Origin of the sequence: Nostoc sp. CMAA1605 (genome assembly GCF_021596505.1) — a bacterium.
Classification (GTDB): Bacteria; Cyanobacteriota; Cyanobacteriia; order Cyanobacteriales; family Nostocaceae; genus Trichormus.
In genome coordinates this window covers 1-47,740 of record NZ_PJIZ01000058.1, presented here as the reverse complement: position 1 = coordinate 47,740, position 47,740 = coordinate 1, and the positions used below count along the sequence as shown (strand labels likewise).

Below are 47,740 nucleotides of genomic sequence, written 5' to 3'. Positions count from 1 at the left end.
CCCAAGAAGACGGTTATGCACTAATTCGCAAAATCAGACAGTTAAGTCCTGAAGCTGGCGGAGAAATCCCAGCCGCCGCCCTCACCGCCTATGCTGGATATGCAGAACATCAAAAAGCTCTAGCAGCAGGATTCCAAACGCACCTTGATAAACCCGTCGAACCTCCACAATTATTATCTGTAGTTGCTACCTTAGCTGGGAGAATGAATTGACATTGGGTATGGGGAATGGGGCATGGGGCATGGGGAATGGGGCATTGGAAGAAAGAATGATTTCAGGAATCAAAGTGGATTCCTATATCTGCTGGAAATTGCCTGCAAAACTAGATTTTTGCTCCCATTCTAAATAGAGAATACAGACAATAAGCCATAATAAACCGGCAGCATATCCAGCTAAAACATCTGTTGGCCAATGCACTCCCAAATAAAGTCTACTAAATCCAATTGCCAAAATTAAAACTGTTGTCGAAGTTAAAATCTGCTTACGCCATTGGGGAAACTCTTTCGCTAAAATATAGCCAATGCAGCCATAAACTGCGGTAGAAACCATTGCATGACCACTAGGAAAACTATAGTGAACTGCATTGACAATATAATTCCAAAGTGTGGGACGCGCTCTTCTAAATATTTCTTTGAATAATAAATTTAAACCTACTGCACCAACTGTTGCTAAACCCAAAGTTGTTGCTTTTCTTGGGCGTTGATTTTGCCAAAGATTAATTCCTAATGCTGAACAAATTGCTAGAAAAAATGTTGGCTCTCCCAGAAAAGTCACACCCTTAATGATGGCATCCAGTAGAGGATTATGTAGCTTTTGTAGTCCTAACAAAATGCCTTCATCTAAACCATATTGATATATAATCCCACTACTTAAAATCAGGGTAGTAGCAGCCGCAGAACCTACAATTAATTGATTGTTGAGTTCGTTTAATTGTGGCTGAATGGGTGCTGTAACTGTGGTCAGGGGAAGAGTTTTAGTAGCTTTGCTGTAATCTAAAACCACATCTTGCAGCAGAGAAGCGATCGCACTATGGCTACAATCAGGATGAAAAATCACCAACACATTCCCTGTTAAATGGTTAGCACGCACTTGCACAATGTTTTCTGCTTTAATCAGGCATAATTCAATATGTTTTGCCAAAAATTCCGACTGATGCAGACCTTTGACTTTAAATCTGCCTCTACCTTTGACAGATGTGTGTATAGCTTGGATTAAATCCTGCTCATGGGAATGATGACTAAAATACCCGTTCATGGTGGAAACAGTCCTGAACTGTATTTTAGTATAGGCGATCGCTCTAATTTGGGAATGGGGCATTGGGCATTGGGCATTGGCGACAAGGTAGACAAGGTAGAGACAGTAGATGAGAGAAACTAGACTTCAATGCCCCATTCCCCATGCCCCATTCCCGATTTATTCTACGTCTTTAATCCGTGTCTTCCTTTCTACAATTTCTTTGAGTATCAAGGTGACAACAGCAAGCAGTGCTAACAACACCGCCGCCGAAAATGCTGCTTCCGTTTCGTATTGTTTGTAGGCTTCTTCTACGAACAAAGGTAAACTTTGGGTAACGTTGGCAATGTTGCCAGAAACCACGGAAACCGCCCCAAATTCACCCATTGCTCTGGCATTGGTCAAAATTAAACCATAAAGTAAACCCCAACGAATCCCAGGTAGAGTCACGCGCCAAAATATCTGCCAATCATTTGCACCCAAGGTTCTGGCGGCTTCTTCTTGGTCTTGACCAAATTCTTCTAGTACAGGAATCACTTCTCTCGCCACAAAAGGCATACTGACAAAAGCGGTAGCTAAGATCATCCCCGGCAACCCGAAGATAATTTTGATGTCATTGGCTTCTAGAATAGGGCCAAACCAACCTTGTCTGCCGTAAAGTAAAACAATCATTAAACCTGCAACTACTGGAGAGATGGAAAAAGGCAGGTCAATGATACTTAAAACGAAAGCCCGTCCGGGGAATTTATGGCGGGCGATCGCCCACGCTGCACATAAACCGAATACTGTATTTAATGGGACGGAAATCAACGCCAAAATTACGGTTAATTTAGCCGCCGCGATAAAATCAGTACGGCTGAGATTTTCGATAAATGGCCCTACCCCCTTACTAAAAGCTTGGACAAAAACGTTGATTGCCGGGATATATTGAATCAGAGCGAGATAGGCGATCGCAATCACAATTAAAATTGTGGGAACCAAGCTATCTTTTTGTTTGGGGCGGGATTGACTAACTTTAGACTCTTTATTTGTTGTCATATCTTCTTGTCCAAGCTTGTAATAAGTTGATTCCTATCAGTAATATTAAGGAAATACCCAATAACACCACGCCAATCACCGTTGCACCAGAGTAGTCATACTGCTCTAAGCGTTGGAAAATCAATACAGGTGCAATTAAATCTTGAAACGGTGTATTGGAAGCAATAATTACCGTCGAACCATACTCACCCACCGCACGAGAAAAACCTAAAGCTATACCCGTCAAAATAGATGGCAATAAAGGAGGTAAAATCACCTTCCAAAAAGTTTGCCATTGGGAAGCACCCAAAGACCAAGCCGCTTCCTCTAGTTCTACTTCCATTTCTTGGAGTACAGGTTGCACTGTTCTCACAATAAAAGGTAGAGAAATAAACACCATTGCCACCCACACACCCAAGCGCGTGAATGATACTTTGATTCCCATTGGTGCCAGCAAAGAACCAATCCAGCCATTATCACTGTATACAGTTGCCAGTGTTAAACCTGCTACAGAGGTAGGCAAAGCAAACGGTAAATCTACGGTAGCATCTATAATTCTTTTTAAAGGGAAGTCGTAGCGCACTAACACCCAAGCCACCAAAGTACCGAAGACACCATTGAGTAAGGCAGCTAGCAATGATGTAACAAAAGTAACGTTATAAGTGGCTAAAGCTAAATCGCTAGTAGCAATTTCCCAAAACCTAGACGGTGATTCTGTGCTAGCTTTCAAAAACATAGCCGCCATTGGGAGAAATAACATCACAGCCAAATATCCCAAAGTGATGCGCCATGTCCAAGGAAGTCGTATCACTGGACGGATAAATTTTTGCCAAGCGGAAATTTTACTATCTACTTCCGTAGTAGGAAATAAAGTCACTTCACTGCGCTCCGAATTCAATTTATAAGGGTGTAAGGGTGCGGGGTGTAGGTGTGTGGGGGTTTAGGGGGACAAGGAAGACAAGAGAGACAAGGGTACATTACCAATGCCCAATGCCCCATGCCCTATTCCCAATTCCCTATCTTTTAATACTTGCTTGGATTTGGTCAAACACGCCGCCATCAGCAAAGAACTTTTTGTCTATTGTTTGCCAACCGCCTAAGTCTTGCACAGTACCCAGTGTTTTGACTGAAGGAAACTTATCTTTGACTTCTTTGGTTTGAGCTACTGTTTCGTCTACTGGTCTAAATCCTAATTTGACAAACTCTTGTTGAGCTTCTGGTGTATAGAGGAATTTTACAAAAGCTTCTGCTACTTCTCTGTTGCCATGTTTATCGACATTTTTATCAACAACAGCAATAGGATTGTCGATAGAAATGTTAACTTCAGGGATGATGTAGTCTAGTTTCTCACCTTTTTGCTGTGCCAAGATGACTTCATTTTCGTAGTTAATTAAAGCGTCTCCCTGGCCTTGTTTAGCAAATGCGTCTGTGGCTTCTCTGGCATCTTTGGTGAGAATTGGCACGTTTTTATACACTTTTGTGACAAATTCTTGGGCTTTGGCTTCATCACTACCAGTTTTAATGGCAGCATTCCATAATGCCAGGAAGTTCCAACGGGCAATTCCAGAAGTTTTGGGGTCAGCAGTAATTAGTTTCACATCATCTCTGGCTAAGTCTGTCCAATTTTTGATGCCTTTGGGTTGCCTGTACGAGTAATGATGGCTGCTACTGATTTGGATACGATGCCATCATTGGGAACTTCTTTTTCCCAACCTGGAGAAATTAATCCAGCTTTTTCGATTTTTTGGGTGTCTAGTGCTAGTGCTAAGTGAACGACATCCGCTTCTAAACCATCGATGACGGCGCGAGTTTGAGAACCAGAACCGCCGTAACTTTGTCTGAAGGTGACAGTCTGATTATGTTCTTGCTTCCACTTTTCGACAAATTTAGGAATAATGGCTTCGTGGGCAGCTTTGGTGACAGCAAAAGAAACTAGGGTAAGTTCCACGTTCTGTTTGTTGGCAGCCACAGGGTTGGCTGTAGGTGCTTCACCAGTAGTATTTGTTTCACTACCACCAGAGCAGGCTGCAAGGGTAACACTCAACATGGCCCCTACTATCATCAGTGATACAAAGCCTTTGACGGAACTAAATCTAAATCTGAAGTGGTTTTTGGTCTGTTTAATAGTTAGTCGTAATTGTTGGAAGGGTCGCTGCCACAAACTCATGCCAAATTCTCCTAGAGAATATACGGTTAATCGATGTAAATACAGTTGTATATATATACAATAATTACAGATACATTGTGCAGTTGACAAGAAAAAACTTCATATTCTCTATCGGAGATATGGGAAATATAGAAATTTTACCAGTTTCATTGGTAATAAAACAGATTTTTCGGGTGTGGCTTCCATAAGAAAGTGTAAGTACCCCCGACTAGAGAGAGACACTAATTTTGATTTCAACCTTGCTTTTTGTCACTGTTTCTGGTGATGAATTGTAATGTCAAAGTTTGAATACTTAAACCTGACAGGTTTCTTGTGGAATCAGCCTTACAAGAATGAAATTCTGCTCACAATTCATTAAATCATCAGTAATATACCCTGATATTAGATGCTTTTTAACTAGCTAATATAGTTAAGTTTTCAGAGCAACTACTGCTAGGGAAAAAGCTTTGACCAAAAATAATCAAGTTTACTTTCTGCCGTTGCTGATTTTCCGACTGATGCTTAATTCAAATATTCGGAACATTGGAAATATTTGCTCCTACTTTACTTTTTTATAACCTCGTTTTACGATAGATGAACCGTAAATTATCAGTAAAAAAACGGGACAACATAAAGTAATGATTAATACTATGTTGTCCCAAGCTTTAACTATCTTCGTCTGGAATTTGCGTCAATTAATTGCCGTTAGCTAATCAAAAGAGACACATCCCATGACATTCACAATCTTATCAAGGCTGAATCTCAGATTGCAGCCATCTTTACGTCGTTCCTCAGTTTTATTAGTAGCTGTAGGTTTAGGTGTCACTACTTTCACACCTATCTCTGGGACAAACTCCCAAATAGCATCAGCTAGTCAAAAGACACAACTAATTAGCCAAAGAGGCAAGAAAGTTGAAATTACTTTAGTTTCCTATGCTGTTACCAAGGCTGCTTATGAAAAAATCATTCCTAAGTTTGTCGCGAAGTGGAAACGAGAAAAGGGTCAAGATTTAGTCATTCGTCAAAGCTATGGTGGTTCTGGTTCTCAAACTCGCGCCGTCATCGATGGTTTAGACGCAGATGTTGTGGCTTTAGCACTGGCTTTAGATACTAAAAAGATTGAACAAGCAGGTTTAATTCAACCTGGTTGGGAAAAAGAAGCACCAAATAACTCCATCGTCACTCGTTCTGTAGTCACAATAGAAACAAGAGACGGGAATCCGAAAAAGATTCAAGGCTGGAGTGATTTAGCTAAACCAGGAATTAAGGTAATTACAGCTAACCCCAAAACGTCAGGTGGTGCGCGTTGGAATTTCTTGGCTTTGTGGGGCGCGATCGCTAAAAATGGTGGTAGTGAAGCTCAGGCTTTAGATTTCGTGACTAAAGTCTATAGAAATGTACCTGTATTACCTAAAGATGCAAGGGAAGCAAGTGACGCGTTCTACAAAAAAGGACAAGGAGACGTATTACTCAACTATGAAAACGAAGTCATCTTAGCTGCAAAACAAGGGCAGACTTCACCTTCTTATATTGTTCCGCAAGTCAATATCTCCATTGATGGCCCAGTTGCAGTTGTGGACAGAAATGTTGATAAAAAAGGTACTCGTGAAGTTTCAGAAGCTTTTGTCAAGTTTCTATTTACCCCAGAAGCACAACGAGAATTTGCCAACGTTGGTTTTAGACCAGTTAACGCCAGTGTGAGCAAAGAGGTTAGCAATAAATTCCCCAAAGTATCCAAGCTTTACAATGTGCAGAGTTTGGGCGGTTGGAACACAATACAGAAGAAATTCTTTGATGATGGTTCGATCTTTGACAAAATTCAAGGCGGACGGCGTTAATTTCAAGAGATAAGCCAAAATTTTGTAGAGGCGTAAATCTTCGTCTCTACAAAAAGCATTTTGTTTTGTAATTAAGTCTTTTTAGTGATAGCTAGTGTAATACTTGGTTAAACTTTTTGCCCCTATCTAATGGTAGATTTTTTGCATAGAAAAGCAGACTAAATTCATCTGAATAAATCCTAGAATCACCGCCATGAGCTACTCACAGAGAAAATCACAGCAGTGAAGTAGATGGTACTGAATTTTATAACATCATATTTGAGTGATCTATAATCAACAACTTACTAGTAATTACTACGAGGATAATTATTAAACTTCATCATTATTTCAAACTCATGAAAGTTGTATGATTTTCATTAAAAAAAGCGTTTGTACTAGTATATTTTGCATCTAATTAGCTAGATAATATGACTAATATATAGTGCCAAAAATCACTTATTTTTAGGGATGGGATTTGCGATGAATAAACGTATTACTAGCACCGTCAATTCATTGGTGACAAAATTTTCACGAAGAAATGCTCTTTTGTGGTTAGGCGGTACTGGAGTAGCTACGACATTAGCAGTAGGAACACAAGGTCAAGCACTGGCAAAAAACAACAAAGATGATGACGATGTGACCTTAATAAATCCGCCGACTTTATACAATGCACCCCAAAATGGCTATAGTCATATTGCCATTACCCCACCTAATACCAGAACAGTTTATATTTCTGGTCAATTTGGTTCAGATTTACAAGGAAATCTTGTTTCTAGCGAATTTGAGCCACAGCTAGTCAAGGCTTTTCAGAACTTGCGTTTCGCCTTAAGTGCAGCTGGAGCGCAGCCAGAAGATGTAGTAAAAACTACAGTTTTAATAGTTAATCATACTCAAGATAAATTGATTCCTTTAGGACGTGAAATAGCGGGTTTATGGGGTTTTAAAGTACCAGCAAATACACTGATACCAGTTCCTAGACTAGCACTCGATGGGATGTTGTTTGAGATTGATGCTTATGCCGTCATTCCAGAAAAGCGCGATCGCTAGTAGTTTTTTTAGATAATTACAAAGGTGACAGGGAATTTTAAATTAAATTCCCTGTCACCTTTCATCACAATCCATACAAACCAAGCTTTTGTAAAAGTTCCCCGCTAAGGGGAGATGTTGCCAAAAGAGGATGCTTAATGCCTCCCCAAATACTACCATTGTGGGCGCGATGCAATGATAGCAGTTCAGGCATTTGTGGAGATATAAAAACTTTTGGTGTTGCAAGTTGACCAAGCGATCGCGCTCGATAATAATGATGTGATTGAGATAAAGCTGCATCTAATTGTTGAGCAATAATTTCTGGTGTTTCTTGGGCTGTATCTAGCAAAAGAATATAGTGCGGTGGCTGGGCGACGGGAACTAAACTTTTAAAATGAGTTCCTGGTAAGTTTAGGCTATTTAAAACATCATACACAAAGCTTTCATGTAACTTTTCACCAACTAAATCGCTAACTGCTGGATGTCGTCCCAAAAATTCTAAGCAAGGTGTATGGCGATACCAATGAGTGACGCGGATGCGATCGCCGATACGATAGCGATATAAACCGCCTTTTTGGGATAAAATAATTGTGTATTCTTTGCCAATGCAGAGTTCGTGTAATTTATACAGAGAGCCAGTCTCATCCTCAAACTCGAAAAAAACTTCATCTATAACTGGAACATATCCTTGCGCTGCAATTAAGGGAATTGTCATTGGGGCTTCAGTCGCCAGCAGTCCCTTACCTTGAATTAAAACATGGGGAAAGAGCGATCGCAATCCCTTAGCTTGGTCGGCGGCGTTAGCACTATCCCAGCAAGAAATCAGCTTTAAATTTGGCCATAGTTGCGCCCAGGGTATATTGTCCCTCAATAGTTGCAGGCGATGTTCTGATATTTTTCCTTGTAATTCTCTTCGCAATAACTCATGATTTTCTTGAATATATTTTAAATGTACTTGTAAAAAACTTGGACTCCAAATTGAGATAATTTCTAGTGTTTCAGCTTGTAATAATGCCAAAGCTAACTGATGTTTAAACTGTTGTGCGTCATGTAATTTATTTAATCCCTTTGGCATCACCAACCAAGGACGCAAAAACCATCGCAACCAACCATCAAGATAATCTAAATCATCTTGTAAAGATGGAGAATTAGTTTGATTTAACTGTGGCGAAATACAGGCGTAAAGCTTACCTGTGGAGAATTTCGGCCCATTCACAATTAAATCATGCGCCCAGACGCAAAACATTTGATTAAATGACCGCCGCAAAGATTGCGTGTAGGGAATCCATTTTACTGCCCCACTACTACCAGAGGTTTTTTCATAGAACAAAATAGGCTCAGGTGTAAGGGGAATTGACTGACCTTTGTGATGTTTTTCGGGATTGCCAATCCAAGGTATCAGTGCGTCATAATCAACAATGGGAACACGTTCCCAATCTGCGAGGGAATTAATTCCCAAGGCTTTGCCGTATGTGCTGGCAATCAGGCGATCGCAAATTTCTCTCTGCACAGATATCTGCATTGATTCAGGGTCATCCAATGCTTGATCAAATCTTCGCGCCGTGGGTGCGAGTATTTGCCCAAAAAGCTGAATAATCGGACGCATCATAACAAAGTAAACCAGTATCATTACTTCTAGATTATTTGTTGATCCCTAAGCATCGTATTTTGTAATATATTGTAGTATATTTGAACTCAATACCCTGGAGTTCACCATGATTCGACCGATTACGCCCGATGACACAACCGCACTAATCGCCCTAGCTGAAACAACAGGGCTATTCCAGTCAGACCAACTCCAGACACTCACTGAAATGCTGATGGATTACTTTAAGGGTAATAGCGACAGCAATCGTTTTTGGCTCACTGACGATGACGACGAATGTCTGGTGGGGGTTGCCTACTGCGAGATAGAACTGATGACCAATCAGACCTGGAATCTGCAATTGATCGGCATCCAACGTGATTACCAGGGACAAGGACGCGGTACGAAACTGCTGCATTACGTTGAACAAACGTTGACGTTGCGCGGTGGGCGTATGCTGCTGGTGGAAACGTCAGGGCTACCGGAACTCAAGCGCACGCGAGCTTTCTACGCGAAGTGTGGCTACGAAGAAGAAGCGTGCATCCGTGATTTCTATGCTGCGGGTGATGATAAGGTCGTGTTTCGCAAAGTATTAAACGCGGCGTTTTAATAATTAGTCAGATCAGCACTGTTTGGTAAGCTATCGTTTTATACTACCAACAACGAGAAATGCGATCGCGAATCTCGTAAAGTAGGTTGCAATTGACTAAACTTTTTTATTGGAGTTTATTATGTTCAAAATTAAGGTGTATGCTTCAACTATCTTCATAATTTTCTCTATCTTTGTCAGTGCGTGTATAGCTCACTCTCAACAGCAACCATCACAGAAAGTCAGATCAGAAAGAGAAAGGACGACTACAACATCTAAGAAAGAATTAGCTAAACAAGTGCTTTCGGAAGCAGGAATTGCTCAAAAATACGACCTATATCTTAATAACAGTGTTGATATAACAATCTCACCTTCAACGAACAACGACCAGTTTAGAGTATGGTTAGTTGGCGTTTTGGCGAAAGAAGCCGGTTGGCGGCAAATTGAGGATCAATACATTACTTCGCTAGAAGCTAATTTTTCAGAAGCAGAGTTAAAAGAATTATTGAAGGTAGCAAAACAACCCCTAATGAAAAAGTTGTTGCGATCTGAAATTCAATCTTATGTCAATGCGTCTCAACAAAGGCGCAAATTACTTGATAAAGTGTGGGAGGACTATAATTCTGGCAAAATAATTCCGCCACAGGATATAGTGCCGAAATAATACCCAGAAATGTTCTAAACTAGGTTTATATCTAAGTCTAAAGTCAGCTAATACTACGCCGTAACTGACTGAACCTTTATCTTGGTGGAAATGCCGCACATTTTCAAGAAGTTCCGAGCAGTTAGTTATAGCTTAAGATCAGAGGTACTTTTGCTATACCGGATAATTTATATGACAGCCGCAAAGCTTGTTATTCATAGTGACCCTGACATCCTGGGAGGAATTCCTGTTTTTGTTGGAACTCGTGTGCCAATGAAAACTTTGCTCGATTATCTCGAAGCAGGCGATTCACTTGATGAATTCTTAGATCATTTTCCCAGTGTTAGTCGTGATCAGGCGATCGCCGCCCTTGAATTAGCCAAGGAAATGCTGACAGCCTATGCGAATCCTGCTTGATGAGTGCGCGCCACGACCTTTAAAATATAGGGTGTATCTTCAAAAGATTTATGACACTAACCCTTAACCTGTCACCAGAGTTAGAGCAGTATCTTGTACAGGAAGCCAATCGACACGGGCTTTCAGTAGAGGCAGTGGTATTGCAGCTTTTGACAAATTCTGCTTTGTTGAAGCAAAAGCAAGTTGAAGCAGTTAACTTACTTCAATCCTGGATTGATGATGAGGATGGGTTAGAACAGCAGGAAACAGGTGAGTATTTAATTCATGCTTTAGATGAGAATCGGTTATCTGATCGCAAGTTATTTCCACTTGAGATGAAAGGTATAACTTGGTGAACCAAGCCATTGTTCTAGATACAGGGCCGCTTGGTCTAGTCACTAATCCAAAGGTATCTGCTGAGAGTCTTGCTTGCACCCAATGGCTACAAGCTCACATTACATCAGGCAACCGCGTTATTATTCCAGAAATTGCAGACTATGAAGTTCGTCGAGAGTTATTACGAGCAAACAAGTCTAAGGGTATTGCTCGTCTAGATAATTTAGCTAAGTTTATTGAGTATTTGCCAATTACAACAGCTGCAATGCGCCAAGCGGCGCACTTTTGGTCACAAGCTCGTCAGCAAGGGCAGCCAACAGCAGGTGACAAAATGATTGACGGTGATATGATTCTGGTAGCTCAAACAACTACTCTAGCAATTCCAAATGTTGTCATTGCAACAACGAATGTAGGTCACTTGTCGAGGTTTATAGCAGCTGATCTGTGGCAAAACATCACTTAAGGATTCCCTAGAGGAAAAATAAAGTTTATCGAGCTTTAGCTGATTCAATCCACCCATACCAGGGATTGGTATTGATTAGCGAAGTAAGTTGATGATTGATGTCAGAAATCGTCGGCGCATCTCCTTTAACTATCACAATATAATCTCCCGCACTATATACGCCAAACGTCCACATAGAACCTGTATTTTTGTCTTCTGTAACAAAAACCCATTGATGATAATGCGGTCTGTATAGAGGATAATAAGCGAATGCTATAACTTTCACCTCTTGCAAAAGGTTAATTATCTGCGGTTGCCAAAAAGACTTTTTAGTTAGGAGAATCGATTGCCGAGTAGTGGTAGTATCGCCTAAGATAACATTGAGCTTTTCTTGTCGTGTCTGAGACCATGCAGTTGGTACATAAAAGAAAAATTGTCCGTCAAAAACTTCATTAAACTCGATAGCTTTCCACATCCATTCAGGTGTTTCATCCCTGTGAAATAGCGAATCAAATGTAAATTCTTCGGGACGGACTCCTAACAAATTGGCAAATTCAGGGGCGATACCTTCTATCGGTGACTCTGGTGTTGCGTCAGATTCTAACCATTGTGACAAGAGTGTCTGCACAAGATTGTGAATAGAGGTTGTCATGTTTCGCGGAATTGATTTTGGGGATATTTACAGTGGCTGACCAATTATCACCAGTAAACTTAGCTACTGACAAATTACTGCACCTGTTGGTTAGGGTAAAGGTTTGTATCAGCAGCAATAAAAGTATAGTCATTAATCACTACACCAGGCGCAAGATGACTTCCAGCACCAACAAACACATTGCTACCAATCTTAACTTTTTTGATATATAACATTAAATTCTGCTTGCGGGGTTTGATGACATGGGAATATATCCCCACACGATGACCGATAACCACGCGATCGCCTATTTCTATTAAACCGCGATCGGCAATCTCTAATCCTGGTGTCCAGTAAACATCTCGTCCCACTTTCGCACCCCACAATCGCAACCAAATAGAAAATACCCCAGGAATCAACCGCAGCATCGCTTCTAAGGCTGGAATTGCAATATAAATCGACTGGATTTGATGACTACCCCACCAAGGACTATATTCTTTACCTTGTAGATAACTAATACCCTCCTGCACAGGATAAATCCATTGATGACAGCGATAAACAACCACAGGAAACCCATAAATCGAAAACAATACAGCTAGAAGACTGAAAATGCTGGGTGAATGGACAAAATAAAAGATTGCAGTCCCAGTGATGATAAATATCAAGGTGGGAAAGAATAAGAGAATTTTACTTAAAAGTGTCATGAAAAGGGAAAGAAAAGTTTTTGTATGAAATTTAAGGAAGTGGGAATACCTATGGCTGATGGTAAGGTATTGCTTTGATGATAGGTATGGTGTAACTTGTCCCAAATTTTGAGATTAGCACCATAGTTGCAATGATACGTTTCACTGCAATGATGCCAAGCATGATCTTGGGGTAAGATTAACCAGGGAGAAATAAATTTATATAGCCAGTGATGAGTAGAAATCAATAAACGGCTATGTCTCCATAAATCTAGAGCAGAAGTCAGACTAACTCCTAGTAAATAACCTGTGGGGTCAGCTAATAGATATAAAAATAATGTATGTAGCCATAGATAAATAATTAATAAACTTGTCCAGATAGTATTGCGAGAAGTGCCTAAGACATCCATTTGAGTCACTGTGTGGTGGACTTGATGCACTTGCCACAACCATTTACTGTGTAATAAACGATGATTCCAGTAATATAAATAATCCACTACAACAAAACTGAGAATAAAAGATAACATTGGTGATATTTTTAAATTTCCCTGGTGATTGGAAAATAAATAATGGTAAATTCCATACACTAAAGTGGCTTGTAATAGGGGAATTAAAATACCTTGAATCGTTAAGCCGAGACTATCTATTAACCAATCTTCACGACTTTTGAATTGTATTTGCTGGCGACTAATTTGATTGCTAATTGTCCATCCGACTAAGCCAATAAATGCAGCAAAAACTATCAGTTGTGTCAAGCTTTGTATATTCACGATAATTAAACCCAAAATGTCACCTTTGCAGATTGTTTTGGCAATAATCGCGGGTCTTCTCCACGAGCGATCGCTGCTCTAATTGACTCGACAAACACATGAATTGTGTCAGCCGGGGTATGAGCAAATTGTGTACCATATTTAGCTATCACTTCACCTTGAATCGCCAAAATTTCCACATCTTGCCCGATAATATGTTGCGCTGTCCACCAGACAAACGGACGCGCTAATTTATTCCAGATACCGTAGTTATAAGTCACATCAGTGTAAACCAAAGTAGAATTATCGCTTTCGGGGATAGATTGACTGGTAATAAATAAATGGCGCGTGCGTCCCATTTGATATTCCACCGAGGTAATATTGGGCATATAAAAGCGATCGCTATGTTTAATCTCTGCGCCTTCTGGATTTAAAAACCGCGTGTACCATCCCAAATTACTGTTTTCATTGCAATATTCCACCAACACCGCACCGTTTTCACGTTCAACCGTCATCTCTAATTTTTGCTGGCGCGAAGTCCGAAACACACCAGGATGAACAAAAGCTGTGTGGGGGATATCAATAAAATTTTCCGCACAGTTAGTAACATTATTCGCAAACCGATTAATTACCCGCACCGTCTCCCAACCTGCTTCTCCATAGTGAGGCATAGAAAAAGGTGGAAAGTCAAAGCTGGGGTTTTCAGCTAACCGCACATATATATATCCGTCTTGTTCCTTAGTGGCGTAAGCTTTAGCTCGACGCTGCTGAGAAGGTTGAAAATCCACACCCTCAGCCGGAACAGCAATCACTTTACCTTCGTTATCATATACCCAACCATGATAAGGACATTGTAAAGCACCCTGACAGACCTTTCCCGCCGACAACCGACTACTGCGATGTAAACAGCGATCGCGCAACGCCACAGGCTTTCCATCTTCACCGCGAAATATTGCTAACCACTCGCCTAAAAGCGATCGCGCCAATACAGTGTGAGGTTTTAGCTGTTCGCTGAGTGCGACAATATACCAAAAGTCGGCAAATTGCATAGTAGATGATTTTCTTTAAAGCATTTTCTGAAATATGACTACATTACTGTATCTAGAGAATTCCAAAAGAGCTAATTTACAATTAAAAGTGAGATAGCCTCAGATGGGAAAATAAGCATGACATTACAGGAATTGCAAAAGCAAGTATTACAGTTACCTATTAGCGATCGCTGGCAATTAGTTCAGACTATTTTAGATTCTTTACAGCAAGAAACATCTTCTGAATTGAAAAAGGGTAACTTGTCCCGATTGCGAGGGATTGCGAAAAGTACAGAAGCATCCGGCGAAGATGTGGAAGGCGATTATATTAACTATCTAACGAAAAAATATCAGTAATGAGAATTTTAATTGATACAAATGTGGTTCTTGATTTTTTACAAGAGCGAGAGCCTTTTGTTGAAGATGCTGCAAAATTGTTTGAGAAAATTGATGCAGGTGAAATAGAGGGGTTCATTGCAGCAACCACAATTACTAATATTTATTACATTGTCAGAAAATCAGCAGGAACGATTGCGGCTCAAGATGCGATTGTACAAATTTTGACAGATTTATATATTTGTGCAGTCGATAGAGAGATTTTAGAACAGGCGATCGCATTAAATTTTAAAGATTTTGAGGATGCAGTGCAGTGTGCTTGTGGAATCGCACACGGGGTAGACGCGATTATAACTCGTGATGTGTCTGGATTTGTCAGTGCAGGAATTCCAGTAATTGCGCCTGGGGACTTAGACAATATCACTCGTAAGTGAATCAGGCGATCGCGCAACGCCACAGGCTTTCCGTCTTCACCACGAAATATTACTAACCACTCGCCTAAAAGCGATCGCGCCAATACCGTGTTAGGTTTTAGCTGTTCGCTGAGTGCGACAATATACCAAAAGTCTGCAAATTGCATGGTGGATGGTGGGGATTGTTGAGAGCGATCGTATCAAATACGCTGCATTTCCTAGTTTTTTAAGTTACAATATTCCATCAAATGAACACTACTCATAAATACAAGTTATTCCTAATTAATTCTCTATGGCTGATAGTTATTACTTTATTAAAGACTTGATTAATGATCTGGAACGAGGAAGAATCAGAATTCCATCGTTTCAAAGAGGTTTTGTGTGGGAACCTAATCGAGTAGCTTACTTCATGGATACTATTTATAAAGGATTTCCTTTTGGATCTGTATTACTTTGGAGGACTAGAAATCCTCTACGTACTGAAAGAAATCTTGGTCCTTATAGGCTGCCTGATAATGATCCGGAGTATCCTATAGATTACGTTCTTGATGGACAGCAAAGAATAACCTCTATTTTTGGTATATTTCAAAATTCTCTTGCTGCTGAAGAATATGAAGGTACTGATTGGACTCATTTATTTTTTGAATTGGACAGTACCAACTCCATACCATTTCAATATATAAATGATCCTAGTAATTATGACAACCAAAAATTTTTCCCTCTTAAATACGTTTTTGATTCTCCTAAATACAGACAGGTTACTAGAAATTTAGATGAAAGACTAGCACAACAAATAGATGATTTGGTAGAAAGATTTACAAAGGCTAGAATTCCTGTAGAACGCTTTGAAAGTGAAGAGCGTAAGTATGTTGCAACTGTTTTTGAGAGGATCAATCGACAAGGTGTTGAGTTAGATACTTTCCAGCTTTTATCTGTATGGAATTGGAGTGAAGATTTTGACTTACAGGAAAAGTTTCAGGAAGTTACTGAAGAGTTAGAACCTTTTGGATTCAAAGAAGTTGGTTCAGATTTGCTCCTCAAGTGTTGTTCTGCTGTAGTAATGAACAGTGCTGATCCAGAGGATTTTATGGAGCTTCCTGGTAGTGCAGTAAGACAAAAGTTTGATGAAATACGAACAGGTATATTTAGATCAATAGACTTTTTGAAAACTGAATTAAATGTTTTCTCTTTGAAACTTCTACCGATGGAGAATATTCTAACTGTTCTAGCATCATTTTTCGCTTCATCTCAAAAACAACCACATCCTATTCCTCAAGAGCAGTATGAAGTTGTTAAGAGGTGGTTTTGGCGTGCCTGTTTTTCTCAGAGATATGCAAGGGGAGGGGCGAAAAGTACAGATATAGATTTAGCTGAAGTACAAAAACTTAAGGCCGGTAAACCTCATAAACTTGGAGATTTCGATGTATCCTTAGACAATGATTTTTTTATTAAAAATGTATTCCGAATGTCTTCAGTTGCAACTAAAACTTTTATTCTCCTTTTAGCACAAGGTAAACCATTAAACTTTATTCAAGGAACTAATATATCTTTGCAGGAAGTTTTATCTCAAGGCAATCGAAAAGAATTCCATCATATTTTTCCTAAATCCTACTTAGAGAATCTAGGAAATAAATATAAGGATGAACAAATTAATTGTCTGGTAAACTTCTCCGTACTTGCTAGAACTGATAACAATAAAATTAAAGATCAGTCACCTAGTCATTATCGTAATGAAATGCCTGCCGAAGATCACATTTTGGACAACATACTAGCAACTCATTTCTGCCCTACCAATATGTTTACAGATGATTACGATAGCTTTTTAGTTTCTAGGGCTGCATTGCTACTGAAAAAAGCAAAAGAACTATCACAGGTTAGTTAGTTCGCTAAAAATTTCTATATCAATTCATAGTTATAGTCTGCGAATTGCTAAATTTGTTGTGAGGTTGATCTGACAGGCTAATCGTGCATTGGGATAATTTGGTGCTAATGTATCCAACATTTCCTGTTCATCAGGCTGAGGTGGAGGAATATCACCAATCACCTCAACCAAACAAGTTCCACAAATACCAGTCCGACAACCAAACAATACAGGCGAATTTTGAATCGTCAGATACTCAGATAAATTTTGATGACATTTCAGAGTGATAGGCGCAAAATCACTTCCTGGAAAAGAAATAGTACACAAATTAGACATAATCTTTAAACCAAACTCTCCCATTCCTCTTTGCGCCTTTGCGCCTTTGCGTGAGACAAAAATAAATCCTCCAACTCCTCACCAAAATACCCCTCAAACCTCCTAAACCCCCTCCTTTGCATCGCCAAACACCGAGCCATAGAATTACACCCCATCAAAGACATCTCCCGATTCCGCCGCCAAAGATAACCCAACTTTTCCACATAAATCCTGTAAGATTCCATCGCCTCCTGATGAGTCAAAAAACTCCGATTTAACCCTTCCGACTCCTTCGTAAAACAACGACGTATCATTTCCTTAGCATCACTATCACTCATCTCAAAAACAGGCGATCGCAACACATAATAAATCTTTCCATACAACGCCGGATCATACCAAAAAATCCCGTTCATTGCCGCCGAAAAATGAAAGTGATCACGCTGACATCCCAACACTCCCAAATTCGCCACCAACCTCTCAAACGCAGTCGGCGCAGGCAGAAAGTTAATCACATCATGGGAAATAATTGTAGAACTATTGAAGTGAAAACTTTCATCTAAAAAGTGATAATAAGATATCTTAGCCGGAATTGGTGCAACCTCTGGCTGTGGATGTTTTTGATAATAATTGCTGAGTTTGTGCTGTACTAATTTGCCATTTAGTGTCCGCACTCCCCTAACTGTAAAATACTGACAAGCTAAAAAAGTATTATTCGCAGATATCAGCCCGAAGTATTGCAATTGAATTTTTTTCCACCAAGTTTTTAGGGCGTTAGTATCTGCATAAACCATCGTTTCTGTAAAAGGGCCACGCATAGGGTAAGTGAAAATGAGTTTACCAAATAAGGCTTGCTCAACTTGTTTGGCGATGGTGCGGAAGGCGTTGATATGCGCTCTTTCTTGGGAGGATTCTAAGTCTAAGGTATCGCAGATTAAACGGAAGTCTTCTTGAGCATATAAACCGGCTGCACTGGTTTGATTAAAGTAGATGGTTGCAATCTCGGCGGACACTATTTGTGAGTAGTAGGCTACCCAGTAAAGATGGTTGAGAATTAGCTTTTGGGTTGGGGTGGATTGTTCCCAGAGGGGTGTCCCGTGTAGTAGGGAAAATTCTTCGGGATTCCAGTATTCGTTTTGACAGTCTTCGTAGCGGAATTTAGCGGCTGTTTCGTCCATGACAGCCGTGTGATCCTGCTGTTTGTTGCGGGTGTGGTTGATTTGTAGTTTGCGTTGGGTGGTTTGCTTCATAGAGGTTTCACGCAGAGGCGCAGAGGCGCAGAGAGGGTTTAGACGCATTGGTGAGGGGGGAGGGGTGTGAATGCTCCTTGTGTTTCTAATGTTTGAACTATGACATCTGCGGTGGTTTTTTGCATGAGCGATCGCAATATTTGTAATCTGGTATTGCTGTGGGTTTGTGTGTCTAGTTGTTCGAGGATTTGGATTTTTTGCGATCGCGAGAGATGTCCTTTGATTTGTGCGATCGCTGATAATATGCTTTGTGGGCCGATTTGTACCATGAGGAGAAATTTGGTTAAGATTTCGAGGATAGTTGTTTGGCTGTGGGTTGTTAGGGATGTTTGACTAAATAATGTCGAGCCTGTACTGTGATGACGGGCTTCAGCGTCTAAAAAACTGGTGAATAGTTCTGCTAAGGCTGGATGCTGACATGATTTGGCTAGGCGGCGATAATGGCTTAAACCCCATCCTTCTAAGACAATTTGCAGGACGAATAATAATACTGTTTTGTCTGCACTTTCTACGACTGCTGCTAGTAGCTGCAAAAATGGGTCTTCGTGGTGATTTTGGGCTGTTTCTGGTAAAAAATGGCTGATTTGGTTTAAATGGGTGGCTTCATCGGCGGTAAACATGGCGTAAAGCATTCGCTCTTCTACTGTTTCTGCTAAAATGACCATCTTAGCCATGTAACCAACGCCTGCTTTTTCGATAAAATAAGATTCTGTCAATAAGCCTTGATTGAGAAGTTGAAGTATCGCTGACTGTTCGCTTTCACTGGCTTGTTGAAAAATTTCGACTTGATGCAGATGAAAAAATTCCCTATCCCAATAATTGTATTGAGGATGTGCAGAATTTTCGCTGTGATTTGGTAATGTTGCTGTGAGTATACGCCGCAAGCGATGATCTGAGTCTATATGTGGTAGATCAAGTCCGGCAATTTGATATTTTAAAGTTGTATTAATCATGCTAGAGCATTGAAAAGTTAGTTTAATAATGTCTGTCTAGAACCCCGTCCCCTGCAAAAAGAGGGGTGTTTTGCTCCCCATTCCCTTGTAGGGAAGGGGATTGGGGGGTTAGGTTTTGATGACTCAATGGCTGTTGTTGTGTCTCTGCGACAGAAACAGTTTCCCAAGTTCCCCAAGTTAAGGCTTGCTGGCGATTAACGTGCTGGATAAATTGCAAAATTGCATGATCTGCTTTGGTGGGAGTCTTCAAATCAAACTTAATTGTCTGAAATACCTGTGTGTCGCCTTTAGCGAAGTAATTACCCACTTGTTGAGTTAACCACAACAACCCAAGATTAATCACCCTTCCTAAAAATCCCCGTCGTTTGGGTGTAACTAAGATGGTTTGTCCTTCGGTTTTGCCATCTTCAATCATTCGCAGTGCAAATATAATGTAAAAGTGCAGAAAATCCGGCCCTAGTGTGACTGTACCAGTGCTGCCATACCAATAACACATACTATAAGTAACTTCGTTGCGGTATAGGGGACGAATCAGGCGAATCAACCAGGAATCATCACCGCCTCGTGTGGTATTGCTGAAGGTAATAGCATTGGTGTTGAGGGCTTGGCAATCAAATACAATTTCTAAAGGTAGATTGTGGACTGTATTAAAGTGATGAGCATCGATCGCATTAATCAGTAATACATTAGGATGACAGTTTTTCTCAAACCTAGTCCCCAAAAGATAATCACACTCTACCTCTTCCAGTTCTGGGACAAAAGGTAGCGCGGTAGGTTGTTCTTCTCCTACCCACACCCAAATCAAACCGTACTTTTCTGTAGTCTGCCAAGTTTTAATACAAACTGGTAAGGGTTCTTCCTGAGAAGGGATATCTATACAAATTCCGCGATCGCTATACTTCCAATTATGGAAAAAACAACGAATCCCATCACCCTCTACCCTACCCTCAGCTAAATGCGCTCCCATATGGGGACAATAAGCATCTACTGCTACTACTTGACCGCTAACTCCGCGATAAATTGCCAAGTTTCTCCCCAGTAGTGTAACAGCTTTTACCTTGCCAACTTTTAGTTGTCTAGATGGCAATGTCCAATACCATCCGGCGATAAATTGGGTAGGATTGCTAAAATTTGCGTGTTGGTTGGTGGAAGACATAAGGGATTAGGTAGGGACTGGGGACTGGGGATTGGGGATTGGGGACTGGGGATTGGAAGGGAGAATTTATTTCTGCATTAGCACTCATTACTCATTACTCATTACTTATTACTCATTACTCAGCACTCCCACACCCCTATCTTGAAAAAATTCTAACAACGATTCTGACTGCCACATTCTTTGTCCGGCGTGGGTGAGGTTTTCATAGCAGATTTCAGTTAAACATACCAATTCATCGCCTAGAGAATAATCTGGGTTTTTTTCTGTAAAAAATTTGATATGGGGATTGGTTTGTCTTCCGGTGGGGATTTCTACTAAACCCTCACGCAAAATTTGCGGATGGGGAAAGCGAACAATACCTGTTGCGGCTTTATAGGAGTCACCATAGTATTCTATTGCCAAATGTGCAATCAGACTTGTCACATCTGGGGGTGTGGCTGTATCGTAGCGGGGATAGAATTCTTGCCAAAAAGTCGGAAGAAAGCGGTAGGTACGAAAACCGGAGCAAATCAACAGCCAGTACAGTTTATTGTTGCCATAATATTGACGCAGATAATTTACAGCAGCAATCCAGGTACGTGGTAGGGTGGTACTCGACCAAGCACTAGGATCAACAATCGTGTCGCCGGAATAGACTACACTAATCTTTTCTCCAGCAAAATTAGTCTGACGCAACATCATGGTAGAAAAGCCTTTGAGAGTGTTGGTAATTTCCTCTCTCAACAGCAACACCCAGTTTTTCTGTTGTAAATCAGCCTGGAATCCTTCCCAAGTGACACCTTGAAAGTGATTATTTAATAACGCATACATGGCGATGCGATCGCCCGGTTGTAGTTTCTCTACAGGGACTAACCAACTTTTCATTATGTTGCAATTACCTAAACTTGTTTTAATAGGATGCTTATAATTAACACGTTATCTAGCTAAATGGTAAAATTACAGTGTCATGTGACAGATATGGGAATGGATACGTAAACCACTCCTTGCTGTTCACAAATTACATACAAAACTTAACTTTTTTTAATTTTTAATTCGGAGCGCAGCGATGTGACCATCGAGACGGTTCTAGCTGATTCACATACTCCATATACTTAGCCAATGGCTGATCAATACTCAGCAGTAACTTAGGTGAAAATTGAATATTATCGTAAATTTTGCCGTCTTCATCTCTGAGCATATAGTAAGCTAAACGAGTGCAGAATAGTAAAAATTTGCTGATGATATATCCCCCAATTCCACGACGTTTTTCTGTCACATAAATTGGTTGAATGCGTGTTCTTCCAGGTGCTATGGGAGTGTAAGCATACATCATATGTAATGGGGGAAAAACTTTAACATTTTTCATCATTGTTAATAAACCCATACAACCATGAGCATAGCGCATAGAATATTCATAGGTAGCACCTAAAAATCTTTTACCTAAGCGTTCTCGCCAAGTTGATTGAGGAAAATTTCCCCGCATTGTAAAGTCAATTTGTGTCCCTAATTGGTTACGATGTAGGGACAAATCCATTTTGATATCTAAACGATGAATTGTTTTTAAATGTTGCGCGTCAATTCCATTCATCATACAAATATGATGATGGCAACTTCTTTCAAATGGGGTATCAGCTTGAGTGACAATTTCTTTACCCCGCAATTCATCAAAATCAGCTACATCTTCCGGTGCTTCCGCATCAGGATAAATCCAAATAAAGCCATATTTTTCAGATGTCGCATAAGCTGAGACTTTCGCTTTAGCCGGAATCTCTGTTTGACAGGGAATATTTTGACAGATTCCTGTTTCATCAAAAGCCCAATGATGAAATGCACAGCGAATCAAATTCCCTTCAACGTGTCCAATACCTAAATCTGTTCCCAAATGTGGACAGTAAGCATCTAAAGCCCGTACCTTTCCATCTACACCACGAAAAATCACAATTTTTTGTCCACACATTTCCAGAGATTTAGCTGTAGTAGGCGGTAATTCTCGACTAGGACAGGCGATATACCAACCCTTTGCTACAATATTCCAGTTATTAAAGATTTGCATAATTAGAACAAGGTAAATAATTAAAGGTTCGTAGTGAGAACTTTAGTTCTCTCTTCTCTACGAGAGGCTGCGCTCTAAGCGCAGCTATGCCGTAGGCTTTACGAGACGTTCCGCGAACAGAAAAGGACTAAAGTTCTTACTACGAAATGAATTCTAGTATTTTTATATTGTTTAACATAGTTTGTTTTTTCATTCGTTCTACTTAATTGCTAGATTGATAATTATTTAATATTTCTTGTCTTTGGCGAATATCATCTTGATATTTCCCCATCAAAACCCTGATGAGCATTTTACCTAAACAGTAAGAAGCCCGCCAAGAAAAGATAGCATCTTGTAAATCAATATGGCTACGCTCAAATAAAAAATGTCCAATTAAGCCAATTAACTGTGTTAAAGGTAATGCCAAGAGTAACCAAAAGTTATGCGATTTCCAAACAGTAAACAGTAAACCATAAAAGAAGAATATCCCAACAACATGAAGAAAAATATTAATAGGATGTTGATGTTTAAGAACAAAAATATCCCAATAATCAGTAAAAGGATGATCGAGAATTTTATGATTAATCTGATTTCTCAACTGATATTGGGAATCAGAATTGATGTTACTCATAAGATGATTTTTGAAAAACTATATTTATCCGCATAAGCTTTATTCATAACTCCGATAGTTCTGCAAAAACTGTTTCTCTCCAAAAATTAAGCTGCGAATAGAAACATTGACTAAAATAATTTAAGCATATAGCAACTGATTCCTAATCTCATCAGCCTTTAACGCATTGACTAAAATCCCAATACGCTGTGCGACTTCATAAGCATTTTTTTGAGGAACAATGATAATTCCAAAATGTTGTTTGCCTTCTGCCATATATTGCAGATGTAAATGCTCGAAATCAACTCGATTATGAGTTAAGATACACCTACCAATGGATGTTGCAAACTCCAGTTGTTCTCTGTCGGTTTTTCCGAGAGTAGCTTGTTCAGGAACAGTGGCAACATCTAAACCACGCGATTTTAAAAGTGTCGCAACTAACGCTGACATATCCTCATCTGTATATAGGGCAGCAAAAACTGTCACAATGCACCTAATGTTTCTCTAACAGATGGATGCACTAATTCTTCGGGAACTCGGTTTTTTTCTATGTAATCGTTGATTTCTGCCTGATTATCAAGATAGAAACTCAAAGCATCAAACACTTGTGCCAATGTTAGATGAGGTAAATGGTTTAAAATTTCTTCTGGCATAATTCCCATTCGCCAGAGTCCAACTATAGCGCGAACTGATGTGCGCGTTCCTATAATAATTGGTTCTCCATTCAAAATTTCAGTGTTGCGAGTAACGTAGCGTGAGATTGTTTCAGAAGCCATAAACAAATCACTTGCTAGAGCCATTATTCTCTCAGTTTAGCAGGAGATAGAAGTTATCAAGTTTTACCTATTACATGGGATGGGGATGAGTTGGACTTATGAACACGGAAATAAAACGCTTCCCAATTTTTCACATCCCAAGCGATCGCTCACTTTACCTTTACTAACCACTTGCACCCCATTAATATACACTGCGGTGACAATCTCATCTGAACCACGCTTCACCATCCGAGGTTCACCATCCAAAACCGGATCTAAAATTTCCACTTGGGGGCTGATGGGTTGATTTAAAGCATCGGGATTGAGTAAAACTATATCGGCTTTTGCACCCACTTTCAGAACTCCCGTATCTAGGCGAAACCATTGGGCGGGTTCTCCGGTAACGCGATAAATCGCCGCCTCTGGTGACATAAATTTGGTAGTCACAGCTTGTTTAAGTAAAGACAACGCCCCATCGTAGTAACCCAGGTTACGAACGTGCGCGCCAGCATCCGTAAATCCTGGGAGAATGTAGGGATGCTGCATTAACGCTAAACGGGGCTGTAAGCGGTCATTTGCCCCTGTTCCTACCCAGCGTAAATCTGTGTCGTATTCATGTAACGCTTGGATAAAAAAATCTACCGGTTCTTGTTGGTATTGACGGGCAATTTCCGCGAAACTTAAGCCTTCCCAACTGCTTTGGGGACACTGCACAACGGTGATCAAATTTAAATCACGATGAAATGATCTATGTTTTCCCTTCAGCCATTCTTGGCGGAACTGACGACGAAAAGCAGGAGATTGCCAAAGTTTCTGCCTTTCTTGGCGGGAATTACAGCTATTGAGTTGCGCGCCTGTGGAAAAGTCTTCAAATAAGGGGGTGACAGAACCATCTGAGTAAATGGTGAAGGGTTCAGTTAGGGTTTGAAAGCGGACATTCCCGCCCAACAAATGATTCCAGATATATAGAATCGGAGAAAATATTTTCCAGAGGTGACGATTGTGGACAGCGTCTAAAGCTGAGAGGACAGTTAACCTCAGTGGACGTTTACCTATACCTACACCCATACGGAGAATATCAATAAAAGAAGCGAGGCGTTGTAAATTGGGGGTGACTTGAAAAACGCGATCGCGCCTTCTACACAAATCCGCCAACATCGCATATTCTTTAAACTTGGCGTGTTGTGAGGGAATTGTCATCCCCCGCCATTCTCCACTCATCCGATGCCAAGGAAACATATCAATAGAAACGCCCACAAAGCCTGCATCTAAAGCATCTGCGGCTATGCGCTGCATCACTTTTAACTCGAATTTGCTAGGTTGCACCTTTAAACTGCGTTCTAACCCCATCACTTCTGCACGTAAAGCACTATGTCCCAGTAAAGGTGCAATATTCACCCCCAAGGGTAACTGCTGCAAATGCTGTAAATATTCGGCGGGAGTTTGCCAAGACACCGACTTTTGCAGCCATTTGGCAATTAACCGATGGGAAAGCGTCTCCACCCTTTGAAAAATATCCGCCAGCATTTGCGGTTCACCAATGGCGATGGACAAACTACAATTACCAATAACTACACTCGTCACACCATGACGCACCGATTCACTTAGTCCTGGTGCAATTTCTAACTCTAAATCATAGTGAGTATGAATATCAATAAATCCTGGTGTTACCCACAACCCAGCAGCGTCAACCACTTCCCGCGCTGGCATATTTAACGAAGGTGCAAGGTTGATAATCTGTCCATTTTTAATTCCGATATCTCCCCGCACAGGCGCAGATCCTAAACCATCAAAAATTAACCCATTTTGAATCAATAAATCTAACATGATAGTTTTTTCTGTCCGCTAATTCTTTCCCGAAGATACTTTAAAAGCTAAATCTTTGCAGTTATACCAATTCACTAAAATTCTGATACAGATCGAAACCCAGAAAACCTTGTCAAGTCAGGATTTATCAATTGCGAATTGCGAATTGCGAATTGTGAATTGGTATTACAACAAGCATTGAATTCTGTAATAAAAATTTTATATCTGATATCTTGCAATTTCTGGACATAAATTTTACGCACCCAAAGGCGTTGGTGCGTTGGTAATCACAAAAAATTCTCCTCTCCCACCAATGATTTACGGTGGGGGCCATCAGCAGGGAATCAGATCAGGTACACTCAACGTCCCTGGAATCGTCGGTTTCGGGGAAGCTTGCAGATTGAGAGGGTTGGAGATGGAACAAAATGAAAGTGCGATCGCAATTCTACGATATCAATTGCAAAAGCAACTCCAAACCGCAATTCCTGATTCAGTGGTGAATGGAGACTCTAAAATTCTAGATAATTCCTCATTGTTTATAAATTAAAAATACTGAACCAATAAAACCAGGATTTTCTACATAAACTTTATTATTATAGTAAAGCCCTGGTGACATACCACCATCAAATAAAATACCTTCTTGAATTGTCCCCAAACAATTTTTACGGGCAATTCCCTCTAAAACATCATCAAATTTATCTGGTGTTAGCTCTTGATTAATTGATGATACTTCAATATTAGAATTAGCCTTGATATCATTAACTAATAAAATTACATAACCCTTAGTAGTAATAGCCGCCATAGACCGATTCGTCGCTTGTTTACAGGCTAATTCCCCTAAATCTTGGCAAATATCTTTAAATTTACCTTGACGATAAAATCTCCCGTTACCGCCTACTAAATTGTAATTCAGAATATTATTCGCTCGTCTACCAGCTTGAATTGTTGCTTGTCTTTGTTGAGGTTTACCACCAGAAATCCCAAAGGAAGAACGTCTATTTTTAAAATCCCCTGCATACTCAATCCCACGGGAAATATTTAACCCTTGAGGTTTATTTTCTGGATCTATATAATCGGCGTTAATTGCTGCTATGGGTTTTTTACCGTTAAGTAGAGAGTTATTATCAGTAATAATTTCACGAAACTGTTTTGGGATGTATTCTCTCCTAATTCTGCCTCTACTGTCTTTAGCATAAATTGCATGAGACAAACCCACATTGACTTTAAAATCTAGTGCCTCAGACTTAGGATTAAAAACAATCACATGATTAATACCTTTAGCAAATTTCTCACCCCGATTATTAGTCTTGAAAAATTCAATACTAAATTGAGGATTTTCCCCAAGACAAGCTTTGACTGGCCTGGCGGCTGAACTAGTATCAAACTTACTACAACTTGATAATAAACTACCAACAATAGTAACTATAGATAAAGTAATTATCTTTGAAATAGACATACAAAATAAAAACCCACTACAGCCTAGACTATAGCGGGTGTTGATTCAAAATTCCAATGAGGGTTGGGGATTGGGGATTGGGGACTGGGGATTGGGGATTGGGGACTGGGGATTGGAAGGTGGACAAGGTAGAATTAATTTTCTAACTCAGCACGCTGCTCAACGCCCCGCTTCCGCTAACAGCACTCAGCACTCAGCACTCAGCACTCCCCACTCCCTAACCTAAGACAGCCATTCTAAAACAGCTTCATCTTTGGTGTTGGTGTTCCGAGATGGGGTTTCACGCTCGAACTTCATGTGGATGGAACGGGTTTGCTCACCATCAGCTGCGACAGCCAAAATGGGGTAGTCAATTAAGCCGTCTTGGAAGGACATCTGGAAGCGGAATGTACCATCGGGATTGAGTTTGATGGGACGACCACCAATTGTGACGGTTGCGTCTGGTTCGGTTGCACCGTAAACAATTAACTCAGCGTCAGCAATTAACCAGAACTTGCGAGGACGTACGGGAACGGCGGAAGCAGAGAAGCCGACACCAGACATTCCCACACCGGACATATTGATACCGGAAGCGGTGGGAACTGCCCACATACCTACACCAGAGGGGAAGATGTAAGAACTGATGGCTTGTTCGGGGCGCACAGAACCAGGAACGTGCTGCATAGAACCGAACAGAGAACCAGCCACCCGTTGCGCTTCGGCGGATTCTGCCAAGCCAAAGATTTGGTCGTAGATGGGGTTGCCATTTGCACCGACTGAGGGAACTTTCTTGGCGGGGGGTACGAGTTCGTAAAGGGTTTTACCGCGTAAATCTTCCTCAAAGTTGACGGTGATGAAGACATCTTCAATCCAGTCAGAGGGATATACGGGGGGAATGTGAACGCGCGCTGAACGAGCTAGCACCAACCAATGTCCATCAAAAGCACGATAACCGATATCGATGACATAATCGCGATCGCTCACAGGAATGGGAATATACCATTCTCTTGCTAGTTCATCGGCAGGATACTCTTGAATGCTGTGGGGGCTTTGATATTCAATATCGATGTCGGTAACATCATAAATCCGTAGTGCCAGTTGTTGTCCCCCTTGCCGACGCAAGTCTTCTTTATGCTCGTTGGGAACATCCCAGTAAGCATAAGCCCACTGTGGATCACGGGGTAACAGCACAATCCGGCTGTCACCGTAACCACCAGGTAAATCCACTAATTCTTCGTCAACATCAGCTAGAGAACCACCGGTACGGTCTTCTTGACCTAGTTCAAATTTTGCAGCTTCCACGGTTTCTTGTGCCTCCAGTGAACGAGATGGGTTAAGCGTCGCTTTTTGACGTTGAACTTCTTGAATTGATGCTAGTAACTGAGATTTCCTCATCCGGCTATAGCGAGAGATGTTAAATTCGCTGGCAACTTTACGTAATTGCCGCAGTGTCATCTCTTCTAGCGGTGGGCGTTCTTTTGCCATGAATTTTGGCCTCCAGTAGCTTGAAAGGTAAATTATTTCTCTGGGTAACAAAATGCTTGGTTAGATGCCCAGATGAATTTCTTATGCCTGACTCCTGGTTTTGCCCAGTGTGTTGTTTAGTCTTTTGTTAAATGGAAAGTTTCATCCTTTCAATTTCTTACTCATGCCAAAATCAGCACTTTGGGATTGTGAGAAGTCACTTATTAAGTTTGTTAAATGAATATTAACTAGTAACCCCGGTTAGGGATCAAGGGGTGTCAACAGGCTTTTTTGCCTATTTGACGAACTTATTAGCCCTTGTGGGATCAATTTGTCATGATCCCCTGACATTTATACCTATTCATAGTGACTCAATGTCATGAAGTCTTGACATTGTTAATGCGTTTAATAGTATTTAAGCTTATTAGTTAGTGCTGAGTGCTGAGTGCGGAGTGCGGAGTGCGGAGTGCTGAGTTGTGAGTTGTGAGTTGTGAGTGGTGGGTTGTGAGTGGTTAGTAAACATATTTGAATGTATCTTCACTATTCAAACCTCATACCAGTCGCTCTTTGATGCTTGGACATGAAATAAGTTTCATCGGTACTACCTTTTACCTTTTGCCTTAATTCACCACAGCCGACATACTTTGAATCCGCCAAGTCCCTTCTTGACGAACTAATTCATAACGCACGCGTAAATTGTCGTCCTCAGAGTCTACTTGTTGACCATTCCGATAAAATTGGGTCATTTCCTTGACGTTAGCTCTGACGATCGCCCGATTGGGATCTTGTTCTGATGAGTTGACTTCGTTGACGGTGACGCTGTGACTATAAAGACGATAGTTACCAGTCGCTCTCACTTGTTGGGCAGTAAATCGCCACTGTGATAAAGCAGAACCAGTTAAAATATCCCCTAAACCTTCAATTTCGTGGTTAGGGCCAAGAGCCGCCGCTTTAGTAGATAACCAAGTTTTAATCACTCCTTCGGCGATCGCTTCTGTCATGACTCCATCCTGTTGAAACGCGCCGTTGCTCTCCAGTGTCGTCACCACAGGTTCATTAATCTGAGTCAGAAATGGTTCTGCGACTACCGCCGGTGTTGGCGAAAATACATTTCTCAAAGCACCGAAAACAGTCGAAACTAATAACCAAAACACCAAAATACCCGCCATAGACAAAAACACAGTCCACACTAGGCGCGTTCTACCGTCTAACCTGCTCATCAAGTTACGTTGAGAGTGGGGACGATGATTTTCTGTGTTTTTGGGTGCAGTCGGTTTGCGTCGCCTGCGTTGGGTGGTGGGGCGTGGTGGGGTACTAGGATGATGATTAGCCCTCGCAGTACGTTCTACCCCTGACATTGGTGCTGGTGTCTGGGAATTTGGTGTGCCAGTGTATGGTGGTATGGGTGGGGTTTGTTCTCGGACTCTGTGAGAATTTGCTGGTTCTGGAACTCTGTAATTTTGGGTTGTGGGTAACTCTGGATCTGGTGTGCGGTGGTTATTAGACTCGGTGCGAGTATTACCTTGATGAGAGTTACGATTTTGGGGACGATTAATTACTTTCCATTCGTTGGTGACTTCTGCATCCGTAGGTAAAGCTTCTAGATAAGCTTGTACTTGCGGGTTAGCAAAATAATCTTTCAATGATGCTGGTTGTTTGGCTAAATCTCGAAAATGGGGAAATACTTCATTGTGTAGCCATTGTTCGGCGTAAAGGCACAAACCAGGTAGTAAATCCGGTGAATCCTGCGATTTTTCCCGAATAAAAGCTAAAGACTCATATTCCTGACTCAATTCTAAGACACGGGTAGCTTCTTCCGTTTGCCCTAGCAGTAGCGCACACAAGGACTGTTCTAAATGCACATCTTGCCGTTTTGCCAACCGCATCAGCATTTGCTTGGCATGACGAATTAAAGCGGGTTGACGGTTGGTAAATCCCCGTGCAATTGAGGCGTAAACCGCTAAATAGGTGGCTACCGCCGAAGGACGTTTGCTTTCTGCGTCAAAAAGCTTGTGTTGTTCAGCAACTGTTAAGTAGTGGCGTAGTTGCTGGATAAAGCGAAGAAAGTCGTCTATGCTCAGGCCTGATTCATCATTGCCATTGCCATCAATACCACCGCGATCGTCTAGAATGCCTTGCAGTAAATCTAGACCTTGATGGCGTTCTATTTTCTGTTCCAAAGGTAAGGCAAGTAGTTCCAAAATCCGGTATGGGCGTAACTTATATAAGTCAGCTTGAATTTCCCCTTGGACGTTGGGAAACAGCCCTTCACGCGCCAGCATTTCTTGCCCAGTCTCCAAAGAAAGGGCGGCATTTTCATAATGACCTTGCTGCCATTGCTCACGACCCAATTCTAGACAAGCCAGAGCCACCGTCAAGATAATATCTGGACGTTCGGCAGTTTGCAGAAAATCTTCTGCTGCCAAATGCACACCCTTTTTCGATCCTGCACCGTTTTGATTACCCAGATAGGTACGACCTAGTTTCAGCACTAGTTCGTATTCTCCTAACTCTTGCAAAATTAATAAAGCACCAACTAGCTCCTCAGAGGCTACCTCGATACTGAGATTGTGAGCATCGAGTCTACCCTGATGATCGTGAGGACGATTTTCTAGGGCTACTTTGGTAGTACCAGGACTATCTGGATCATAGGCATGAGCAAGATATAGCTGGTCGTAACTACTGCGTTCCTTGGGATCAGATAAAACCACGTAAGCTTCTTCTATAAGTTGTTTACGGGAAGCAATGGCTGCTTGAGAATACTCCCTTCGGGGCAATTGGACAATGCGATCGCTATAAGCTTGTCGCAACTGTTCCTCGCTTGCGGCCAAAGGCAGTCCTAAAATTCGGTAGTAATCAAGCGGAATTCGCACAGCCTACTTCCCCTGCACCGTGATCAACATAATTCACCTAGAGCATTCCAGGCCTGTAAAACCGTGCCACAATCATACGGTGAATAATACCGTGCCGGACTTACACTATTAAGTGTATATTGCAACAACTAGTTTTGTTGCTTCCTAAAATTTGTGTCATATTCTAGTACCAACATTTTGCCTTCGCCTAGAAAGTGCTGATATTTTGTCTTAATTCTTAGTAATTTTCCTGACCATAAATGTTATCAGCTTTTGAGCATATAAAACTTAATTAGCAGCCTTCGTTGACACAAAGCCCTGTTGGTACAAACCAGTATGATTTATTTTTACTCGGAGATTTATCTGTATATAACAGTTAAACCGGAAGATGCACCACTTGAGAATAGGAGTTGAGCAATATTAAAGAACCAGAATATATCACAAGAAAACTACTTTGGCAATCATTTGCATATATATTTAAGATTTTGGCGGGGATTTTTTCTAAACTGTTCATAGGTATGCAGAAACCAAGCTATCCTGAGTGATAGCCTATGAACGGGAACGGGTAATAGTAAAGTTAAAAGGTAAAAAGTTTGCCAGGGACATATCTTGCTAGATATCCCTAAAATACAGCAAATTTAACCTGTAATTGCCAAATATTCCCTATAAAGATTTCTGGTGCTGAGAAATTGGTTGTGGACTCTAGCAAAACTCTGTAAAGACAGCAAACTTGTTGAGAGAACAACCTATAGAAAATGGTAAATTTCGACTTGAGGATAGGAATACTAAAAAATAATGATTCAAGAACGCGCGTTACCTAAATTTGATACCGCCTCAGTCCAAATCAGCAAAGAGACTGGCTTACTTTTATATGAAGACATGGTTTTAGGGCGTTTCTTTGAAGATAAGTGCGCCGAAATGTACTATAGAGGCAAAATGTTTGGTTTTGTCCATTTATATAACGGACAAGAAGCCGTTTCCTCTGGCGTAATTAAAGCCATGCGCCCAGGTGAAGATTTTGTTTCCAGTACCTACCGTGACCACGTCCACGCTTTAAGCGCGGGAGTACCAGCAAAGAAGTCATGGCAGAACTATTCGGTAAAGCCACAGGTTGTAGTAAAGGCCGTGGTGGCTCGATGCACATGTTTTCTGCCGAACATCGTCTGTTAGGTGGTTACGCTTTCGTGGCTGAAGGTATTCCTGTCGCTGCTGGTGCAGCTTTTCAAAGTAAATATCGCCGTGAAGTCTTGGGTGATCCCAATGCTGACCAAGTAACCGCTTGTTTCTTTGGAGATGGTGCGGCTAACAACGGCCAGTTTTTTGAAACCCTCAACATGGCCGCCCTCTGGAAATTGCCAATTATTTTCGTGGTAGAAAATAATAAATGGGCAATTGGGATGGCACACGATCGCGCCACCTCCGATCCAGAAATCTACAAAAAAGCCAGCGTCTTCAACATGGTGGGCGTAGAAGTTGACGGGATGGATGTATTAGCAGTACATTCCGTAGCCCAAGAAGCCGTAGCCCGCGCCCGTGCTGGAGAAGGGCCAACCCTCATCGAAGCCCTCACCTACCGCTTCCGTGGTCACTCCCTAGCAGATCCAGACGAACTGCGGAGTAAAGCCGAAAAAGACTTTTGGTTCTCCCGTGATCCCATCAAAAAGCTAGCAGCTTACTTGATTGAGCAGAACTTAGTAGACGAAGCAGAATTAAAAGCGATCGACAACAAAATTCAGGCACTTATCGACGATGCCGTAAAATTCGCCGAAAGCAGCCCTGAACCAGACCCCAGCGAGTTGTACCGCTTTATTTTTGCCGAAGACGAATAGAGGAGGCAGGGGGCAGGGGAGGCAGGGAGGCAGGGGAGGCAGGGGAGGCAGGGGAGGCAGGGGAGGCAGGGGGGCAGGGAGCAGGGAGCAGGGGAGACAAGGGAGATTTTTAACTCCACACCCAATGCTCAATGCCCAATGCCCCATGCCCAATGTCCCATACCCAATGCCCCATGCCCCATATCCAACTATGGACTAATATGATGTTTAGTATTGCCACTCAACAACAACATTACAAAACCTATATCTTGGCTGATGAAACCGCAGGTGCTTATTTAGAAGTCGTACCAGAACGGGGCGGTATTATTACCCGTTGGCAAATCAAGGGTGAAGAAATTCTTTATCTGGACACTGAACGCTTTGCCAATCCTGAGTTAAGCGTCAGGGGTGGAAATCCGATTTTATTTCCCATCTGTGGTAACTTACCCGATAACACCTACACCCTCAATGGTCAGCAGTACACCCTCAAACAACATGGCTTTGCTCGTGATTTACCCTGGGTAGTAACTGAACAAGCTACTAAAGACAAAGCAGCACTCACCATCGTTCTGAACAGCAGCGAACAAACCAAAGCGGTTTATCCTTTTGATTTCCAACTAGTATTTACTTATGTCCTCCAAGGGAACACACTAGAAATTCAACAGCAATATCACAATCTCTCGTCCACAGACCTACCCTTTTCGGCTGGTTTTCATCCTTACTTCCTGACTGGAGATAAAAATCAACTAGAATTCGCTATTCCCTCCCAGGAATATCAAGACCAGAAAAGCAAAGAAGTTCATCCCTTTGATGGCAATTTTGACTTTAACCGCGATGAAATCGATTTTGCTTTTAAACAGATTAGCTCTCAGTCTGCGAGTGTGACAGACCATAGCCGCAAGCTCAAACTGTCCATAGATTACGACGATATCTTTTCTATGCTGGTATTCTGGACAATCAAGGGTAAAGAGTTCTATTGTCTCGAACCTTGGAGCGCGCCCCGTAACGCTCTCAACACAGGTGAAAAGCTGACTCTCTTGGCTCCTGGAGCTAGTCACACAGCATCTATCAAATTAACGGCAAATTTTTTCTAGCAACCCCTTTACAAATCTACAGATATTGGTGCTATAATAGTTAAGTTGCGAAATGCAAAGCGGGTCGCTAACTCAACGGTAGAGTACTCGGCTTTTAACCGATTAGTTCCGGGTTCGAATCCCGGGCGACCCATAAAATCCTAAATCTAGTATATAAATCGAATAGTTATTATCCCGGTTTCTGTGTAAATAAAAAATGTCGTAGTTTCAACCACCACGACATTGCCTTGATATTTAGTAAAGACACTCGTCTATCGGGAATCCACAGCGTATTGAATCAACTGGCTGAGGCGATGACGTAAGGTTTCTAGTCCTAAACGCTGACTAGCAGAAATAAACACAGCTAAAGGAAACTCTTCTTGGGCTAAAGCTAGAGTTGTGCTGTCTACTTGATCAATTTTGTTAAAAGCCACCAATGCAAGGCCGGGCGTGACTGGCATTTGGGCGAGAATTTCCCGCACTGCGCGGATGTGACTCAACCAAGCCGGATGGGATAAGTCTACTAAGTGTAGTAAAGCATCAGCTTCTGTGACTTCCTCTAAGGTGGCGCGGAAGGCATCCATGAGGGATGCGGGTAACTCGTGGATAAACCCTACTGTATCTGTAATCAGAATTTCTTGGGTTTCACCATTTTCAGCCCCAGGAATCGCTAAACGGCGTGTTGTGGGGTCGAGAGTCGCAAATAACTGGTCGGCGGTGTATACTTCGGCGTTGGTGAGAGCATTTAATAAGGTTGATTTGCCTGCGTTGGTATAACCAACTAACGCCACTGAGGGAACTTCTTGATGTTGGCGGCGTTGGCGTAAGCGGGAACGATGTGCCTGTAATTGGTTGACTTCTTGTTGTAGTCGGGAAATGCGTCTTTGAATGGCGCGGCGTTCGGTTTCTAATTTAGTTTCACCAGGGCCGCGAGTCCCAATACCACCCCCTAATCGAGACATTGCTTGACCTCTACCAGTGAGTCTAGGCAGCATATATTCTAACTGTGCCAGTTCCACTTGTAATTTACCGGCGCGGGATTGAGCGCGTTGAGCAAAGATATCTAAGATAACTTCAGTGCGGTCAACGACTCTAATCCCAATTTGCGCTTCTAAGTTACGGACTTGGGCGGGTGAGAGGTCGCGGTCAAAGACGACAAGAGTACATCCCAAGGTTTGGGCTGTGAGGGCGACTTCTTGGACTTTACCTTCACCGATGACGGTTTGGGGATGGATGCGCGATCGCTTTTGTTGTACTGTCTGTAATACATCACCACCAGCCGTATCTACTAGGCGCGCCAATTCCGCCACGGTGTCGTGAAATTGTTGGAGTGACATTTCATCAGTCATCACACCCACAATTAACACGCGATCGTGGTCGGCATCAACTTCCTGGGCGACAAATTCCCGGCTGAATTCTGCTTCTAGCCCTTCCACCAAATCGAGGAAATCTTGCTGTGCCAGTTCCTCTAAATTTAAAGGTGATGAAATGCTCCAACTAGCAGATTTACCATTGCTCGACCCCAACAAGGCGACACTAGGAGTTAACACACGGGCATCTTGCGGGACTAAGTGCGCTAAATAGGCTTCTTTAACGTAGCCTGTAGCCCCACCACCACGCCGTGTAAACCCTGTCCCAGTAATATTAATTACTGCCAACGCATCTAGACGTTGCATAGCCATTGCGGTCAGTGCCGCTTCATTAGGCGGTTCTGGCTTAAGATGAGTAGCGATGCAACGGATACCACTGAGACGCTCCGCACCATAACGGGGTAATTCCATCGGAGGAATTTGGGTTTGACGCGGAGTGCCTACGCCAACACGAATCACTTGTCCGCGACGGTTGACGTAGGCACATACAGGTAGGTTAATTTCCGTGCTAATAGCCGCCAAACGCTGGGAGAATTCAGGCGTAGTGATGCGATCGCCTGGGATGCGTTGGTGGTACAGTCGCTGTAGTTGTTTCAGCTGACTGGATTTTAAACCCTGAAGATTTCCGAAAATAGTTTCTATAGGCGTTTCTGACCAGTAAACTGGCCCCCCGAATCCTTCTATTGTCTATTTTACAACAGTGCTAAAACACCAAACTCAATCTTTTAGGGGTTGTGAGAGCAATTCAAAATTCAAAATTCAAAATTTTAAAAAAGTAGTGAGCAATAAGTAATGGGTAGTCAATAGTCATTACTCATTACTTATTACTCATTACTTATTACTCATTACTTATTACTCATTACTCATTACTCATCCCCCGTTGATGCGTAAGTCCTGATTAATTCAGTGGTTCAACTATAGTACGTAAGCCATTACTACTAAGAACTTTTTGCATTTCATCGGCATTATTGCGATCGCTAAACACACCTACTTGCATGACTCTACGACTTTGCCAAATGGTGGGAAAAGCACCAGGAGCAAGGGTTTTTACTAATTCTTGCTCGGTTTCGCTGGATGTCTCTACTACCACACGGTAACGCACACCTGCGGCTGTAGATGAAGAATTACTGGCAAAACTGGTTGTATAAGTCTGTGGTGCGGAGATTTTTCGCATATTCTGGGTATTACCCAGGGGAATATCACCATTAGGCACGAGTAACGGCTGATTATTTCCCGCAGTATTCACTGTAGGGGCTTGTATGTTTGCTGTTGGCTGGGATGGTGAGAGGTTCGCAGGCCATGATGGTGTTTCTGTTTGGGGTGCAGCAAATTCAATAGTATTGTGATCAATCTGCACATAATTGAACTGTGCAGCTTGGGTTGGTACGGGTGGTAAAGAAGTGGTTTTTTTGCTGGCTACTGGTGTTTTCCGTGTGCTGTTGCTGGTGGGTGTGCGCTGGGGAACTGATGCAGGGAGTTGATTGTATTTAGGTAAAGTCAGGGGTGTATTTGCTGGGGTTAAGGTAGTTAACTGACTTTGACTGGGATTTGGTGCTGCTGGCTCGTCAGTCGCGCCGGGAGCCGCAAAGACAATTTCATTATTAGTAGTTATTTGCTGGTTATCCGTCGGGGTAACATCTGGGGGATTAAAAGTTACTTGCCCAGCGACGCGTTGAGTATTGATGGTGTTACCGACTGCCACAACCAGCTGTTTAGCAGCACTGGCGTTAATGTCATAGCGTTGGTTATCACGGAATTCATTTTGGCCTGCTTCCGTGGCGTTACCTAAATCGGGTAGGGCTTGGGCGATCGCTACTAACCCATCTTCTTTACTATTTGTGATGACATTCTGGCGTAAAATGGGACGAGCCTTACCTTGGACAATAATCCCGGCTCGATTATCTTGCAGTCGATTACCTATTAATATCGGTGCAGCATTTTGCGTCACATTGATACCGAAACCAGTCTGCACAAAGATATTTTCCCGAATTTGGGCTTGGGAAGTACCACTAATTGTGATTCCGTTAGCTCCATTGCGGTCAAAGTAATTCTTGGTAATTGTCGGCGTACCTTTACCAGCTACAGCTACACCATCTTGAGTGCTACCTGTAAATGTATTGGCCGTAATTACTGGATTACTAGATTCAATCCATAAGCCGTAACCACGGGGATTTGTGTTAGTTACAGTTACCCCCGTTAACACAGCTTGGTTAGCCCCAACGATAGCAACGTTCTGTCCGCCAAAACTACGACTGAGAAATTGTCCACCACCTTGAATAATGATTCCCTGTCCTTGGTTGCTGGGATCTCCTTGAATAGTGACACCAGCCTTGAGCATTAAAGGAAACACTTCTCCTGTTGCCTCACTGTAGGTACCAGGAGCTAATTTAATCACTGTATTAGCCGTGGCAACTTGCAAAGCCTGGGTAATTGTTCGCCAGGGAGCATTTTCACGGCCATTGCCTGTTTTGTCATCTCCGACACTAGGGTTGACAAAGAGGATATTAACCTGAGAGATTGTTCTTTCACCCAGGGGCATTTGATTTGATACAGGTGGTACTTGAGCAACAACGCGACAAAAGCTGCTGCTAAGTAACGTTATGCCCACTACCCCCAAGGTGCATATTAAGGAGAAACTAAAAATTGGATACTTTGCTGACACCATCTTAGATGGTTGAGATAGCAAAGCATTTAATCTAAGATATCTAGGCGACAAAATGAGGGAAATCACCTTCACACCACTCCTTAGAACTAATAATAAGTTTTCACACTTGCAAATATTTCAGTATGTCGATTATGTTATCCGCTATATTGACCAATTGACTATTTTGATTACAAAGTAATTAGTGAGGGACTGGGGATTGGGGACTGGGGATTGGGGATTGGGGACTGGGGAGACAAAGAGGACAAGGGAGACAAGGGAGACAAGAAAGGTGGATTTTACTCCAATGCTCTATGCCCTATTCCCCATGCGCTATGCCCAATGCCCCATGCCCTATTCCCAATGCCCCATTCCCTATTCCCAAATTATCGAGGTAGATTGCAACTATGAAAGAGGCTGGCTATTACGATGAAAGCACTACTAATGGGGTTGTTGTAATGGTCACAGCCCAAGGTCAACAAAAGCATATACAGCAGGTTGTCTACCGCATTTTAGATGCTAATTTAGATCGTGCGCGTGAAGGTTTGCGAATTATTGAAGAGTGGTGTCGGTTTGGTTTGAATAATAGCTCCATGACAGAGGAGTGTAAGCACCTACGCCAAGAAGTCGCTAGTTGGCATACTGCGGAGTTGAGGACGGCGCGAGACACAGCAGGAGATATCGGTACAGAATTAAGTCACCCCCAAGAAGAACAACGTTCGGGGATCAAGTCTTTGTTACAGGCGAATTTTTGCCGTGTCCAAGAAGCTTTGCGGGTAGTAGAAGAATACGGTAAGCTTTATCACCCCAGTATGGGTAAAGCTTTTAAGCAAATGCGTTATCAGGTTTACACCCTAGAAACTAATTTGATGGGTTACGAACGTCATCAATTATTGTGGCGATCGCGTTTATATCTGGTAACATCTCCTTCTGATAATTTACTAGAAACTGTAGAAGCTGCCCTTAAAGGTGGATTGACTTTAGTACAGTATCGTGATAAAGAAGCCGATGATACAGTGCGTTTAGAACAGGCCATCAAGCTGCGGGAATTGTGTCATAGCTACGGCGCACTATTTATGATGAATGACAGAGTAGATTTAGCTTTAGCTGTTGATGCCGATGGGGTACATTTGGGACAACAGGATATGTCCATTGCCATTGCCCGCCAATTACTCGGCCCACAACGTTTAATTGGTCGTTCTACCACCAATCCCCAAGAAATGCAAAAAGCCATTGCAGAAGGAGCAGATTATATAGGAGTCGGGCCAGTTTATGAAACTCCTACCAAACAGGGTAAACCTGCGGCTGGTTTAGAATACGTCCGTTACGCTGCAAACAATAGCACTATTCCTTGGTTTGCCATTGGTGGCATAGATCCCAATAATATTAATGATGTAATTGATAGTGGTGCAGAGAGGGTAGCAGTAGTGCGATCGCTCATACAAGCTGAACAACCTACTTTAGTAACTCAATATTTACTCTCTCAACTCAATCGAGTGAAAGTGAGATAGTCAATAGTCAATAGTCAATAGTCAATAGTCAATAGTCATTAGTCATTAGTCATTAGTCATTAGTCATTAGGGAACAGGGAACAGGGAACGGCTTTTCTCATCTCCTACCTTGTCTACCTTGTTTACCTTGTCTACCTTGTCTACCTTGTCTACCTTGTCTACCTTGTCTACCTTGTCCCCAGTCCCCAATCCCCAATCCCCAATCCCCTCTCTGTGAATTGTTTATGTCTGCTCAAGTTACTTTACAAGTAAACGGGGAAACTCATAGTTGTGTTTCCCAAACTCTTTTACCTGATTTACTCCAACAATTGGGTTTTAATCCTCGCTTGGTGGCGGTGGAGTATAACGGCGAAATTTTACACCGTCAGTTCTGGGAACAAACTACGGTACAATCAGGCGATCGCTTAGAAGTGGTGACAATTGTAGGTGGCGGATAGGTGAAAATAGGGCATAGGGCATAGGGCATAGGAAATAGGGATTCAATCTACCTTGTCTACCTTGTCTACCTTGTCTCCCAGTCCCCAGTCCCCAATCCCCAGTCCCCCCCTATCCCCCAAGATATAAGGAACGATGCAAAGTCCTACGTTTGGCTAGTTCTTTACCTTGATGACCAAGTTTCTCTCGTAACTGTTGGTCTTGACATAGTTGTTTAAAAGCTTGAAACACTTCGTAGCCGGATTTAGGATTGACTAGTAAGCCGTTTTCCTCATGATGCACTATGTCAATTAATGCCGAATTACGAGAGGCTATTACAGGTTTACCAAAATAACTGGCTTCTAAAGAAACTACCCCAAAACCTTCTAAGTAGCTAGTTGCTGTCTTAGATGATGTCATCATGGCGAAGATGTCACAGGCTGCATAGTAGCTTGCTAGTTTTTCTGGAGGTACATAACCTGTAAAGTGTACTCGCTTGTCTACTCGCAATCTTTGCGCTAAAGCTTTTAGTTCGGACTCACAATCACCTTGACCACAGATTATATAGTGAACATCCACACCAATGGTTAACAGTAGTGGTAGGTTTTCAATGACACGTTCAAAGCTTTTTTGTTTGACTAAGCGTCCTACTGAGAGTATGACTACTGCTGTGGTAGGAATATGGTAGTTTTGACGGATTTGAGACCTTAATTCATCTAAATTTTGGGAGTTATTACCTAAGCCAAACTTTTCTGGTCTGACTACTGGGTGAATCACATGGGTGGGTGTTTGTAAGCGAAAGGTGTTTCTGAGGTACTTTTGTGTAGCGGAACTATTACAGACGATTCCGGCGGCGCGTTTGAGGGTGAGTTTAAATAGCGATCGCCATAAGGGATTGCGAGCAGCATACACTAAATCTCTACCGTGCAAGTAAATGAAAAAGCGTACAGGTAAAACATAACTCAGCAGCAACAAAGCCGGAAATTCGTATCCATGTCCCCATTCAATGTAGCTGTAGTGGTAACGAAAATAGAGTTTGATTGCTAGTACAAATGAACAGATTAAATTAAACCCAGGTTGTAAAAAATTACCCAGAAAACTACCTAACCAGTATCTCAGATTAGGCCAGCGATACACCGGAAACTGTTGCGCTTGGTCAAATACTTGATCACCCGCACAACTAGCAGTCAAAACAATTACTTCCTCTGGATCTTGCAAACAGCGATTGTAGAGATATTCTCCAATCACCGCTTCCTTCGGCAAAAACAGGCGCGAGATGACTAAAATATCCGGCGATGCAGTTTTATCTCTAATCTTTGTTGCTAGTTGCGAGACTTGTTCCATGTTGATTTTGATTGATTGACAGCAAATCCGTTGTAATTATTCATCCTCATCACTGTATCTATGCGTATTAATACAGTGTGCCTTGAGTAAACTCACTATCAGAAATAGCCGAGAAGTTGCTTACATCCACCATTATTTCTTTGTATTTTTTAATTTCTTCCACTACCTCCATTCAGTAATTTTATGAACATCTATTTTTCTTGATGATTGTACTGATGAATCCACTGACCCTAGTATCTAAATTTTCTCCTCTTTTTTTCTTTTAGCCAACAACTCAAACCGAAACGCTAGGTATTTACACAATTTTTTTAAAAAAATTTACATTACTTTACAGAAACATCTGTGATGAAGACATAAGTATACGGAGAGCAGCGAACAGGGTTAAAATTCCTCTGTCATCTAGATGAGTGCTGAAACTCCGTGCTTCATCTACCTGCTATCTGCTGTAGTTTGCACCTGATTGTCAGTAGAAAGGTGTAAATATTTGGTAGTTGAGGTCAGGCAGTTGAAAAGAGGGTTTTAGCCTGGTTGACTGTTATTAACATAGTTGTGTTTTTCCCACCGACTTACTGACTGAGTGGAGAAGATAATGATACTTTGTCTTGAAAATCGAGTGCATCCAGGTGGTTATAACTATATTTTAGAAGATAAAATATGAGAATTTTATAGCTACTTAAGTAAAGTGTTTATTAAGCAAAAACTCTAATTTTTCTGTTTGTGTGATTGACTGTTTACGATAAACGAAAATTATTTTTATATTTCCCCTCAAATCTTCTAATGACTAATGTAGGGGCGGGTTTAACCAAAATATCTGTTTGAAAAAGTGAATATTTCACAGAACCCGCCCCTACAGACTAATGACTAATGACTAATGACTAATGACTATTGACTCTCTAGTAATCATTAATTAATTACAAAGTTCCAGCAAAGGGAATAAATTCCGAGGTACGGTTATCCACTACAGAAATCCCTCTACGGTTTGCTGCTGCCCTAAGATAAGACGCGGTAGATTGGATATGTAGCTGTACTACCAATCAACTACTTGCTGCTAACTACGGGTTGGTATCAAATCCCTAAATAAATACTCCCAGTAGAGAAAAATAATTAAACAACAGCCGTTTTTCAAGCAAATTGTGATTATGTCCAAAAAACTACAACAAGCTATCAAACCACTCTTAAAAACCGTCTTTACCCTGGGTTTGGTGTTGGTTTTAGCCTTAAGTCAAGCTGATGGTGCATTAGCTGCCCGTAGCGGTGGCAGAATTGGTGGTGGCTCGTTTAGAATGCCTTCTAGTCGGACTTATACTCCTCGCACCTATGCACCTCCTGGTGGTGGAGGTTACTACGCACCGTATCCTGGTGGCGGTTTTGGCTTTCCTTTCTTGATTCCGTTTTGGGGTATTGGCGGAGGATTTGGTGGTTTATTCACTATTTTAATCTTCTTGGCGATCGCGAATTTCTTGGTTCAAACCTTCCGTCGTGTTTCCAATGGTGGAGGCGAAGATATTGGTTATGACAGCAACCCTTCTGTGAGTGTGAACCGCTTACAAGTTGGGCTACTAGCACAAGCACGAGACTTACAACCAGAACTTAACCGCATTGCGGAAGTTGCTGATACTAACTCCCCAGAGGGACGCGCAGAAATTCTGCAAGAAACAACCCTCGCATTACTGCGCCATCCTGAATATTGCGTATATGCTGCTACTGGTACACAACAAGCCAGATTAAATGCTGCGGAAAGTCAATTTAACCGTCTAGCATTAGCAGAACGCAGCAAATTTAGCTCAGAAACTCTCTCAAATGTTAACAACCAATTGAGAGCAGCTTTAGCTCAAGAAGCTTTACCTTCATCTAGTGAACTCGATAACCCCACCCGTTTAATTAGTGAAGGCCCTGGTGAATATATTATTGTCACCTTATTAACAGCCACACTAGGCAAATTTGAAATTCCAGCAGTTAATAATGCTGATGATTTGCGCCAAGCTTTACGACAAATTGGTAGCATTCCAGCAGATCAACTTTTAGCATTGGAAGTATTATGGACTCCCCAAGCAGAAGGCGATACCCTTTCATCAGATGATTTATTTGCAGAGTATCCCGATTTAAAATTGGTTTAAGCCATAAGTAGAACAGGGTAAATAATTAAAGGTTTGTAGTAAGAACTTTAGTTCTCAAAAAAAAGGACTAAAGTCCTTACTACAAGCCTTTTTATTTGTGGTGATGATTGCTAATCACAGACTACTGAAAATGCAACTTAATTTAAGTATAATTACAGTTTTTGATACTTTCGGAATTTGCTGAGGATTTATCTGACTCTCAAACAGAACATTTATATCAATCTATTTGTTTGTCAATAAAGATAAATACTGCTTTTAAATCCTTATGATTTTTCTATTAAATACATTGTCTACTCAAACTATACCAGTTATTGTAAGCAATATACTAAAGCTTCAGGAATAATCACTATGCACCAACTAAAATTAGCTTTAATTATCAGTTACGTATTGATGAGTTGTTACTTTTTCGCCAACTGGCTGCGCTTTGCTTTGCGTCACCCGCATTCTTCCCCTGAAGATAAATTCCTATCTTTTTTGATGTTTTTGATTACCACAATTTTTTGGCCTTTAATTGTTCCTATTTCTTTGATAGAAGTAGTCAAGACAAGAAAAATAGAGGCTACTACGATAATACCTGTAGTTTTGGCAATGATTGCCTTAAGTATTTCTTACGTAATATCTGGAATGTCGGCGTAAGGATCACAATCACCTACTATTCATAACTCGATAACTGAAATTCAAATTTTGTAGTATCTTGTCAAATTAACTGGAGTAGAAATAGCACCTAACATTAAATTGAAATACAACATTCTTTATATCAGTTGGATTCTGGTTATCTTCTTGAATACGGCGTTAGGTTGTCAGTCAAATGGAGTGAGCAAATCTTCTCCATTATTCGCCCCCATCGTCCATTCACCTATTATGCAAGCAAATACACTGCCTTTAAAGATTTTTGCTGATAAATCCTTTTATAAAGAACATCCCAATACTGAAATCACCCTTACAGGAATTTTGCGAACCTCTACAGTCAGGCTTGGCCCAAATACAAGAGATATGCCTTTGAGATTAGAAACAAGTCAAGAAAATTTGAGTGTTTATATCACTCGAAGAGAAGAGGAATTATTGTTACCTTTTGTTAATCAAGAAATTAAGTTAATTGGCAAGCGTATCGACCAAAGTCAATCAGGGCATGGCTTTGAGATTTGGATTGCTTGGATTATTCCAAATGCGAATGAAATAGATGTCACGAAAAACTAACTAATATTGACTTTTGTAGCCTAATTACTAAAGAAATCTAAGGAAAATGAGAGAACAGCCAAACTCAAATATATAAACAGTTGTAAGGGAGTGAACGGGCATTACTATAGGTTATGTTTCTACCCGATGTAACTGACAATGGAATAAAGATTGCTGAGGTTACATCAGTTTATCAAACTTGACAATTAGGGCGAAAATCTATGAAGCAACCATATCTATCTCCCGACGATTTGCCCACACATAAAACTACTCTGATTAGTGAAATATTACTCAGTCAATTAGAAGAGGTAACGAAGACAAAATTCTATTTAGCTTGTAGGCATAAAGTACGTATTTTGCTCTCAAGCTGTCACTGGTATTTTAAAGTTAATAGTGGCATTCTGATGTTAATTATGGTGTGTCACGATATTGAAAGTTATCAGAATGTGATGATGAATGTGCCTTACTTGGCTAGCAGATTAAAGTTATTTGCCAATCATGCCAAGATCAGTATTAGTTCTCCAGTCAATCAAGGTATGCCTTGGGTAGTTGGTATTAATCAAATCTTACCGGAGGATGATTCAGCTAGCACTTAGGATTGGGGATTGGGGATTGGGGATTGGGGATTGGGGATTGGGGATTGGGGATTGGGGATTGGGGATTGGGGATTGGGGAGACAAGGTAGAAGAAATGACTAATGACTAATGACTATTGACTATTGACTATTTACCCTTCTTCCCCAAGGCTTGATGATGGAAATAGCAATAATTGCTGATAAGCAAATTAGCTGAATACCACCGCCAATAATTACGCCGTGAATATCAAACATAAATAAGGGATTATTTAAAGCTTTGGCTCGTTCTATATCTGCGATCGCAGTCATGGAATTTGTCCAGGGGCCTAACCAAAATGTCCCGAAGATAATTAACGTCGTGGTTGCAATCCATTTGGTGATTACCCAGTAAAACTTAAAAAATCCCCAGACAGTTAACCAGCAAAGTAATGTCCCTGTCAGTACGGATGCGATCGCCAGTGGAATTACAACAAAATCATCTAGGAACTTGACCATTGCGTTAATTGCATACAGTTCATCTCCATTGGTAGTCTGAAGGTTAGCCAATGCCATTAACATCATTGCTAACGCTACACCAAACCAAGCTGCGATCGTGACTACATGAAGAGAAATGAGGGAATCTTTGGGTAATCCCGTCAATTTTTTCTTGGCTGGCTTGTTGATAGACGTTGTTGATGTGGTTTGAGTCATACAGTAATCTCATAAGATGTTGACGTTTGCTTGTGAATCCTCTCTAGATTCCCAAGCTACATCAGTTAAGATAAAAAATTCAGGCTGATTAGTATAGATGATTCTTGCATAAAGTTTGAGCTTCAAACATATCTATCCTTAAGTCAAGATTTTGATGCGTTGATAGATAAATTTACTTTTTGGAGCCTGCGTGAATATGAAAAGCAAATACTATGTTCAGTTTTCCAGTTTATTGACAGTAGGATGGATGTTATCTAGTTTGGGTAGTGTTTCTGCTGCTGTCCAAACGTCAACAGTGGGACAATTGAGGAGTAATACCACAGTTGAGAGAAATTACAATCAAATAGCATTGAATGTACCGAATCCATTACTAGTTTTCCAGGGTTCGCAATCAGAAACTATTAATGGCGTGAGCCTTCAAAGATATAGATTAGGAGTATCTAACTGGGATGAAATCAGCCCAGAAATATTTCAAAAAGCTCCAAATTTACCGCCTTGTGGAAAAAATAATAATTCTTCTAGGACTTGGGTAGATATTTTTGATACTCAAACAAATCAGCCTATCTATGGTTTTTGTGGGTTTTCATCTCCCAAAGACCTAAATAGCCTTTGGTTCGCCGTGGAAACAGGAAAAACACCTCCCAAGTCTGTCTATATTGTTTTAAAAGATAGAAGACTCAATAAAACTTACCGGTCTAATTCTGTTTAGTAGCGCAGAAAATTTCAGAAATCCAAGAAGATTGTATTGCTTTTAACCCGAATAATATTACTGTCAAACAAGTTAATGGTAGCTGGAAAATAGTTGAGGGTGGCAATCACTGGATGTTCGACTTTGGTAGTAAACAAGATGAAGCAGTTAAAGCTTTCCGCACTATCAGGCAGTATAAAATGAACAAATCCTGCTTTGTTGGCAGACCACAGCCTTCATTTCAGTATCTATTGACAAATAATTCTGCTCCATCTGGTGCTATTGCTGGTGAAGATTGTGTTGCTTTCAATCCAGGAACTGCAACTGTTAGTCAAATTAATAATCGCTGGAAAATTGTCGATGGTAATCATTTGATGTTTGATTTCAATAATAATCAAGCAGAAGCCGAACAGTCTCTAGCAGTGATCAAAAAATATAACTTTAATCGTTCCTGTTTTGTCGGCAGACCAAACCCCAGTTTTAGCTATTTGCGACGCTAGTTAGTAGCTATGTTAATTAAATGAGGTGCGTTAGGGAGAACTTAACGCACCATTGTTAAAATTACAAAATGCTTTTAGTCTTGGGAATTATTTGAGGAAACAAATAGGCGATCGCAGCGTAACCAGAGGCAGTAATTAAACTGACTAATAATGTAGCTAAAATCAGGGTAGACATAGAAGGCGAATGATCCTCTAGTCTTGAGTAAAGTATCTTGATATTTCTAAGCTAACAGGTGTATGTGACGCAGATACATCCAGATTATGACAATTGTTTGTATCTATGCCAAAGGTAAGCAAAA

Annotated in this window: 48 protein-coding genes, 1 tRNA gene and 4 pseudogenes; 26 read left to right on the top strand and 27 right to left on the bottom strand. The window is 41.3% G+C overall.

Features of this window, described 5'->3' with window-relative positions; genetic code table 11:
* Window positions 1–212 (top strand): annotated as a pseudogene (locus CV014_RS18930) (hybrid sensor histidine kinase/response regulator); the annotation flags it as partial.
* Between the two features lie 82 nt (window positions 213–294).
* Here the strand turns inward: CV014_RS18930 and CV014_RS18925 are convergent.
* The gene (locus CV014_RS18925) at window positions 295–1,254 is read right to left on the bottom strand and encodes a phosphatase PAP2 family protein (protein WP_236143435.1); all 960 of its coding nucleotides are present in this window, start codon (window positions 1,252–1,254) and stop codon (window positions 295–297) included.
* On the opposite strand from CV014_RS18925, the gene CV014_RS18920 reads away from it, so the two are divergent.
* A complete protein-coding gene (locus CV014_RS18920) occupies window positions 1,231–1,377 on the top strand; it encodes a hypothetical protein (protein ID WP_236143434.1) in 147 nt (48 codons plus the stop codon). The two genes, CV014_RS18925 and CV014_RS18920, sit on opposite strands and share 24 nt — an antisense overlap.
* A gap of 36 nt (window positions 1,378–1,413) precedes the next feature.
* On the opposite strand, the gene cysW is transcribed toward CV014_RS18920, so the two are convergent.
* The 3 genes and pseudogenes from cysW to CV014_RS18905 all read right to left on the bottom strand — a co-directional run bounded on the left by cysW (window position 1,414) and on the right by CV014_RS18905 (window position 4,417).
* On the bottom strand, window positions 1,414–2,271 hold the full coding sequence (gene cysW / locus CV014_RS18915; protein WP_236143433.1) for a sulfate ABC transporter permease subunit CysW: 858 nt from the start codon (window positions 2,269–2,271) through the stop codon (window positions 1,414–1,416).
* Entirely contained in the window at window positions 2,258–3,091 is an 834-nt protein-coding gene (cysT, locus tag CV014_RS18910; protein WP_442946924.1) for a sulfate ABC transporter permease subunit CysT, read from the bottom strand. Before cysT ends, cysW begins: the two co-directional genes overlap by 14 nt.
* 175 nt (window positions 3,092–3,266) lie before the next feature.
* Window positions 3,267–4,417 (bottom strand): annotated as a pseudogene (locus tag CV014_RS18905) (sulfate ABC transporter substrate-binding protein).
* Window positions 4,418–5,127: 710 nt separating this feature from the next.
* On the opposite strand from CV014_RS18905, the gene CV014_RS18900 reads away from it, so the two are divergent.
* A complete protein-coding gene (locus CV014_RS18900; RefSeq protein ID WP_236143431.1) occupies window positions 5,128–6,234 on the top strand; it encodes a sulfate ABC transporter substrate-binding protein in 1,107 nt (368 codons plus the stop codon).
* Between the two features lie 459 nt (window positions 6,235–6,693).
* The gene (locus CV014_RS18895) at window positions 6,694–7,260 is read left to right on the top strand and encodes a Rid family hydrolase (RefSeq protein WP_236143430.1); all 567 of its coding nucleotides are present in this window, start codon (window positions 6,694–6,696) and stop codon (window positions 7,258–7,260) included.
* A 64-nt stretch (window positions 7,261–7,324) separates the two neighbouring features.
* Here CV014_RS18895 and CV014_RS18890 read toward each other — a convergent pair whose 3' ends face one another.
* On the bottom strand, window positions 7,325–8,845 hold the full coding sequence (locus CV014_RS18890) for a GH3 family domain-containing protein (RefSeq protein WP_236143439.1): 1,521 nt from the start codon (window positions 8,843–8,845) through the stop codon (window positions 7,325–7,327).
* Window positions 8,846–8,954: 109 nt separating this feature from the next.
* On the opposite strand from CV014_RS18890, the gene CV014_RS18885 reads away from it, so the two are divergent.
* The 5 genes from CV014_RS18885 to CV014_RS18865 all read left to right on the top strand — a co-directional run bounded on the left by CV014_RS18885 (window position 8,955) and on the right by CV014_RS18865 (window position 11,251).
* On the top strand, window positions 8,955–9,434 hold the full coding sequence (locus tag CV014_RS18885; protein WP_236143429.1) for a GNAT family N-acetyltransferase: 480 nt from the start codon (window positions 8,955–8,957) through the stop codon (window positions 9,432–9,434).
* A gap of 121 nt (window positions 9,435–9,555) precedes the next feature.
* Entirely contained in the window at window positions 9,556–10,077 is a 522-nt protein-coding gene (locus CV014_RS18880) for a DUF2059 domain-containing protein (RefSeq protein ID WP_236143428.1), read from the top strand.
* A 171-nt stretch (window positions 10,078–10,248) separates the two neighbouring features.
* Complete coding sequence (locus CV014_RS18875; protein WP_236143427.1) at window positions 10,249–10,473, top strand: DUF433 domain-containing protein; 225 nt, start codon at window positions 10,249–10,251, stop codon at window positions 10,471–10,473.
* Window positions 10,474–10,523: 50 nt separating this feature from the next.
* On the top strand, window positions 10,524–10,808 hold the full coding sequence (locus tag CV014_RS18870; protein WP_236143426.1) for a hypothetical protein: 285 nt from the start codon (window positions 10,524–10,526) through the stop codon (window positions 10,806–10,808).
* A complete protein-coding gene (locus CV014_RS18865; protein WP_236143425.1) occupies window positions 10,805–11,251 on the top strand; it encodes a nuclease in 447 nt (148 codons plus the stop codon). Before CV014_RS18870 ends, CV014_RS18865 begins: the two co-directional genes overlap by 4 nt.
* 25 nt (window positions 11,252–11,276) lie before the next feature.
* Here CV014_RS18865 and CV014_RS18860 read toward each other — a convergent pair whose 3' ends face one another.
* The 4 genes from CV014_RS18860 to CV014_RS18845 all read right to left on the bottom strand — a co-directional run bounded on the left by CV014_RS18860 (window position 11,277) and on the right by CV014_RS18845 (window position 14,342).
* Window positions 11,277–11,882: a hypothetical protein gene (locus CV014_RS18860; protein ID WP_236143424.1), complete on the bottom strand. Its 606-nt coding sequence runs from the start codon at window positions 11,880–11,882 to the stop codon at window positions 11,277–11,279.
* Between the two features lie 74 nt (window positions 11,883–11,956).
* Window positions 11,957–12,565: an acyl transferase gene (locus CV014_RS18855; protein WP_236143423.1), complete on the bottom strand. Its 609-nt coding sequence runs from the start codon at window positions 12,563–12,565 to the stop codon at window positions 11,957–11,959.
* On the bottom strand, window positions 12,562–13,314 hold the full coding sequence (locus tag CV014_RS18850) for a sterol desaturase family protein (protein ID WP_236143422.1): 753 nt from the start codon (window positions 13,312–13,314) through the stop codon (window positions 12,562–12,564). Before CV014_RS18850 ends, CV014_RS18855 begins: the two co-directional genes overlap by 4 nt.
* A gap of 5 nt (window positions 13,315–13,319) precedes the next feature.
* The gene (locus CV014_RS18845; protein ID WP_236143421.1) at window positions 13,320–14,342 is read right to left on the bottom strand and encodes an aromatic ring-hydroxylating dioxygenase subunit alpha; all 1,023 of its coding nucleotides are present in this window, start codon (window positions 14,340–14,342) and stop codon (window positions 13,320–13,322) included.
* Window positions 14,343–14,459: 117 nt separating this feature from the next.
* On the opposite strand from CV014_RS18845, the gene CV014_RS18840 reads away from it, so the two are divergent.
* Window positions 14,460–14,678 carry a hypothetical protein gene (locus CV014_RS18840; RefSeq protein ID WP_236143420.1) on the top strand — a complete coding sequence of 73 codons (219 nt, stop codon included), beginning with the start codon at window positions 14,460–14,462 and terminating at the stop codon, window positions 14,676–14,678.
* Window positions 14,678–15,091 (top strand): type II toxin-antitoxin system VapC family toxin, encoded by a 414-nt coding sequence (locus CV014_RS18835; protein WP_236143419.1) that lies wholly within the window; start codon window positions 14,678–14,680, stop codon window positions 15,089–15,091. The genes CV014_RS18840 and CV014_RS18835 overlap by 1 nt, the downstream gene beginning before the upstream one ends.
* A 35-nt stretch (window positions 15,092–15,126) precedes the next feature.
* Here CV014_RS18835 and CV014_RS18830 read toward each other — a convergent pair.
* Window positions 15,127–15,237, bottom strand: a pseudogene (locus tag CV014_RS18830) (aromatic ring-hydroxylating dioxygenase subunit alpha); the annotation flags it as partial.
* A 125-nt stretch (window positions 15,238–15,362) separates the two neighbouring features.
* Between CV014_RS18830 and CV014_RS18825 the strand changes: the two are divergent.
* Window positions 15,363–16,952 carry a DUF262 domain-containing protein gene (locus CV014_RS18825; protein ID WP_236143418.1) on the top strand — a complete coding sequence of 530 codons (1,590 nt, stop codon included), beginning with the start codon at window positions 15,363–15,365 and terminating at the stop codon, window positions 16,950–16,952.
* Window positions 16,953–16,982: 30 nt separating this feature from the next.
* Here CV014_RS18825 and CV014_RS18820 read toward each other — a convergent pair whose 3' ends face one another.
* The 10 genes from CV014_RS18820 to CV014_RS18775 all read right to left on the bottom strand — a co-directional run bounded on the left by CV014_RS18820 (window position 16,983) and on the right by CV014_RS18775 (window position 25,805).
* Window positions 16,983–17,267 carry a 2Fe-2S iron-sulfur cluster binding domain-containing protein gene (locus CV014_RS18820; RefSeq protein WP_236143417.1) on the bottom strand — a complete coding sequence of 95 codons (285 nt, stop codon included), beginning with the start codon at window positions 17,265–17,267 and terminating at the stop codon, window positions 16,983–16,985.
* 5 nt (window positions 17,268–17,272) lie between these two features.
* On the bottom strand, window positions 17,273–18,493 hold the full coding sequence (locus tag CV014_RS18815) for a P-aminobenzoate N-oxygenase AurF (protein WP_236143416.1): 1,221 nt from the start codon (window positions 18,491–18,493) through the stop codon (window positions 17,273–17,275).
* Between the two features lie 38 nt (window positions 18,494–18,531).
* Entirely contained in the window at window positions 18,532–19,446 is a 915-nt protein-coding gene (locus CV014_RS18810; protein ID WP_236143415.1) for a ferritin-like domain-containing protein, read from the bottom strand.
* A 22-nt stretch (window positions 19,447–19,468) separates the two neighbouring features.
* Window positions 19,469–20,602: an aromatic ring-hydroxylating dioxygenase subunit alpha gene (locus CV014_RS18805; protein ID WP_236143414.1), complete on the bottom strand. Its 1,134-nt coding sequence runs from the start codon at window positions 20,600–20,602 to the stop codon at window positions 19,469–19,471.
* Window positions 20,603–20,710: 108 nt separating this feature from the next.
* Window positions 20,711–21,466, bottom strand: a complete 756-nt coding sequence (locus CV014_RS18800) for a hypothetical protein (RefSeq protein WP_236143413.1) — start codon at window positions 21,464–21,466, stop codon at window positions 20,711–20,713.
* A gap of 163 nt (window positions 21,467–21,629) precedes the next feature.
* Window positions 21,630–22,634 (bottom strand): aromatic ring-hydroxylating oxygenase subunit alpha, encoded by a 1,005-nt coding sequence (locus CV014_RS18795; RefSeq protein ID WP_236143412.1) that lies wholly within the window; start codon window positions 22,632–22,634, stop codon window positions 21,630–21,632.
* A gap of 202 nt (window positions 22,635–22,836) precedes the next feature.
* A complete protein-coding gene (locus tag CV014_RS18790) occupies window positions 22,837–23,244 on the bottom strand; it encodes an Mpo1-like protein (RefSeq protein ID WP_236143411.1) in 408 nt (135 codons plus the stop codon).
* Between the two features lie 120 nt (window positions 23,245–23,364).
* Complete coding sequence (locus CV014_RS18785) at window positions 23,365–23,709, bottom strand: DUF5615 family PIN-like protein (RefSeq protein ID WP_236143410.1); 345 nt, start codon at window positions 23,707–23,709, stop codon at window positions 23,365–23,367.
* Window positions 23,706–24,023: a DUF433 domain-containing protein gene (locus CV014_RS18780; RefSeq protein WP_236143409.1), complete on the bottom strand. Its 318-nt coding sequence runs from the start codon at window positions 24,021–24,023 to the stop codon at window positions 23,706–23,708. Before CV014_RS18780 ends, CV014_RS18785 begins: the two co-directional genes overlap by 4 nt.
* Window positions 24,024–24,095: 72 nt before the next feature.
* Window positions 24,096–25,805: an N-acyl-D-amino-acid deacylase family protein gene (locus CV014_RS18775; protein ID WP_236143408.1), complete on the bottom strand. Its 1,710-nt coding sequence runs from the start codon at window positions 25,803–25,805 to the stop codon at window positions 24,096–24,098.
* A gap of 217 nt (window positions 25,806–26,022) precedes the next feature.
* Between CV014_RS18775 and CV014_RS18770 the strand changes: the two genes are divergently transcribed.
* Window positions 26,023–26,331, top strand: coding sequence for an aminotransferase class V-fold PLP-dependent enzyme (locus tag CV014_RS18770; protein ID WP_329608399.1), 309 nt, complete (start codon window positions 26,023–26,025; stop codon window positions 26,329–26,331).
* Here the strand turns inward: CV014_RS18770 and CV014_RS18765 are convergent.
* Window positions 26,314–27,240 (bottom strand): phosphodiester glycosidase family protein, encoded by a 927-nt coding sequence (locus CV014_RS18765; protein ID WP_236143406.1) that lies wholly within the window; start codon window positions 27,238–27,240, stop codon window positions 26,314–26,316. The genes CV014_RS18770 and CV014_RS18765 overlap by 18 nt on opposite strands.
* 37 nt (window positions 27,241–27,277) lie before the next feature.
* On the opposite strand from CV014_RS18765, the gene CV014_RS18760 reads away from it, so the two are divergent.
* Window positions 27,278–27,466: a hypothetical protein gene (locus CV014_RS18760; RefSeq protein WP_236143405.1), complete on the top strand. Its 189-nt coding sequence runs from the start codon at window positions 27,278–27,280 to the stop codon at window positions 27,464–27,466.
* On the opposite strand, the gene CV014_RS18755 is transcribed toward CV014_RS18760, so the two are convergent.
* Both CV014_RS18755 and CV014_RS18750 read right to left on the bottom strand, forming a co-directional pair.
* Entirely contained in the window at window positions 27,463–28,704 is a 1,242-nt protein-coding gene (locus CV014_RS18755) for a DUF4912 domain-containing protein (protein WP_236143404.1), read from the bottom strand. The genes CV014_RS18760 and CV014_RS18755 overlap by 4 nt on opposite strands.
* Window positions 28,705–29,303: 599 nt before the next feature.
* On the bottom strand, window positions 29,304–31,556 hold the full coding sequence (locus CV014_RS18750; protein WP_236143403.1) for an IMS domain-containing protein: 2,253 nt from the start codon (window positions 31,554–31,556) through the stop codon (window positions 29,304–29,306).
* Window positions 31,557–32,330: 774 nt separating this feature from the next.
* Here CV014_RS18750 and pdhA point away from each other — a divergent pair.
* From pdhA to CV014_RS18735, 3 genes and pseudogenes are all read left to right on the top strand, one after another.
* Window positions 32,331–33,364, top strand: a pseudogene (pdhA, locus tag CV014_RS18745) (pyruvate dehydrogenase (acetyl-transferring) E1 component subunit alpha).
* A 203-nt stretch (window positions 33,365–33,567) separates the two neighbouring features.
* A complete protein-coding gene (locus CV014_RS18740; protein ID WP_236143438.1) occupies window positions 33,568–34,437 on the top strand; it encodes an aldose epimerase family protein in 870 nt (289 codons plus the stop codon).
* A gap of 61 nt (window positions 34,438–34,498) precedes the next feature.
* Window positions 34,499–34,570 (top strand) — tRNA-Lys (locus CV014_RS18735).
* 118 nt (window positions 34,571–34,688) lie between these two features.
* Here the strand turns inward: CV014_RS18735 and hflX are convergent.
* Both hflX and CV014_RS18725 read right to left on the bottom strand, forming a co-directional pair.
* Window positions 34,689–36,428, bottom strand: coding sequence for a GTPase HflX (gene hflX / locus CV014_RS18730; RefSeq protein WP_236143437.1), 1,740 nt, complete (start codon window positions 36,426–36,428; stop codon window positions 34,689–34,691).
* Window positions 36,429–36,684: 256 nt separating this feature from the next.
* Entirely contained in the window at window positions 36,685–38,394 is a 1,710-nt protein-coding gene (locus CV014_RS18725; protein WP_329608398.1) for a DUF1565 domain-containing protein, read from the bottom strand.
* Between the two features lie 253 nt (window positions 38,395–38,647).
* Between CV014_RS18725 and CV014_RS18720 the strand changes: the two genes are divergently transcribed.
* From CV014_RS18720 to thiS, 3 genes are all read left to right on the top strand, one after another.
* On the top strand, window positions 38,648–38,860 hold the full coding sequence (locus CV014_RS18720; protein WP_236143402.1) for a hypothetical protein: 213 nt from the start codon (window positions 38,648–38,650) through the stop codon (window positions 38,858–38,860).
* Complete coding sequence (locus CV014_RS18715) at window positions 38,835–39,938, top strand: thiamine phosphate synthase (RefSeq protein ID WP_236143401.1); 1,104 nt, start codon at window positions 38,835–38,837, stop codon at window positions 39,936–39,938. Before CV014_RS18720 ends, CV014_RS18715 begins: the two co-directional genes overlap by 26 nt.
* Before the next feature lie 224 nt (window positions 39,939–40,162).
* On the top strand, window positions 40,163–40,375 hold the full coding sequence (gene thiS, locus CV014_RS18710; RefSeq protein WP_103135990.1) for a sulfur carrier protein ThiS: 213 nt from the start codon (window positions 40,163–40,165) through the stop codon (window positions 40,373–40,375).
* A 109-nt stretch (window positions 40,376–40,484) separates the two neighbouring features.
* Here the strand turns inward: thiS and CV014_RS18705 are convergent, their stop codons facing one another.
* On the bottom strand, window positions 40,485–41,696 hold the full coding sequence (locus CV014_RS18705) for a glycosyltransferase family 4 protein (RefSeq protein WP_236143400.1): 1,212 nt from the start codon (window positions 41,694–41,696) through the stop codon (window positions 40,485–40,487).
* A gap of 1,139 nt (window positions 41,697–42,835) precedes the next feature.
* Here CV014_RS18705 and CV014_RS18700 point away from each other — a divergent pair.
* From CV014_RS18700 to CV014_RS18685, 4 genes are all read left to right on the top strand, one after another.
* On the top strand, window positions 42,836–43,813 hold the full coding sequence (locus CV014_RS18700) for a DUF1517 domain-containing protein (protein ID WP_236143399.1): 978 nt from the start codon (window positions 42,836–42,838) through the stop codon (window positions 43,811–43,813).
* Window positions 43,814–44,161: 348 nt separating this feature from the next.
* Window positions 44,162–44,449 carry a hypothetical protein gene (locus CV014_RS18695; RefSeq protein ID WP_236143398.1) on the top strand — a complete coding sequence of 96 codons (288 nt, stop codon included), beginning with the start codon at window positions 44,162–44,164 and terminating at the stop codon, window positions 44,447–44,449.
* Window positions 44,450–44,626: 177 nt separating this feature from the next.
* Window positions 44,627–45,010 carry a hypothetical protein gene (locus CV014_RS18690; protein WP_236143397.1) on the top strand — a complete coding sequence of 128 codons (384 nt, stop codon included), beginning with the start codon at window positions 44,627–44,629 and terminating at the stop codon, window positions 45,008–45,010.
* Between the two features lie 200 nt (window positions 45,011–45,210).
* The gene (locus CV014_RS18685) at window positions 45,211–45,585 is read left to right on the top strand and encodes a hypothetical protein (protein ID WP_236143396.1); all 375 of its coding nucleotides are present in this window, start codon (window positions 45,211–45,213) and stop codon (window positions 45,583–45,585) included.
* A gap of 119 nt (window positions 45,586–45,704) precedes the next feature.
* On the opposite strand, the gene CV014_RS18680 is transcribed toward CV014_RS18685, so the two are convergent.
* Window positions 45,705–46,253: a hypothetical protein gene (locus CV014_RS18680; protein ID WP_236143395.1), complete on the bottom strand. Its 549-nt coding sequence runs from the start codon at window positions 46,251–46,253 to the stop codon at window positions 45,705–45,707.
* A gap of 196 nt (window positions 46,254–46,449) precedes the next feature.
* Here CV014_RS18680 and CV014_RS18675 point away from each other — a divergent pair, with 196 nt between their 5' ends.
* Together CV014_RS18675 and CV014_RS18670 are read left to right on the top strand one after the other, a co-directional pair.
* Entirely contained in the window at window positions 46,450–46,962 is a 513-nt protein-coding gene (locus CV014_RS18675) for a hypothetical protein (RefSeq protein ID WP_236143394.1), read from the top strand.
* Between the two features lie 113 nt (window positions 46,963–47,075).
* The gene (locus CV014_RS18670; protein ID WP_236143393.1) at window positions 47,076–47,441 is read left to right on the top strand and encodes a hypothetical protein; all 366 of its coding nucleotides are present in this window, start codon (window positions 47,076–47,078) and stop codon (window positions 47,439–47,441) included.
* The last annotated feature ends 299 nt before the right edge of the window (window positions 47,442–47,740 follow it).

Bases quoted from the DNA above. Each gene is read 5' to 3' on its own strand.
- CV014_RS18920 (WP_236143434.1), top strand. From the start codon at position 1,231: ATGATGACTAAAATACCCGTTCATGGTGGAAACAGTCCTGAACTGTAT.
- CV014_RS18925 (WP_236143435.1), bottom strand. From the start codon at position 1,254: ATGAACGGGTATTTTAGTCATCATTCCCATGAGCAGGATTTAATCCAA.
- cysW (WP_236143433.1), bottom strand. From the start codon at position 2,271: ATGACAACAAATAAAGAGTCTAAAGTTAGTCAATCCCGCCCCAAACAA.
- CV014_RS18900 (WP_236143431.1), top strand. From the start codon at position 5,128: ATGACATTCACAATCTTATCAAGGCTGAATCTCAGATTGCAGCCATCT.
- CV014_RS18895 (WP_236143430.1), top strand. From the start codon at position 6,694: ATGAATAAACGTATTACTAGCACCGTCAATTCATTGGTGACAAAATTT.
- CV014_RS18890 (WP_236143439.1), bottom strand. From the start codon at position 8,845: ATGCGTCCGATTATTCAGCTTTTTGGGCAAATACTCGCACCCACGGCG.
- CV014_RS18885 (WP_236143429.1), top strand. From the start codon at position 8,955: ATGATTCGACCGATTACGCCCGATGACACAACCGCACTAATCGCCCTA.
- CV014_RS18880 (WP_236143428.1), top strand. From the start codon at position 9,556: ATGTTCAAAATTAAGGTGTATGCTTCAACTATCTTCATAATTTTCTCT.
- CV014_RS18875 (WP_236143427.1), top strand. From the start codon at position 10,249: ATGACAGCCGCAAAGCTTGTTATTCATAGTGACCCTGACATCCTGGGA.
- CV014_RS18870 (WP_236143426.1), top strand. From the start codon at position 10,524: ATGACACTAACCCTTAACCTGTCACCAGAGTTAGAGCAGTATCTTGTA.
- CV014_RS18860 (WP_236143424.1), bottom strand. From the start codon at position 11,882: ATGACAACCTCTATTCACAATCTTGTGCAGACACTCTTGTCACAATGG.
- CV014_RS18855 (WP_236143423.1), bottom strand. From the start codon at position 12,565: ATGACACTTTTAAGTAAAATTCTCTTATTCTTTCCCACCTTGATATTT.
- CV014_RS18845 (WP_236143421.1), bottom strand. From the start codon at position 14,342: ATGCAATTTGCCGACTTTTGGTATATTGTCGCACTCAGCGAACAGCTA.
- CV014_RS18840 (WP_236143420.1), top strand. From the start codon at position 14,460: ATGACATTACAGGAATTGCAAAAGCAAGTATTACAGTTACCTATTAGC.
- CV014_RS18835 (WP_236143419.1), top strand. From the start codon at position 14,678: ATGAGAATTTTAATTGATACAAATGTGGTTCTTGATTTTTTACAAGAG.
- CV014_RS18825 (WP_236143418.1), top strand. From the start codon at position 15,363: ATGGCTGATAGTTATTACTTTATTAAAGACTTGATTAATGATCTGGAA.
- CV014_RS18820 (WP_236143417.1), bottom strand. From the start codon at position 17,267: ATGTCTAATTTGTGTACTATTTCTTTTCCAGGAAGTGATTTTGCGCCT.
- CV014_RS18815 (WP_236143416.1), bottom strand. From the start codon at position 18,493: ATGAAGCAAACCACCCAACGCAAACTACAAATCAACCACACCCGCAAC.
- CV014_RS18810 (WP_236143415.1), bottom strand. From the start codon at position 19,446: ATGATTAATACAACTTTAAAATATCAAATTGCCGGACTTGATCTACCA.
- CV014_RS18805 (WP_236143414.1), bottom strand. From the start codon at position 20,602: ATGTCTTCCACCAACCAACACGCAAATTTTAGCAATCCTACCCAATTT.
- CV014_RS18800 (WP_236143413.1), bottom strand. From the start codon at position 21,466: ATGAAAAGTTGGTTAGTCCCTGTAGAGAAACTACAACCGGGCGATCGC.
- CV014_RS18795 (WP_236143412.1), bottom strand. From the start codon at position 22,634: ATGCAAATCTTTAATAACTGGAATATTGTAGCAAAGGGTTGGTATATC.
- CV014_RS18790 (WP_236143411.1), bottom strand. From the start codon at position 23,244: ATGAGTAACATCAATTCTGATTCCCAATATCAGTTGAGAAATCAGATT.
- CV014_RS18780 (WP_236143409.1), bottom strand. From the start codon at position 24,023: ATGGCTCTAGCAAGTGATTTGTTTATGGCTTCTGAAACAATCTCACGC.
- CV014_RS18775 (WP_236143408.1), bottom strand. From the start codon at position 25,805: ATGTTAGATTTATTGATTCAAAATGGGTTAATTTTTGATGGTTTAGGA.
- CV014_RS18765 (WP_236143406.1), bottom strand. From the start codon at position 27,240: ATGTCTATTTCAAAGATAATTACTTTATCTATAGTTACTATTGTTGGT.
- CV014_RS18755 (WP_236143404.1), bottom strand. From the start codon at position 28,704: ATGGCAAAAGAACGCCCACCGCTAGAAGAGATGACACTGCGGCAATTA.
- CV014_RS18740 (WP_236143438.1), top strand. From the start codon at position 33,568: ATGTTTAGTATTGCCACTCAACAACAACATTACAAAACCTATATCTTG.
- CV014_RS18715 (WP_236143401.1), top strand. From the start codon at position 38,835: ATGAAAGAGGCTGGCTATTACGATGAAAGCACTACTAATGGGGTTGTT.
- thiS (WP_103135990.1), top strand. From the start codon at position 40,163: ATGTCTGCTCAAGTTACTTTACAAGTAAACGGGGAAACTCATAGTTGT.
- CV014_RS18705 (WP_236143400.1), bottom strand. From the start codon at position 41,696: ATGGAACAAGTCTCGCAACTAGCAACAAAGATTAGAGATAAAACTGCA.
- CV014_RS18700 (WP_236143399.1), top strand. From the start codon at position 42,836: ATGTCCAAAAAACTACAACAAGCTATCAAACCACTCTTAAAAACCGTC.
- CV014_RS18695 (WP_236143398.1), top strand. From the start codon at position 44,162: ATGCACCAACTAAAATTAGCTTTAATTATCAGTTACGTATTGATGAGT.
- CV014_RS18685 (WP_236143396.1), top strand. From the start codon at position 45,211: ATGAAGCAACCATATCTATCTCCCGACGATTTGCCCACACATAAAACT.
- CV014_RS18680 (WP_236143395.1), bottom strand. From the start codon at position 46,253: ATGACTCAAACCACATCAACAACGTCTATCAACAAGCCAGCCAAGAAA.
- CV014_RS18675 (WP_236143394.1), top strand. From the start codon at position 46,450: ATGAAAAGCAAATACTATGTTCAGTTTTCCAGTTTATTGACAGTAGGA.
- CV014_RS18670 (WP_236143393.1), top strand. From the start codon at position 47,076: ATGTTCGACTTTGGTAGTAAACAAGATGAAGCAGTTAAAGCTTTCCGC.